Here is a 57671-nt window from a genome sequence, read left to right on the forward strand (position 1 = left end):
TTGTGGTGCAAAACAAAGTTTAAAGTCTGCCCTTCAACATCAAAAGAGCGTTTACTAAAATTGCTAATCTCTGTTGGGCTATCCATAAAATATTGCAGATTTTCAGCATAGTAAGTATTTCCTTTAATAGGTTTTAACTGTGTGGCAACTTTCCAATTTAAATCGTTACGTACATTAAACGTTACTTCAATAGCATCATTTTCTAAACTTGGTGCATAAATAAATGTAGCTGGAATATTAAGATGCGCATGCGTCTCATCAATTTGCGCATAAGTTCCTCCGCCTCTATTTGCAAATAAAATATAACTGACTTTTATAGTACCATCATGCCCTTTTATTTTCCAAGAATAAGGATCTGGTCTAGAAGCATCCAACACATTCCCTTCGCCATCTGTAACTTTAACATCATAAATATTTTTCATAAATTCATGTAAAGCATAACGCCCTGGCGATGTTCTACTCATTCTAAACTCAATATCATCTGTTTTTAAATTTGAAAAAGTAGCTTCTACAAAAGCTTCATGGTGTACGGCGTTTTCAAAAGAAATAGTGTATTTTGAAGAAACTTGAGCAAAAATTATGGAATTACTAGCTAAAAAAAGGAAGCCAAAAAGAAATCTTTTCATGAGTTAAATTTTAAACAACTAAGATAGTATTTTTGTAACATGAATGATTTACCAAAGAAGTTAAAATCTAAACTTGATGAGCGCCAACAAGCAAATGCTTTAAGGTTTCTTGGTAAACAAAACAATCTGATAGATTTTTCTTCTAATGATTATTTAGGGTTTTCAAAATCTGAAACCATTTTTAATGAAGCCCACAAGTTTTTAATTGGACATAACATAAAACAAAATGGCGCAACAGGTTCAAGATTATTGTCTGGTAATCATCACTTGTTCTCAGTTGTTGAAAACATGCTATTTAACTTTCATAACAGCAACTCTGCTTTAATATTCAATTCTGGTTACGACGCCAATATTGGTTTTTTCTCAAGTATTCCACAACGAGGCGATGTTATTTTATACGATGAATTTATACATGCTTCAATTCGCGATGGTATTTCTATGAGTAATGCCAAAGCCTATAAGTTTAAGCATAATGATTTAGAAGCATTAGAAATATTAATGCTTCGTCATTCTGAATTTCTTTCAGAATCTCATCAAAACATTTATATTGTCACAGAATCTGTTTTCTCAATGGATGGTGACACTCCAGATTTAATTAATCTTTCAGCATTATGCAAAAAAAATAATGCCTACTTAGTAATTGACGAAGCGCATGCTATTGGTGTTTTTGGCGACAGTGGCGCAGGACTTATTCAAGATTTAAATTTAGAAAGCACAATTTTTGCACGTATTATAACTTTTGGCAAAGCTATGGGCTGCCATGGTGCTGCAATTCTTGGAAGTGAAACCTTAAAACAATATTTAATAAATTTTTCACGAAGCTTTATATATACAACGGCGCTACCACCTCATAGTTTAGCTACCATTCATTCGGCATATCACGAATTGGTAGAAAGTAAAAATATAGGTAACCTGCATCAAAATATTCGCTTTTTTAAAGCTGAAATTATTAAATACAAACTAGAACATCTTTTTATTGAAAGCAATTCTGCTATACATTGCTGTGTAATTTCCGGTAATGAAAAAATAAAATTTATTGCTGAAAAATTACAAGAAAAAGGATTTGATGTAAAACCCATTTTATCACCAACCGTTCCCAAAGATCAAGAGCGTTTGCGTTTTTGCTTACACAGTTACAATTCTAGTGAAGAAATATCAGAAGTATTAAAAGCACTTAGTAATTTAATATTATTATGAACAACTACACTCAACTTATAAAACATAAAATGAGCGACACCTTTAAAACCATAGCCAGATTTCAATATTCAACCGAAGCGCAAATTATAAAAGGACGCTTAGAGGCAGAAGGTATTCAGGTCTTTCTATCAGATAATTTAACTATAGATACCGACCCATTAGTAAGCAACGCTATTGGCGGTATAAAACTAAAAGTACTTTCTCGTCAAGCTTTAGAAGCGCAACATATTTTAGAATCTATCAATAAATATTCTATTGATGATGAAGGCAATACTATTAATTGCCCAACGTGTGGCAGTGAAAAAATAGAACTCTTTTCAACAATAAAAGATGCTAAATCATTATTCTGGTTTATTTTTGGGTTTTTATTTTCAGCACTTCCATTTTATACAAGACATAAATATAAGTGTGAAGAATGTAAAACAGAATTCGATTTAAAATGAACACATATTTCATTACAGGCATTTCAACCGAAGTAGGTAAAACAGTCACTTCAGCAATTGTAACTGAAGCTCTAGAAGCCGATTATTGGAAACCCATACAAGCAGGAGAATTAGATAATGGAGACACCCAAAAAGTACAAAAATTAGTATCTAACTCTAAATCTAAATTTCATCCAAACAGTTATGCCCTACAAACACCTATGAGTCCGCATGCTGCTGCCGAAATTGATGGTATAACAATTGATTTAAAAAAGGTCAAAGCACCAAAAACCACTAACAACTTAGTTATTGAAGGTGCTGGCGGATTATTAGTGCCTCTAAATGATACCCAAACCGTTTTCTATTTAATAAAACCCAATTACAAAGTTATTGTGGTGTCTAGGCACTATTTAGGAAGCATAAATCATACACTTTTAACTGTTAATGCCTTAAAAGCAAAAGGGTTTGAGGTTTCAATTATATTTAGCGGAAATGAGCATAAAACAACAGAAGATATCATCAAAAAAATGACACAGGTTCCTATTATAGGTAGAATTGATGAAGAGCCTTATTTTGATAAAAATGTGGTAAAAGAATATGCTGAATTGTTTAGAGACAAATTATAACATTCGTCACATAGAACTCATTTCAGTGTCACATAATCAAATATGAAATTTAGTTACGTTTATATATTAACCAATAAATATAGAACTACATTTTATATAGGTGTTACAGCAAATTTACCAAAACGATTAGAAGAACATTATCATGAAATTACTTCAAAATTCACAAAAAAGTATAACACAAAAGATTTAATCTATTTTGAAACTTTTTCAAATATTGAACAAGCAATCGCAAAAGAAAAACAACTAAAAAATTGGCATAAAGAATGGAAATTGAATTTAATTAACACAATAAACCCAACTTTAAAAACCTTAGATTATTAATAATTTTGTCACCCTGAACTCGTTTCGGGTCACATCAAAAAATAATGAGATGCTGAAAAAAGTTCAGCATGACGCATATGAGCTTACAAGAAAGAGATAAAAAACACCTTTGGCACCCATTAACGCAACACAAATTGCATCCAGAAACCATTGCCATAACCAAAGCAAAAGGATGTGTGCTAACCGATGAAAACGGAAACAATTATATTGATGCTATTGCCTCTTGGTACACCTGCATGTACGGACATTGTAACGACTATATAACCAGTCGTGTTTCTACGCAAATGCAGCAACTCGACCAAGTTGTTTTTAGCGGATTTACACACGAACCTGCCATAAAATTATCGGAAGCACTTATTAAAATACTTCCCAACAATCAAAACAAAATATTCTTTAGCGATAATGGATCAACAAGTGTAGATGTTGGTATTAAAATGGCATTACAATATCATTTTAATAATGGTGAAAAACACAATACTTTAATCGCTTTTGAAGATGGTTTTCATGGTGACACCTTTGGCGCCATGAGTGTTTCAGGGTTATCGGTTTATAATGGCCCGTTTGAAGATTATTTTTTAGATGTAAAACGTATTCCAACTCCAAACGGAGAAAACCACGAAGCTATTTTAAAAGCATTACAAGACATAATTGCTAATAATAAAGTAGCGGGTTTTGTTTACGAACCTTTAGTGCAAGGTGCATCGGCTATGAAAATGCATGATGCAAGTGGTTTAAATAGTATTTTACAATTCTGTAAAGAAAATAATGTTATCACAGTTGCCGATGAGGTGATGACAGGTTTTGGAAAAACAGGAAAACACTTTGCTTCATTTTATATGGAAACCAAACCAGATATTATGTGCTTAAGTAAAGCCTTAACAGGTGGTTTATTACCTATGGCGCTTACAACATGTTCTCAAGATATTTATGATGTTTTTTATAGTGATGATATTAGTAAAGGCTTATTTCATGGTCATACCTATTCTGCAAATCCATTAGCTTGTACTGCCGCTTTAGCAAGTATAGAATTATTACGATCGGAAGATATTCAAAATAATATTAACGCTATTACAGCGTCTCATCAGGTTTTTGGCAATCATATTAAAAATCACCCTAAGGTGAAATCTATTAGGCAAATGGGTATTATTTTTGCTCTCGATTTAAATGTAGAAATGCAACGCTATGGAAATTTACGCGATAAACTTTTTAAATTTTTTATGGAAAATGGTGTGTTTTTGCGCCCATTAGGAAATACTATTTACATACAAGCACCTTACGTAATAACCAAAGAACAGTTACAAAAAGTGTATCAAGTTATTGAAGATGCATTAGAAATACTATAACTTTGCAACCAAAATAAATCTTTTGCAAAAACCAATCTCCATAACTGCTATCGCATCTATTTCTCCATTAGGAAAATCATTAGATGAAGCATGGGAAAACTACCAAAATGACACGCATTGTATTACTGAAAAATCATTTCAAAATGGTACCGCTTTAGCTGCCGAAATCACAAATGAAGCAAAGCAAGAGATTGAAAATTTAAGAACTTCAGACCATAAATATAAATCGTTAGACGATACTGTTCTATACGCTATTTATGCTTCAAGACAAGCCGTAAAACAAGCAAAATGGAACGGTTCTGATAATTTCGGAATTAACATTGGCTCTTCCCGTGGTGCAACGCAACTTTTTGAAACCTATCATGAAGATTTTTTAAAAAGCAACAAAGCAAAAACCTTAAGTTCGCCAACAACAACTTTAGGTAATATCTCATCTTGGGTTGCGCACGATTTACAAACCGAAGGTCCCGAAATAAGTCATTCTATAACATGCTCTACAGCTTTACATGCTATGCTAAATGGTGTCGCTTGGATAAACTCAGGCATGTGTAATAAATTTTTAGTTGGTGGCAGCGAAGCCCCATTAACGCCATTTACCATTGCACAAATGAAGGCCTTAAAAATTTATGCAGATAACAGCCAAAACTATCCTTGTCGCGCATTAGACCTCAACAAAAAGCATAACAGCATGGTTTTAGGTGAAGGTGCGTCTATGATTTGTTTAGAAGGTGGTAAAAAAGAAAACGCATTAGCCATTGTTAAAGGCATCGGTTACGCCACAGAGATTTTAGAGCACAATATTTCTATTTCTAGTGATGCTAAATGTTTTCAAAAATCTATGAAAATGGCATTAGGTGACATAAACCCTGATGATATTGATGTTGTAATAATGCATGCACCAGGCACAATTAAAGGCGATATTTCTGAATACAAAGCCATAGAAAAAATATTTTGTAACAAAATACCTTCACTTACTACTAACAAGTGGAAGATAGGTCACACCTTTGGAGCTTCGGGAGCTCTAAATATCGAATTTGCTTTATTAATGTTAAAGCATCAAAAATTTATTGGTGTCCCTTATTTGGAATCGCAAAATTCTCCAAAAAAAATAAAAAATATTTTAGTAAACGCTGTTGGATTTGGCGGAAATGCAGTGTCAATTTTTCTTTCAAAATAAAGTTGCAAAACTTTATAAAGATTGTATATTTATTAACTCATATTTATCCTAAAAATGTCTGATTGGTTTTCGAATTTAGATTTGCTTTCAAAAATTTACTGGTTAATAGCTATTATTGGGTCACTCATTTTTACTTTGGTCTTTATATTAGCATTTGTAGGTGGAGATGCGGATGAATTTGACAGTGTTGATTCTGAAATTGATGGTGATGCTGGTATCGGTTTTCAATTTATTACATTTAAAAACCTAGTTGGATTCTTTACTATTTTTGGATGGAGTGGTATTGCCTGTATTGAAGCTGGACTTTCCAAACCAATAACTTTTATTATTTCTACATTTTGCGGTTTAGTTATGATGGCTATAATGGCTAGCATGTTCTACTTAATGCGAAAATTGAGCGATAGCGGTACTCTAAATTATAAAAATGCCATTGGTGCCATTGGCGAAGTATATCTTACTATTGCTGCAAATCGAGCTAAAATGGGAAAGGTTACCGTAACAATTCAAGGTGCTTCAAGAGAATTAGAAGCCCTTACAGATTCTCTTATGGAATTAAAATCTGGTACCATTATAAAAGTACTTGATGTTACCAATAACGGCATATTAATAGTAGACCAAACAAGAAAACCAATTGAACCCATAAAACAACACACTTATGAAATTACTGATAATTCAGGAAAACTTTAACTTAGGACTTCCAATGGCTCTTATTTTTGGAGTATTATTTATATTCCTTTTTTTAATTGTTTTAATAAGACGCTATAAACGTTGTCCATCAGATAGAATTTTAGTTGTTTATGGTAAAGTTGGCGGTGGGCAATCAGCAAAATGTATTCATGGTGGAGCCGCTTTTATTATTCCAGTATTTCAAGACTATGAGTTTCTGGACTTAACACCTATGTCTATTGAAGTAAATTTAATAAACGCCTTATCAAAACAAAACATTCGTGTTAATGTTCCATCTAGATTTACCATTGGTGTTTCTACAGAACCAGGCGTTATGCAAAATGCTGCAGAACGATTATTAGGTTTAGGGTTACCAGATATTCAAGAACTCGCTAAAGAAATTATTTTTGGCCAATTACGTTTAGTTGTTGCATCAATGGATATTGAAGAAATTAATTCTGATAGAGATAAGTTTTTAACTAACATTTCTCAAAGTGTTGAATCTGAACTTAAAAAAGTAGGTTTAAAACTTATAAATGTAAATATTACAGATATTGTTGATGAATCTGGTTATATAGAAGCATTAGGAAAAGAAGCTGCTGCACACGCCATTAACGCAGCAAGAAAATCTGTAGCAGAAAAAAATAGAGATGGTTCTATTGGAGAAGCCAATGCTGTTCAAGACCAAAGAACGCAGGTTGCAGCTGCAAATGCACAAGCTGTTGAAGGTGAAAATAAAGCAAAAATAGCGGTTGCAAATTCAGATTCATTACGTCGTCAACGTGAAGCAGAAGCAGAACGTGTGGCTAACGCATCAGAAAAAGTACAAAGTGCAAAAGCATTAGAAGAATCTTATGCTGCTGAAAAAGAAGCTGAAACTGCAAGAGCAGAAAGAGAGCGTTCTTCTCAAATGGCAGATGTTATTGTACCTGCTGAAATTGATAAAAGAAAAGTGGAAATTGATGCTGAAGCTGAAGCAGAAAGAATAAGAAGACGTGCAAAAGGTGAAGCCGATGCCATTTTATTTAAAGCTCAAGCAGAAGCTCAAGGTCTTTACGAAGTATTAACAAAACAGGCTGCTGGTTTAGAACAAATTGTAAAAGCTGCTGGTAATAATTCTAAAGATGCAGTATTATTATTAATTGCCGATAAATTACCTGAATTGGTTAAAACTCAAGCCGAAGCTATTAAAAATATCAAAATTGATAAAATAACAGTTTGGGAAAATGGAGGAAATGGTGAAGATGGAAAATCATCTACAGCAAATTTTCTTTCCGGAATGTATAAATCGGTGCCGCCTTTACAAGATATGTTTAACATGGCTGGTATGGAACTTCCTGAATATTTAAAAGGGAAGGATGTAACAACTGAGAAAAAAGATACAGATACTTCTAAAAATAAAGAATGATATTAAAATTCCGCTTTTAAAGTTGAATTTTCTACCTTTACACCCTTATTTGAGACTATGAGCGAGACAAAACACAACTGGACTAAAGAAGAAATTCTAAATATATACAACAAACCATTAATGGAGTTGCTTTACGAAGCAGCAACTGTACACCGTTTACATCACGACCCAAACACGGTGCAAGTAAGTACATTGTTATCTATTAAAACTGGTGGTTGTCCTGAAGATTGTGGCTATTGCCCACAAGCAGCACGTTATCATACCAACGTTGAAGGAAACGATTTAATGAGTGTGCAACAAGTAAAAGCACAAGCGTTACGTGCAAAATCTAGCGGAAGTTCTCGTGTTTGTATGGGTGCAGCTTGGAGAAATGTAAAAGATGGTGAGGAGTTTGACCAAGTTCTAGAAATGGTGAGAACCATTAATAAATTGGATATGGAAGTATGTTGTACTTTAGGTATGATTACCGAAAACCAAGCACAACGTTTAGCAGAAGCTGGTTTGTATGCTTACAATCATAATTTAGATTCATCTGAAGAATATTATAAAGAAGTTATTTCTACACGTGGTTTTGAAGACCGTTTAGAAACTATTGATAACGTTAGAAAAACCAACGTAACGGTTTGTAGTGGTGGTATTATTGGTATGGGCGAAAAGGTAGAAGACAGAGCAGGTATGCTTGTGGCGCTTTCTACATTAAATCCGCAACCAGAATCGGTGCCAATTAACGCTTTAGTTGCGGTTGAAGGTACTCCTTTAGAAGATCAAGAACCTATTTCTATTTGGGACATGATTAGAATGGTCGCTACAACACGTATTATAATGCCAGAAACTCAAGTGCGTTTAAGTGCTGGAAGAACAGAAATGACTCGCGAAGGACAGGCGATGTGCTTTTTTGCTGGTGCCAACTCTATTTTTGCTGGCGATAAATTACTAACTACACCAAACCCAGATGTAAACGAAGACATGAAAATGTTTGAGTTATTAGGGTTAAATGCACAAAAGCCTTTTATTAAAAAGATGCAACCAGAAACGGTTGAAGCTACAGACTCTAAATACCAAGCTTTAGGTGAAAAACCAAAATGGACAAGACCAGAGCATACTATAGAGCGTAACGAAGTCGCTAAGCAAAAAGCTAAGGTTGTAAAATAATATTAGTAAGCATTTTTTGTTATTTCGACATTGGGAGAAATCGCATAATTTGTGATATTATATTTTAGCTCAACACCACATTTTTTAAAAAATTAATATTTAAATTAACGTACGTTATTTTTGAATAACGCATCTATTTGCGTTAGGGATAGTAATGAAAAGCCCACAGCGAGGTACGAGCGCGGACTTGCAATGTATAGCCCGACCCTTGTGGTAACGCCCAAAAATACTATTTTGAATTTCGTAACGTTTTCTTAACTTTAGCCACTAAAAGATTTTAGCCTTGTCACTAAACTTACAAGACATTCCTAGAGTAAAAACAATTACTAAAGAGGATTTTTTAAAACACTATTTTAAACCACAAAAACCTGTGGTTATTGAACGTTTTATAGACGATTGGCCTGCGTATACTAAATGGAATTTAGACTATATGAAAACCATTGGTGGCGATATTACCATACCGCTTTACGATGATAGACCTGTTAATTTTAAAGATGGTTTTAACGAGCCACATGCAAAAATGAAATTAGGTGATTATGTAGATTTGTTAAGGCGCGAACCTACCAAATACCGCATTTTTTTATGGAATGCATTAAAGGAAATACCCGCTTTACAAAAAGATTTTACGTTTCCAGATTTTGGTTTAAGCCTTATGAAAGGGATTCCTATGCTGTTTTTTGGCGGTCGTAATTCGCACACGTTTATGCATTATGATATAGATTTGGCTAATATTTTTCATTTTCATTTTGAAGGTGAAAAACAAATTATTTTGTTCGACCAAAAACAAAACGACTTTCTATATAAAATTCCGCATTCTCTAATTACTAGAGAAGATATAGATTTTAATAAACCCGATTTTAAAAAATGGCCCATGCTTAAAAAAGCTAAAGGTTATAAAACAATGCTAAATCATGGTGAGGTTTTATATATGCCCGAAGGCTATTGGCATTACATGCGTTATATTACACCTGGCTTTTCTATGAGTTTACGTGCTATTGCTAGAAACCCTAAAAATTTAACTAAAGCTATTTACAACATATTAATAATGCGAAATTATGATGGCATGATGCGCCGTTTAAAGGGGCAAAAGTGGATAGATTGGAAGAATGAGCAAGCTGTTATTAGAACACATAAAGACCTTTAAATAAAACTTTTTTATTTACTAACTTATAATACCTTTGCGCACTAAAAATTTTAAACTAAATCATGAAAAAAGTAATTTTATTAGTAGTACTATTAAGTGTTTCGTTTGTTAATTCACAGGCCTTTATAGGAAGCGGTGATAACAAATTTCAAGTAGGTGCGAATTTTCAAGATAATGGTAGCGGACTTAACCTTAGTTACGATTTTGGTATTGGCCAGAATATTTCTGTTGGTTTCTCCTCAACTTATCTTTTAGGTGTAGATGATGCCTTAAAAAATAACGCAAATGATGACTTAAATGCAGGTTTTGACAATCGGTTTGATATTAGAGCTCGTTTTAATGCTAACTTAGGTAACGTGGTTAATATTGATGAAAACTTTGATATTTATCCAGGTTTAAGCCTAGGGCTTAAAAACTTAGGTGGACATTTAGGGATGCGTTATTTTTTTACTGAAGGTTTTGGTATTTATACCGAATTAAACACTCCTTTTGCAAAATATAAAACAGAAAAATTAACGCCTGCTGAAAAATTGCATAACCAATTTACGGTTAATGTGGGTGCTAGTTTTAATTTGTAAAAAAAATTAAAATAGTTTACTAAAAAAGCGGTGAAAATTTAAATTTTCACCGCTTTTTTATAATTACTTTATCAATTCTGTTGCTTTTTCGTATACTAAATATGATTCCCATCCTCTATATAGCAGATAATCAATTAATTTCTTCCTTTTCTTAAACTTGTCCTTTTCTTTTATAGAATGCAGTCTTTTTTCGGCTAAATCATTAAAAACCTCGATGTACTCCTCTTCCTGTATGGTTGCAAGTGCTTGATTTATATTAACTTTGCTTACGTCTTTTTTCTTAAGTTCATAAGATAATCGACTGCGCCCCCATTTCTTGATTTTAAACTTACCGCTTACAAATGTTTTGGCAAAACGTTCTTCATTAAGAAAGTTATGTTCCAACAGATGAACTATGATTACATCGATAGCCTCGGGTATCATGTACATGGTTTCAAGCTTTTGCCTTACTTCTTGATGACACCGTTCTTGATACGCACAATAATGCTCCATTTTTTTGGTAGCTTCTTGTAGCGTATATGTTTTTTTTGTTTGCATTGGCTTTCAAAAATAACAATTGATAAACTAACAATAAGAATAAAAAAATATAAAAACCAAATCTACTATACTAAGCATTGCCTAAGTATAGATTTTTTAAACTTAACCGTCATGAAAAAAACTACCCTTATAAAATTCCTTACTTTATTTATAGTACTTTTTTCTACTATAAATTTTGGTTATGGCCAAATTTTTTATGACAATTTAGATTATCTAAATCCATATAAAGACCCTAATATAACGGCATCTGGCATAGACCCAGGCCCACAAATTACTGGGAATGATTACACTGATACCTATAGCCTTACCGCTTGGGATGGTGCAAGTTTAAATCCAGATCAGTATATTGAATTTACCATGACTCCAAACGCTGGTTTTTCTCTTAACTTTTCAAGCTTTGTTTACAATTCTGTTTATTATAATACTGGTCCTTTTTTACAATTGAGTTCTAGTTTAGATGGTTTTGCAACAACTGATGTTGCAAATATTGGAACACCTAATAATAGCGGAACAACAACTATAGATTTAAATACTAATGAATTTCAAAACATTACAAGTTCAATAACATTTAGACTATATATATGGGGAGCAATGACCCAGTATGAAGCTTTTGTTATACAGGACTTTGCTTTTAATGGAACAGTAAGTCCAATAGCATCATGTTTAACAAACTTAACATGGGATGGTTCTACGTGGTTTCCTCTTGCTTCTTTACCAACATTATCAAGTTCTGTTACTATTAATGGTGATTATAATACGTTTACTGATGGTAGTTTTAGTGCTTGCAGTTTAACAGTTACTAATGGAGCAACTCTAGATATTTCTGACAATGAATATATTGAAGTAGAAAACGACTTAACTGTAGATGCTGGTGGCTCTATTATTTTACAACCTTATGGCTCGTTTGTTCAAAATAACGATTCAGGAACTGTAACAAATGATGGCTTAATATCTGTAGTAAAAGAAACAGCTCGAATGAATGCTTGGTATGAGTATACCTATTGGAGTTCCCCTGTTTTAAATGCAACAATTGGTGGCTCTTTAACAGAATCTGAGCCAAGTAGACGTTTTCGTTATAATGGTCAAAACTTTTTAGATGCCTCTTATGAAATTGGAAATGATAATACTGCTTTTTTTGGGCAAGATGATATTGATGATAATGGTGATGACTGGGGGCGCGTTAATGGCTCAACAGTTATGCTACCTGGAGTAGGTTATGCAACTACTCTTACCGAATTTGCATATAGTGTTGCACCAGGAACTTCAAATAAAAAATTCAGACAAACATTTATTGGTGATTTTAACAAAGGGGTTGTAAATGTTCCTATTTACAGAAATGATTTTGAACTTAATGATAATAACTGGAATTTAATAGGAAACCCTTATCCTTCGGCTATTAGTGCTGATGCATTTTTAGCTGCAAATAGCAATGTGGACGCTAGCGCAAGAACAGATTACACAACTGACGGCGCAATATTCTTATGGTCTCAAAATACTGCGCCATCTGGTTCAGCCAATGGAAATGAACAATTAAATTTTTCAGATGCAGATTATGCTATTATTAATGGAATAGGAGAAATTGCTGGTGGCGATGGATTAAAACCAAACAGATTTATTCCTTCGGGTCAAGCCTTTTTTGTGTCTATGTCTAACGCAGCAACCGCCACTCTTGTTTCTGGAGATGTATATACAGCAGATGTTATTTTTAACAATAGTATGCGTGTTTTTGGTTCTGCAGATAATAGCCAATTCTTTAAAAGCTCAAATTCAAAAAAGAGCGCTACTTCATCAGCCAATAAATTATGGATAAATTTAACATCAGATAATGGTGTGTTTAATCAAATACTTGTTGGTTACATTAATGGCGCAACTAATAACGATGATGGTGCTTATTTTGATGCTCGAAAAATTGTAGCACCAACAGCTTATGCCGCTTTATATTCAACTATTGAAAATTCTGATAAAAAATTCGTGATTCAAGGTAAAGGAATTAATAGCTTAAATGCAGATGAAGTTATTAATCTTGGGTTTTCAACCAATATTGATGTTGCAACATTGTACACCATATCTATTCCTCAATTTGAAGGTGATTTTTTAAACAACAATCCTGTTTTCTTAAAAGACAATTTGCTTAATACTGTGCACGAATTATCGGCTTCAGATTACACATTTACTTCAAGTACTGGTGTATTTAACGAGCGTTTTGAAGTTGTATTTAGTGCAGCTTCATTATCTACAGATGATGTTTCTTTAAATTCAAAATCATTAAAAATTATTGAATTGGAAAATGATAATGTGCAGTTTACAACATCAGATAACTTAAATATTAAAACCGTAAATATATTTGATCTCTTAGGTAGAAACTTATATAATTTTAAAGGAAGCACAACTTCTGAAACATATAACCTTTCTAATTTGAGCAGTTCGGTTTTTATTGCTAAAGTTGAATTGTCTAATGGCGCAGTAATTACTAAAAAAGCGGTTAAGAAATAGTTGTTTTTGCAAACACAGATGAAGCCGTCTGTTTAAGTTATCCGGTTTCTTTTAGTAAGATTGCCACGTATTTCGTCCTTACAATGACATTACAAACTATACTTTAAAGCCAAAATAAAGTTTCTTCCAGCAGCAGCTATTCCAGATGAATAGGTTTTATAACGCTGGTCTGTAATATTCTCTAAACTTGCAGTTAAAGTTATAGAATTGGTTAGTTGATATTGTGTGCGTAAATTAAGTGTATACCAAGATGGACTGTATGGATTGCCTTTTGCATCTAAAGCATAGATATAATCCTTTTCTGTTTCAGATGGCGCTAATTGATAAAAGGATAATTCGCCATTGTAATTAGCAAACGCATCAAACTTTAAAATTCCAGAATCCCAAACTAAATGTGTGTTTCCAAAACTTGGCGCTGCATGCCTTACGGGTACTTCTATATTGCCTTCTACCTCGGTTCCACCAATAATATTGTATTGCGTTGTCAATTTAAGTTGATTTGTAAAGTTGATTTTTGCACCAACCTCAAAACCATAAATCCACGCTTTTGAGGCGTTTTGTATGGCTTGCACATTGCTTAATTCGCCATCATAAACAATTTCGTTTTCGCCATTTAAGGTGTAATTTCTTCGCACTAAGGCGTTATCTAAATACGTATAATAGGTATTCATATCTAAAATAACCTTATCGCCAAAATTCAATTTTAAACCTAATTCTCCACCGTAAGCGTACTCTGGTCGTAAATTCTCGTTGGGCACCACCACAGAGCCAGGCTCAGAATCAAAAACTTTACCAACATCGTCAATATTTGGTGCTCTAAATGCCGAAGATGCGTTTAATTTCCACTGTAATGTATTATTAGGCGACCAACTAATGCCAGCGGTTCCTGTAAGTGCGCCTGCTTCATTTTTTGATGTGCTAAAAGGTAAATTTAAGTAGGTGTTATTCTCTGTGAAATCTGCTTTAGAAATAACATGATTAAAACGCAAACCCGATTGAAATACAAATCTCGTGTTTGGTTTGTATTTAAAACTTGTATACACTGCTGCCGATTGCCAACTTGCACCATTAGGATATCGCGAAACTGTTGGCGTTACTATATTTGTTGAAACATCTTCTTCATCACCGCTAGATTTAACCTTGTTATAAATGTATTCCAAACCGTAGAAAAGCTCTGTTTTAGTGCTTAGTTGCTTTTCAAAATCTAAGTTAAATGAATAAGCATCGACCGCTTCTTCTCTTAAGTTTCTTATATTAGATTGAAAATCTCTATCCATTCTACTTTCTTGAAAATTTTGATAGGCTACTGTAGCTTTAATTTTATCATAAATTATAGAATTGCTACTTAACTTCGTGATTTGCAAATTAGACATAAACCATTTTTGTGGGCCGTAATTCCATTCTGCTGAACGTAATGTGCCTCCACGATAGCGTATTAAACGGTCGTACCTTGAATAGTCTGATGTTGCTGTATAAAACAAGCCTAAATCGAAGCTTAAATTTGCATCAGGTTTATAAAGTGCTTTTTGCATCAGGTTTATTTGATTATAACCTGTTACCTTTTGCGCCAAAGGATTGTTATTTTGAATAATAACATCGCCATTATTTGTTGCTAAAACGAATTCTGGTCTTAAATACTCATCAGGACCTTGGCTTCCCATACGCAAATCTCCAAAATCTGTATAACTCGCATTGGTAACAAATGCCCACTTTTTATAGCCTAAATTAAAATCGAAATGTTCTGTTTTTTCATCGCTGGCAGTAGCGTATCTTAATATCATATTAGCATCAAACAACAACGAATCTGTGTATGATAATTGTGGTTTTTGCGTATAAAAACTCATCACACCACCAATAGCATCGCTTCCATAAATTACGGATCCTGAGCCTAATGTAACCTCTGTGTTTTGTATTGAAAAAGGATCGATGGAAATAACGTTTTGCAAATTTCCGCCTCTAAAAATAGCGTTATTCATGCGTACACCATCAACAGTAATTAATAACCTATTAGTTGAAAAACCTCTTATCATTGGGCTTCCGCCTCCTAATTGGCTTTTTTGAATATAAACTTGCCCTGTATTTTCCAGTAAATCTGCACCAGTTTGTGGATTTGTAAATTGAATACTTTCTTTATTTGTACTTACTATTTTTTGTGGAATGTCTTTTTTACTTTGCTCAAACTTTGATGCAGAAATAACAATCTCATCCAAACCTTGCGTATTAGAAACCAAATACACCTTATTTGATTGCCCAAGCTTACGTTTTGTTATCTTTTTTAAAATGTGTGATAAATGCTTGAAATATATGATTTCAGTTTCCAAAAACACATTTAAATCAGCCTCTCCTCTAAAATTAGTAACCACACTTTTAGACTTATCTACATTATAAATTGCTACTCCAAAAACAGGCTCTTTCGTTAATGAATTTAAAACCTTTATGTTTTGAGCCTGTGATAGTGTAGATCCAATTAATAAAAAGAAAACAATGTAAAAAAACTTCATGTTTTAACTAAAAACTTGATTAAATATCTGTAGTGATTTAGGGGTTTTAAAATTACCTAAATGTAATTCAAAATAAAGCAAAATCATACTTAAAAAAGCCTGTCTTTGCTTTGCATTAATTCTCACATTAGGTAAGGCATCAAATGTTGTGCCTAATAAGGTTTTTAGTAATGTTAAATTTTCTCCAGAAACACTATATCTATCACTAGGTTTTAATTCGAACTTACCTTCATTTAAATTAAAAAACGGGAATTCCATTTGGGTTGTATCTGGATAAAACCCTAAATATTTAGTTAGCTTTAAAAGGAATAATAAATGAAAGTTGGAATACTCTTGTTGAGAATCTAGCCATAATAAAGTGTTTTCTAAATAGCTATAAAGAGCATCATTTTGTTCTTCCTCTTTTAACGTATTTGATAAAACTTCGGACAAAAACATAACAATAGAGCTTTTTAAAACATTTGAATGTAAGCTCGCATAAATATTATTCAACTTAGTTTCTTTAATAGCTTGTAAAGACCTATTCTCCTTATAAACAAGCATTATTTGCAATTGAGATAATAATTGAAAATATGCTACTTTTGTGGCGCCTTTTCTATTCTTTAAAACACCTCGTAACAAAAAGCTTAAAACACCTAATTGCTCTGTATAACACTTAACTATAAGATCGTTGTCTTTATATTTTAATTTAGATAGAACAATAGCGTTTGTAGTGATTAGCATTATCTAACGACCATTAATTTTAAAACTTTAGTTTCATAAGTATCTAAATCTGAAAGCATAATTAAATAAACCCCAGAAGCGACTACATTATTAGCAAAATTTTTACCATTCCAATAGGCTGTCCCTCCATCTATTTCAAGGTTATAGCCATTGTATCTTTGGTTTGTTCTAGATTGAGCTTCGGCAACTAAATTGCCTTCTATATCTGTGATTTTGATATTTACATTTTCTGAAATATCCTTAATTTTTACCTTTTCATCAACGATGTTAAAATTAGGTCTTACAGGATTTGGGTAAGCGTAAGCGCTTTCTAAGTCTTCAAAAGAACTCGATCCACCAGATTGAAAAGACACTAACCCTTTACTTGTTGCAATGTAAACTGTCCCGTTTGTATTATCCAAGGATACATCATTTATACTATTTGATGGTAACGGTGAATTATCTTTAGTAAAATGAAAAATGGTTTTTTGTCCATCTGATGAAAAATAAAATAATCCCGAATCTGAAGTTCCTATCCATTTATTATTAGAACCATCTACTTCAATATCTGTAATATTTTGCTGAAATAATAATTCTTTAGCGATACCATCTTCTTCAATAATAATTTCTTCTGCTCTTACATTATCATCAGTAAAAAAGTTAGAGATGTTATACAGAACACGCAACCCTCTAAAAGTTCCAATCCACAGTTGATTTCTTTGGTCTAATGCTAATGCAGTGGCTATTGTAGTAGGCATGTTTTCATCTTCTTTATATAAACTTCTAATAAGTTGATTACCCCCATTTTCATTATACCCAATTAGTCCAAATTGAAAACTTGTCACCCATTTTGTACCATCTCCTCCAATAACAAGATTTGAAAACCCTTGGTTTCCGGAAAACCCATTAGAAATTAGATCAGTAAAACTATAAGACATCCATTTATTAGTACTAGGATTATATGATTTTAAAGGTCTATCTATTAAACTTGTAATAGTCCATAACAATCCATTTTTGTCAAATTCTGATGCCCCTACTCTTAAATCAATATAGTTTGCATTGCCTGGCAAAACTAAAGACTCTAACCCACTATTTGTTTCATTATATAAAATAGTAGGCACATCTTCATTAACCTCCAATAAACCATTGAAAAATGAGCTTATGAATACTTGATTATTGTTAAAAGGATTAACGGCTATTTCGTTTAAACATTTTGCTGTTAAAACCTCACTATAAGGATTATTAATCCATTCATCTTCTTTTAAATGACTAAAACCACGACTATTTAATGGATATGGATTATAATATAAATCGTATTCTCCAAAAGTTACCCACAAACCATTGGGCTCTACTTCAATAGAAAATGGAATATTTAATAAAGGACCATCTGGATGAATTTCCTCAAAAACTACTGGGCTTAAAAGTGGGGTTTTTAAAATTCCAAAATCTTTCGTTCCTATGTAAATATTGTCTAAATCCGCAGTAGCTGCTGTATACAGGCTACTAAATGAGGAATCAATATCTACTTGAGAAACTAGGTTGAAATTTGCATCATATAAAAAAACATTATTTTGCGTTGTAACAATTAAATTGTCTCTAACAAATCTTAAATCTAAAGGAGCATTGGTGTACAAAAACACCTCACTAATAACATCATTTATAATTTGATAAATTCTTCTATTTGTATTTATGGCATATAATTTATCTTCCTGAGTTTCTATAGCTGTCCAATTTCCTGAGTTAACTAATTGCCAATTCTGAAAATCTATTAAATTAGGGTTTGATATTTCTGCTTTTCTAATACCATTACCCCCTAAGCATGCCGCATATATATTATTGTTAAAAATAGTGGTTTCACTTACCTGAATTTGAGCACCACCATTTCCAATAAAATAAGTGTCTCCAAATTCTAGTTTATCTAAGTCGAAAACTGAAATCCCATAGTTTGTAGAGATGTATATAAAATTTTGATAGGCATTAAAATGATTAATTCTTTTATCTGTAGGTGGTATTGTAGGCTTATCAACAATATCAACTACTGTTAATATGTTATCATCATTATCAAAAGCTATTTCGATTAATCCATTCTCATAACCTATAACCAATAATTCATATACTTCACTATAATAAATGGTTGAAATTGCATCACCTGAAAGGCCATTAACGGTAGTTATTTCTTCAATTTCATTTGTTTGTGTGTCTAAACTGAAAATAGCGTTATTTGAAGCCGCATAAATTTTACTATTGCCACCTTCAGTAATATCTTTTATTTCATTGTATGAAAAATGCCCTTTCCAAAGTGTAGAAAAATCTTGAGAAAAATTAAGTATTGGAAATACACAAATTAAAAAAACAACTAGTTTCTTATACATACATGTTTTTTTGAGTTTTCAAATATATTTATATCTAACGAGTTTTGCTTTAAAATAATATATTTTAAACAAAAAAGCTTCCTGTAAAACAAGAAGCCTTTAATTGATTTAATATAATAATACAATTCTACACAACACCTTGAGCCAACATAGCATCTGCTACTTTAACAAACCCAGCGATATTTGCGCCCTTAACATAATCTACATACCCATCATCATCTTTACCATATTCTAAACACGATTTATGTATATCTGCCATAATATCTTTAAGCTTATTATCAACTTCTTCTCTTGACCATTTATATCTTAGAGAGTTTTGAGTCATTTCTAAACCAGAAGTCGCAACACCTCCTGCGTTTGATGCTTTACCTGGCGCGAATAATATTTTTGCTTTATGAAATGCTGTAATAGCCTCTTTTGTTGAAGGCATATTTGCGCCTTCACTAACACAAATACAACCATTCTTTAAAAGCATATTGGCGTCTTCTTCATTTAGTTCATTTTGTGTAGCACATGGTAAAGCAATATCACATTTAACTTCCCAAGGTGTTTTTCCTTTTACAAATTTTGCGTTAGGATAAGACTCTAAATACTCGCTAATTCTACCTCTTTTTACATTCTTTAACTCCATCACAAAAGCTAATTTTTCAGCATCAATTCCATCAGCATCGTAAATATATCCTGAAGAATCTGAAAGTGTTAAAACCTTTCCTCCTATTTGCAATACTTTTTCAGCTGCATATTGAGCCACATTACCAGAACCTGATATAACGACATCTTTTCCTTTAAAACTGTTATTTTTTGTTTCTAGCATTTTCTCAGCAAAGTAAACATTACCATAACCAGTAGCTTCTGGTCTAATTAACGATCCTCCCCAAGACATTCCTTTGCCTGTTAAAACACCTGTAAATTCGTTTCTTAATTTTTTATACATTCCAAACAGAAATCCTATTTCTCTAGCACCAACGCCTATATCTCCTGCAGGAATATCTGTATTTGGACCAATATGTCTAAATAATTCACTCATAAAAGCATGACAGAACCTCATTATTTCATTGTCACTTTTCCCTTTAGGATCAAAATCACTACCTCCTTTTCCACCACCCATCGGTAAAGTGGTTAAAGAGTTTTTAAATACTTGTTCAAAAGCTAAGAACTTTAAAATACTCATATTAACAGTAGGATGAAAACGCAACCCACCTTTATAAGGTCCAATTGCAGAATTCATTTGAATTCTATACCCTCTATTTACTTGAATTTCTCCAGCATCATCAACCCAGCACACTCTGAATGATATTACACGTTCTGGCTCAACCATTCTAAGCAGAATGTTTTTACCATAATATATATCATGTTCAACAATATAAGGAATTACAGTTTCTGCAACTTCCTCTACAGCTTGTAAAAACTCCGGTTCATGACCATTTCTTTCTTTTACAAGGTCTAAAAATGCTTCAATATTACTTTTCATATGCACTTATATTACACTATAATTTATTAAATACGTAATTTATCGGCGCAAAGATACGTTATCTTTAAAAATAATGCCTTTGTTTTTAAAATTTCGCAATAGATATTTTTAATATATTTAAGTAAATTTATTAACATTTGTTTCTTAAATGAGTTTTTATATATTTGTTATTAATAATGCCTCAAGAAAACGAACCTTATTATGCTTAACTTGAAACAGTTAGTTTCTTATTTTTGTTTGTTTGTTATATTTCAAACTGCTAATGCTCAATTAGGCTTCTCTCATGAAATAGGGGTTATAGCTGGTCCTGTACAATTTAGGTCAGATTATGGCAGTCGTAATGAAGGGGAAACCAATTTTGGTAATTCTGGCATTGGAATAGGTATTGTTCATTTCTTTAATTTTTCTTACCGAAAAAATTATCATTATAGTTTTAGAGAAACATATTTTATTGAGCATTTTAAAATCCGCAATGAAATATCCTGGAATAGAACTAAATTAGAACATTTTGGAAAATGGGTTGATCCTAGCAAAACATCTGAGGATGCCAAAAGATTACGAGGACATACAGGTGTATCCAAAAATATTGATTTGGGTACTCAATTAGAGTTTTTTCCATTAAATATTCACGCATTTGAATCATTTACTCCCAAAGTAGCTCCATTTATTAGTTTAGGTATACATTATACTTTATTCAATGCTGAAGTAAACACAACTTATGCCAATCCAAATCCCCTAGCTATTGGCGATTTAACAGACCCAAGCAATTTTTATTCTCTTTGGAATCCAGGATCTGTTGATGCCTCTAGTGGAAGTACTTGGTCTGTGGTTAGTAGCGTTGGTGTAAGATATAAATTATCTAAACTAGCAGACCTAATGCTAGATGTTAGAGGGCAATATTATTTTAGCGATTGGGTTGATGGTCTAAACCATCAATTAGAATATAATAAAAATAATGATTGGTTAGTATGGGTAAATATTGGCTATATATATTATTTAGATTAACCCAAAGCTTGCTTTAAATCGACAATTAAATCTTCAATATCTTCAATACCTACACTAAGTCTAATTAAAGAATCTACAACACCTGTTTTTTCACGTTCCTCTTTTGGTATGCTTGCATGCGTCATACTTGCTGGATGACCACATAATGACTCAACACCACCTAAAGACTCTGCTAAAGTAAATACTTTTAAATTTTCGATAGTTTTTATAGCTTCTTCGTAATTATTTCCCTTTGTAGTAAATGATATCATACCTCCAAAATCTTTCATTTGGCTTTTTGCAATCTCATGATTTGGATGATTTACAAAACCAGGCCAATAAACGTTTTCAATTTTAGGATGCTTAACTAAAAACTCTGCAATAGCTTTTCCATTTTCACAGTGGCGTTGCATTCTAACATGTAACGTTTTTATGCCTCTTAACACTAAAAAACTATCTTGAGGACCACAAATAGCGCCACTAGCATTTTGAATGAAATATAATCTATTTGCTAAATCTTTATCTTTTACTATTAAAGCGCCCATAACTGCATCACTATGTCCGCCAAGGTATTTTGTAGCAGAATGCATCACAATATCCGCGCCTAAATCCAATGGTTTTTGTAGGTATGGCGTTGCAAAAGTATTATCGACAGCTAACAATATATTATTAGCTTTTGCAATTTTTGAAGCTGCTTTAATATCAATAATATTCATCATAGGGTTTGTTGGTGTTTCAACCCAAATAAGCTTAGTATTCTTATTTACAAAAGTCTCAATATTTGATGCTTCTTGCATGCCAATAAAGTGAAACTTAATTCCGAAATCTTGAAATATCTTAGTAAACAATCTAAAAGAACCTCCGTATAAATCGTTAGTAGAAATAACCTCATCACCAGGTTTTAAGAGCTTTATTATAGCATCAATTGCCGCAAGTCCTGAACCAAATGCGAGTCCATAATTACCGTTTTCAATGCTTGCAAAAGCATTTTCTAAAGCATTTCTAGTTGGGTTATGCGTTCTTGAATACTCGTACCCTTTATGTCCACCAGGTGTGGTTTGTGCATAAGTAGATGTTTGATATATTGGCGGCATTACTGCTCCATAAGCCTTATCATGTTCTTGTCCGCCGTGAATTACTTTAGTGTTAAATTTCATTTTTAAATTGAATTTATACAAATGTAAGTTATAATTCGGTGTATTCAAATGCAATAATTACCTTTAATGTTGGTTAATAAATTTACTTATGCTACACAAAAAACACCTTATAATTATTTGCTCATTTTTCTTTTTTATAGCCTGTAAAGAGGAGTTAAAAACATCTTTTACAGAAATTGATATTTCTACTGAAGACAACGAGATAGTTGAAATAAATATCCCAAAAGCTATTGGAAACAAAGCTATAGCTGATAAAATAAATTCAGAAATTCAAAAATCAATAATAGCCGCATTACATATTGGAGATCCAGACAAAATCACTTCAAAATCTATTGAAGAAAGTATTATTTCCTTTAACAAAGAATTCATCACTTTTAAAACTGATTTCCCAGAAACAGTTCCAGAATGGGAAGCACAAATTGATGGTGAAGTTATGTTTCAATCATCAGAAATTACAAGTATAGCTATTACTTCTTATACTAATACTGGTGGCGCTCATGGTGCTTTGCATATTTCTTTTTTGAATTTTGAAACCGAAACCGGTGAACTAATTAATAATAGTAAACTAATTAATAATATTGAAGCCTTTAAAGATTTTGCAAAACCTTATTTTGATGAAGCTTTAAAAGAAAATGACTTAGTTTTTGATACTGAAACCTTTGAGCTACCAACAAATATGGCGTACAGCGAAGAAGGCATTGTTTTGCTTTATAATACCTATGAAATTGCACCTTACTCTGTAGGTGTTATTGAGTTTGCAATCCCTTTTAATGAAGCTGAACCCTACTTAGTTTTTAATAGCCTTTAAAAGCGCCAAAACATAGCCATAATGAATCCCTTCATGTATTGTTACAAACTGTAATGCTTCATTAATATTTGTTAAGGTATTTCCTGTTGTAGAAACAGTGTATTCATTATAGGTTTTAAAAACACCTTTGCTATAATCTTCCTTTGTTTTTTTTAAAGTAGAAAACAATAACTCTTGTATGTCGTTAACCTCATCTTGCGAAATATCTCCTTCTGGTTTTGTATCCTTTCTATATTTATTAATCATTTCATCAGAAAGTGTAGATTCTAAACCCGACAACCTATAAGCTAGTAATTGTTGAGAAACCACAATATGAGCAATGTTCCAAATGATATTATTATTGAATCCCTTCGGTATTTTATTTAAATCTTCTAGAGAATTATTATTAATTATTTTACTAAAAATACCTCTTGTATTATTTAAAACCTGAAATGTAAAATCCATATTGCTTAATTTTTTGATAAATATAGTTTTAATTTGTTTTTTAGAAACCATATCATAGAATGAAAAAAGTATATTATTTAAAAACGTGTAGTACCTGTTTAAGAATTTTAAAGGAGTTAAACTTATCTTCTGAATTTGTTTTACAAGACATTAAAACTGAAGAAATAACTGTAAAGCAATTAGAGGAGATGAAAGAACTTGCAGGAAGCTACGAAGCTCTTTTTAGCAAACGCTCTAAACTTTACAAGGAAATGGATTTGAAAAACCAAACTTTAAGTGAGCGAGATTACAAACAATATATTTTAGAACATTACACTTTTTTAAGCAGACCTGTTATTCTTATTGATAATGAGATTTTTATAGGAAATTCTAAAAAAACAGTCGAGGCAGCTAAAAATCATATTGGGATTAGTTAAATCTCTGTTAATAAAGGTAAATCAGTTAATATTCACATGAATTGAGATAACTATTATTACCAACTCAACGTATATTTAATAAAACAAAATTAAGTTTAATTAAAAACAAAAAATATTATGAGTAATAACGGAAATACAGTTTTAGGCATATTAGCAGGAACCGCAATTGGGGCAGCATTAGGAATTCTTTTTGCTCCAGATAAAGGAAGCAGCACAAGACAAAAACTTAGTGATGAAGCACTATTAGCTAAACAAAAAATAGCCGAAACCGCTATAGACTTAAAAGACAGAGTCGTTTCTACTGCATCAACTCAAAAGCAAACTTTAGATGAACAAGTAGAATCTATAGTATCCAATGCGAGTTATAAAGCAGACGACATTATTACGTCTCTTGAGAATAAGTTGAAAGACTTAAAAATGAAAAACAAACAATTACAAAAAGATAAAATAGCTTAAATGAGATTAGTTGATTCTATAAATGACACGAACTCAAAAGCAAAAGAAGTAGGAGAAAAATATTTAAAAACTTCCTACGAATATTATAAGCTTAAAATCTTCCAACAGTTAACAATATCTGTTAGTTTGGTTTTTAAAGCCTTTGCGATTGGTGCTTTACTTTTATTAGGTATCGTTTTTTTAGCAATAGCTTTAGCTATTTTAATTGGTGAAAGTTTAGATAATTACGCACTAGGCTTTTTATGGGTTGGATTCATATTTTTAATTTTATCACTAATTGTTTTTCTTTTTAGAAAGCATTTAAACAATCTTATAATTAAAAAATTATCAAAAACCTTTTTTAACTAATTATGAAAACTTACAATAATTCAGAAACTATAGAACGTGAATTAAAAATTCTCGATTTAGAACGTCAAATTGCTTTGGAAGAATTTAAAGTGGTTAAAGAGGCTTATAAAGAAGATTTAAAACCACTTAACTGGATTCAATCTGGTTTTAAAATGGCTAGCAAGTTTGGGGTTATGCTACTGGCAAAGAAAATACTTAAATAGCTTATTTTATTTATTAAAAACAAAAAAGTCTAACATTTCTGTTAGACTTTTTTTGCTCCTTCTCTTGGGCTCGAACCAAGGACCCTCTGATTAACAGTCAGATGCTCTAACCAACTGAGCTAAGAAGGAATGTGTTTTTCGCCTTAGCGAGCGCAAATATATATATATTTTTATTTACTGCAAACTTAATTTTAAAAAAATTTATCCAAAAATAGCTTTATAAATATCATTACCGTTTGCAAACAAAACTAAAGCTATTAAAATAAAGAATCCAACCATTTGTGCATACTCCATAAATTTATCTCCTGGTTTTCTTCCAGAAATCATTTCATATAATAAAAACATCACATGACCACCATCTAATGCTGGTATAGGTAATAAGTTTACAACCCCTAACATAATAGATAAAAATGCGGTAATATTCCAAAAGTACTGCCAATTCCAAACGCTTGGAAAAATATCATAAATGGCTTTAAAGCCACCAACACCTTTATAGGCGCCTGTACTTGGTGTGAAAATGGCTCCTAATTGATCCCAGTAAGAAACTATTCTATCTTTTGCCTTTTTTAAACCAACTGGAAAAGATTCAAAAAAACCATACTTTTTTGATTCAAATTTATAATATCCTAAAGCTTCTAAAGTTTCCGGTGTAGAATTAGAGGCATAAACCAAACCTAACTTACCTTCATTGCTAATTTTTAAAGGAACATTTATTTCAGCTTTATCTCTTAAAACTTTAGCAGCGACCTCTTGTCCTTTAAATTTTTCTAATCCTAACTTAACCTCATCTGCATATTTAGTTTCAAAATCATTTAAACCAAAAATAATATCGCCTTTTTTAAGACCACTATTTTTATTAAATGAAGTATCTGGAACTTGTACAACTATAAAAGGCTCTCTTAATTCAATAAAATCCTTTTCTTTTGAATCTATTAATTGTGCGAGAAAATCTTCTGGAAATGTAATGTTCGACTGTTCTCCATTTCTTTCAATGGTAATTTGTTTTCCAAACAATACTTTTTCAGGAAGTGCAGAAAAATTTTCAACTTTTTCTCCATCAACAGCAATAATTTTATCGCCTGTTAACAATCCTGCTTTGTTAGCCACAGTGTTTTCAATTAAAAAACCATCTGTAATATTTTCAACTGGTAAAAATTTATCTCCATAAAAATAGCTCATCCCTATATAAATAAGAATTGCTAATAAGAAATTAACCGTAACACCACCTAACATAATAATTAAACGTTGCCACGCTGGTTTTGAACGAAACTCCCAAGGTTGAGGCTCTTGTGCCATTTGCTCGGTATCCATGCTTTCATCAATCATACCCGATATTTTCACATAACCTCCTAATGGTAACCAACCTATGCCGTAAACGGTTTCGCCTATTTTCTTTTTAAATAATGAAAACTTAACATCAAAAAACAAGTAAAATTTCTCAACTCGCGTTTTAAAAGCTTTTGCAGGAATAAAATGCCCTAACTCGTGCAAAATAATTAGTAAAGAAAGACTCAGTAAAAACTGAGATATTTTTATAACAAACTCCATAGTATCTTCAATCAATTTTTTATAATCGCACAAAAGTAAGCTTTTAAACCAACTTTAAAAAAGACAATCAAATATTGCCAATGGATTTAACAATAATTTATGTGCCGTTTAAATTCTGCATAATTAAATTTCATTGTATTTTTGTTCATATTCAAAATTATACAGTTTTTTAATGCTATCATTTTTTAAGGATTACAAAAAGTTTGCCATTGTTTTTGCAGTAATATCTATCATAATTATTGTATTAATTTACAATACTCTTAATGTTTACAAGCCTCTTAATATTTACCAGCCTGCTATGGTAAGTACAGAACTTGTTGATAGTACTATTCAATATCAAAAGAAATATCATAAAATAGCCGATTTTAGTCTTATTAATCAAAACGGAAAAACCATTACCCAAGAAGATTATAAGAACAAGATTTATGTTGCCGATTTCTTTTTTACAACCTGCCAAACTATTTGTCCGATTATGACAGGTCACATGGCTGAAATTCAAGAAAAGATAATAAATGATGACGAAGTGATGCTACTTTCTCATTCTGTAACTCCAAAAATTGATAGTGTCGCTCAATTAAAACGCTATGCAAAATTAAAAGGGGTTAATGACAGTAAATGGAATTTGGTAACTGGTGATAAAAAACAAATATATGATCTTGCCCGAAAAAGTTACCTTGCTGTTAAGGATAATGAATATGGAGGTGAGTTTGATATGATACATACCGAAAATTTTATGCTAATTGATAAAAAACGACAAATACGTGGGTTTTATGATGGCACCAATGCAGAAGATATAGATAGACTTCTAGAAGACATTAAAATCCTTAAAAAAGAAGACTCCAAATAGTTTTTTAGCAACAATTTTTTTAGGCTGAATATTTACATTACTTTTGCTTCTTTAAAATCAATCTAAATAAGCTTGCAAGACACTTTAGCAAATTTAAAACGAGGCGAACACGCTATAATTAAAGATGTTTCATCTATTCATATTCCATTAAAATTACTAGAAATGGGATGTTTACCTGGCAATTCTGTAGAGCTTGTTCAATTAGCTCCTTTTCAAGATCCTATGTATTTAAATATAAATGGATCTCATTTAGCTATTAGAAAAGAAACGGCCTCTCATATTTTAATTGAAAAAATAGTATGAGTAAACAGATAAATGTTGCCTTAATAGGTAATCCAAATACCGGAAAAACTTCCGTTTTTAATGCTTTAACAGGGTTAAACCAAAAAGTTGGTAATTATCCTGGTATTACTGTAGAAAAAAAAGAAGGTATTTGCAAATTACCTCGAGGTGTTAAAGCACATATTATTGATTTACCGGGGACTTATAGTTTGAACGCATCATCACTTGATGAAAACGTTGTTATAGAGCTTCTCCTTAATAAAAATGATAAAGATTTTCCAGATATTGCTGTTGTTGTAAGTGATGTTGAAAACCTTAAACGAAACCTTTTACTTTTTACACAAATTAAAGATTTAGAAATCCCTACGCTCTTGGTTATTAACATGTCAGATCGTATGAATTATAAGGGTATTTCTTTAGATATTGACTATTTAGAAGAGCATCTCAAAACTAAAATAGCCTTAATAAGTACGCGTAAAAATTTAGGAATTGATAATTTAAAAACCTTAATTGCTAATTATAAAGATATTTCCATTGAGCCTTGTTTAAATGCTTCAGAAATTGATAAAGAATACTTTGACAATTTAAGAAAAGCGTTCCCTAATCAATTATTATATAAACTTTGGTTAGTTATAACACAAGATGTAAACTTTGGAAAAACTGATAGAAAGGAAATTGATGCTGTCGCTAACTTCAAAACTAAAAGTAAAAGCGACCTAAAACGCTTACAGCAAAAGGAAACGATAAAACGTTATCAGTTTATAAATAATGTTCTTAAAGTTGGACAAACCATTGATGCTTCTCAAGCTAAAGATTTACGTAGTAAATTAGATCGCGTTTTAACCCATAAAGTTTGGGGTTATGTTATTTTCTTTTTCATTTTACTTACTATTTTTCAAGCTATTTACGATTGGTCCAGTATTCCAATGGACTTTATTGATAGCTCTTTTGCATCATTAAGCGAATGGACAAAAAATCAATTACCTAAAGGCGCTTTTACTAGTCTATTAGCAGAAGGTATTATACCAGGATTAGGTGGAATTGTGATTTTTATTCCGCAAATAGCCTTTTTATTTTTATTTATAGCCGTGCTTGAGGAAAGTGGATATATGAGTCGTGTTGTGTTTTTAATGGACAGAATTATGCGTCGTTTTGGATTAAGCGGAAAAAGTGTTGTGCCGCTTATATCTGGTACAGCTTGTGCTATTCCAGCTATTATGGCAACCCGAAATATTGAAAGTTGGAAAGAGCGTTTAATAACTATTTTAGTAACACCGTTTACAACTTGTTCTGCAAGACTTCCTGTGTATTTAATAATTATCGCTTTAGTAATTCCAGATGGCCGTTTTTTTGGTTTAGGTTATCAAGCTTTAACCTTAATGCTTTTATATCTTTTAGGGTTTGGCACAGCAATTATATCAGCATATATTCTCAATAAAGTATTAAAAATAAAAAGCAAAACATTTTTTGTTGTTGAAATGCCGAACTATAAACTACCTCTTTTTAAAAATGTAGCTTTAACAGTGGTTGAAAAAACAAAATCATTTGTTTTTGGTGCAGGAAAAATCATTTTAGCAATATCCATTATTCTATGGTTTTTAGCATCGTATGGTCCTGGCGAAGATTTTAATAATGCAGAAAATATTATTAAAACTGAATATGCTTCACAACAGTTATCAAATGATGAATTGCAACAACATATTGCGTCATATAAATTAGAGCATTCCTTTATAGGAATAACTGGTCGTGCCATTGAACCAGCAATAAGACCTTTAGGTTACGATTGGAAAATTGGCATTGCTATTGTAAGCTCGTTTGCAGCACGTGAGGTTTTTGTTGGTACACTAGCCACTATTTATAGTGTTGGTAGCGACGAGGAAGAAACCATAAAAAACAGAATGGCTGGAGAAGTAAACCCTATTTTGGGAGGTCCCCTATTTACGTTTGCTTCAGGAGTTTCTTTATTGTTATTTTATGCCTTCGCTATGCAATGTATGAGTACGCTTGCTGTAGTAAAACGTGAAACAAATACTTGGAAATGGCCTATTTTACAATTAGTCATTATGAGTGGTTTTGCGTATATTGTAGCTTTAATTGCTTTTCAATTTTTGAAATGAAAATGAATTAAATTCGACTAAATAATTATGAACACACTTATTCAAAACATATTGGTTTTTACATCTATGGCATTTGCTCTTACCTTTTTGGTAAAAAAATACTTTTGGAAAAAAACGGCTTCAAAAAAGGCTTGTGGTGGTGGTGATGCCTGTGGTTGCCATTAATTATTATTTGCTTTTGCAATATTAATACTGCAACCTATAGAAAGGTAATTCATAGTATGATTAATGCCAGTACCAAAAGAGAAATCTAACTGGCAATTATCTTGAATTAAGTAAGTAATTCCAGCATCAAAATTAGATTCATAATTATTAAAATCTAACAAAGCTCCATAAGGTTCTATATAAAAGCTAAATATTTCTGTTATCGAAATTCCTAACGCAACAGAATATGTTAAATCGCCGTTGCCTTTACCAAAATAATCGTAACCAACATTGTAACCTAAACCCATTGTATTATTCAATTCATGAGAGATAGATAGTTTATTTATTGTTCCGAAAGCATCATTTGTTAAAGATTTTGAACCCGTTGGCAGAATAACATGAGAAAGAAAAGCAATTTCGGTGTTTACATTTTCCTTTTTAAATAACTGAATTTTAGTTCCAATTTCTAAATCGCTAATACCATTAATTTTTTGAGACGTATTTTGATCTTTCAAACTTTCGAATTGACTAAGAACTCTAATTTCTAAAACTTTTGAAATTCCATATCTAAATAATGTTGTAGGAGCTAATATTTGTCTTTCTGAAATTAAATCATCTTCATTAAAAGCTAATAAAATTCCCGATTCTATTTGTAAACTTCCTTTGTTAACAGTTGATGAACTTTCAGTTTGGTCTGGTCTATCTGTAATGATTGTTTGTGTATTCCCTGAAAAGTAAGTCACTAAAAAAAATAGTATTGCTATAATAAATCTTGACTTCAAAATATTATTCCTATTTAAAAGGTTTAAATAAAAAGCCTCCAAAATTGAGCGACTAAAAACGTTACAACAAACCCTAAAATAACTGGCATAATTGATGCAAAAATGGTCCATTTTGCGCTTTTCGTTTCTTTGTATATGGTATAAATAGTTGTACTACATGGATTATGCAATAAACTAAACAGCATGAGGTTAATTGCTGTAAGCAAGGTCCATCCTCCAGCTCTTAAAACATCTCCAGTAGCATTCATTGAATCTAATTCAAACATTACACCTGCGCCTTCACCTCCAGATATTCCTGTAACCATAACTGTAAGCATTAAAATAGTAGGAATAACAATTTCATTTGCAGGAATTGCTACAATGTAAGCCAATAAAATAACACCATTTAACCCTAAGAGAAATCCAAATCCATCCATTGAGCTTATAGCCCAAGATGCTATGCTTTCATTACCAATATAAATATTAGAAATTAACCAGATAACAGCTCCAGCAGGTGCTGCGAATACTATAGCTCGCCATAATACAATTAAAGTTCTATCAATTAAAGAAGTGTAAATAGTTTTCCAAAAGCGAGGTGGTCTATAAGGCGGTAGTTCTAAATTAAAGGTAGAAACCTCTCCTTTTAAAACGGTTTTAGATAACGCCCATGATACGGTAAACATAAAAGCCATTCCTAAAACAGCAATACCAATTACCGCTAACAAGGACACAAAACTAGAAATAGAACTTGGTACAACTGCTCCAATAAAAATGGTAGCTATTAATATTTGTGTTGGCCAACGCCCGTTACACAACGAGAAATTATTAGTTATAATAGCAATTAAACGTTCTCTAGGGCTATCTATAATTCTGGTAGCAACAACACCAGCAGCATTACATCCAAACCCCATACTCATGGTTAAAGCTTGTTTCCCGTGTGCTCCAGATTTTTTGAATAAAGAATCTAAATTGAAGGCAACTCGGGGCAAATAACCAAAATCTTCAAGAAGCGTAAACATAGGAAAAAATATAGCCATAGGTGGCAACATAACAGCTATAACCCAAGCGACTGCCAAATACACACCATCAATTAAAAATCCATCTAACCACCACGGCATACCAATACTCGCTGCTCCAGATTTTAAAAGAGGATGAATGTTATCTAATAACAAGTTTGCTAATAACGATGATGGATAGTTTGCCCCAACTATGGTTAACCACAATACTGTTCCTAAAATTAAAAACATAATGGGAAAACCAAAGGTTTTACTGGTAACTATTTTATCAATTTTTGAATCTAAACGAAACCGCTTTTTAGAATGATCTACCTGAACCGTATCCTTTACAATATCCGCAGCATCAGCATAAATACCTTCTGTTAGATTATCATGAAAATCATCACCAATTTGCCAACGCAATTCATTAGATAACTCAATAATATTATCAATATTTTTTTGATTCATTTATGCAATTTTAAACTAATTCACCTGCTTTTAAAGCATTAATTATTTGTGTATCACCTTCTAATAACCTAAAAGCAATCCATCTACTATTAGGAATGTTAGGGAACTCTTTTTCAATTTCAGCAGCTAATGTTTTAACTGCCTTTTCTATATTATCTGGTACATTTTTTATTCTATGTGGTTTGCAAATGATAGTACCATTAGCAATTTCGCTAATGGTTTGAATCAATTCTGGAATACCTTGATTAAATCTTGCACTTGTAGGCACTACTGGTATGCCTAAATCGCGTGCTAATGTTCGCTCATCAATAGAAATATTATTGCGTTTCGCTTCATCCATTAAATTTAAACACAAAACCGCTTTATCTGTAATTTCTAATATTTGAAGTACTAAATTTAAGTTTCGTTCTAAACGATTCGCATCGACAACAATAACAGTAACATTAGGTTTTCCAAAAAGAATAAAATCTCTTGCAGCTTCCTCATCTTCAGATGTTGAAAGCAATGAATAAGTTCCTGGTAAGTCAACCAATTTGAATTTTTGAGTATTGTACTCAAATCCACCTTCTGCTCTGGTTACTGTTTTACCAGGCCAATTTCCAGTATGTTGACGTAAACCTGTTAAGGCATTAAAAACAGTACTTTTTCCGGTATTAGGATTTCCTGCTAATGCTACTACAAAATCAAAATTATCAGTATGGATTCCTAGTTTTTTAAGTCCGTCTGCATTAAAATGAGCACAGGTATCGCAAGCACTTTTCACTTTCGTTTCCATAATCTTAATCTTTTTTAATAAGAATTTTTGCCGCTTGATCTTTTCGTAAAGCAATTGAGGTTCCTTTAATTAAGTAGGCATGTGGCTCTCCTAAAGGATTCATTAAGTCTATACTAATTTTAGCACCTTTTACAAATCCTAAATCCAGTAATCTTCTTCTACTTTCGCCTCTACTTTCTTTTGATATTCCAATAATTTTTGCCGTTTCTTCTTCATCTAAACTTGATAATCTGGCAATATTATCTTCTATGACAACTTCCTTTTCAATAGGTGATACCGTTAAATTAGCAGCTACAATAGGTGCTAGTTTAAATTCCTCTCCTTCAGATTGAAAAGTAATGCGTGTGTTATTATTTTCAATAACTCTAATAAGCGAACCAATGTGAATATTTTCGGCTAAAATCTGCTTATAAATCACTTCAGGCTCATCTTCAATATGCGTAATTCTTCCAATAGTATTTACTTGTAAAAGTGGTAATTCAACACCATTAACCTGAGCTACTTTTCCTGTTTTTGTTGGGATTGGATCACCATGTGGATCAAACTTTGGGTTTCCCAAATGTGCTGCGAGTGTATTAGTTTCATCATGATTAAGCTTATGCTCCATCATTTCTGCTCTATCATGCCATTCTGTTTTATGAAAACCTGTTTTGTCGGCTAAATAGCGTTCCCATAATCTATGAACTCGAACTATACGCAAAGCGTATTCTCTTCCTGTTTCTGATAATTTTAAAATATCTGATTCAAAATAAATTAAATCATTAATGGTCATTTTATTTATTGCCTCAACAATTCTAGTGTTCTTATAATCCAATACTTGAACTAAGGTTTTCATATCTACTTTATTACCAGAATTTTCAAAATGATATAATTGCTTTAAAATATCTTCAATAATAGTTTTTTCATTGTTTTTAAAATTCTTTCTAAGAATCCAAAACCATCCTTTTATTGGGCGAAAAAACACAAATAACAAGGCCACAATAACAAAAAATATAATGAGTGCCGATATTGGATTGTAGTTATTCATATTACAGACTTAAATATAAATTTTGAGCCACTTCTTTGGAAATGATCATCTTTCTTGTTTTAGTTTCTATCGTTAAAGAGTTATCAAAAGGCTCATAATCTAAAACCTTAATAGTGTCTCCTAGAGCTAATTTATTTTTATTTAAATACTTTAAAAAAGTATCTGTTGAGTCTTTTACAAAAGACAAAACACCTTCTTTGCCTTTGTCAACATCAAATATATTGACACTTTTTATAGGTGAATAATTCCCGTCTTTATCTGGAATAGGATCACCATGTGGATCGTGAGTTGGATATTCTAAAAATGCATCTAACTCATTTACTAGTTTTAATGACTTAACATGCTCAAGTTGTTCTGCCACTTCATGAACCTCATCCCAAGAAAAATTAAGCTTATTTACTAAAAACACTTCCCAAAGCCTGTGTTTTCTAATAACTAATGTTGCGGCTAAGCGACCTTTATTTGTTAAGCTTACGCCTTGATATTTAACATAATTTGCCAAGTTTTTATCGGCTAATTTTTTAACCATATCTGTTACCGAAGAGGCTTTAGATTCAACCTTTTCTGCAATGGCATTTGTGCTTACAGGAGTAGCTCCTTGTTTACCTAAATGATAAATTGCTTTTAAATAGTTTTCCTCAGATAGTGTTGTCATGATTTATAAATATAACACAAAGATACTTAAATTTACTCATGTATAAAAATATTTTTAGTCTTATCTAAAAATATTTTTACTGTTAAAGCTTATGAAGCAAGTAACAAAAATATTTATAACTTAGCTTAATGGCACAACACAACGAATTAGGTAAAAAAGGAGAGCAGCTAGCTGTTGATTTTTTATTGAAAAACAACTACGATATTATTGAACGTAATTACCGGTTTGATAAAGCCGAAGTTGATATTATTGCCCAAATAAATGACACACTTGCGATTATTGAAGTTAAAACCCGTTCGAGTACAGATTTTGGAAACCCACAAGATTTTGTAAAACCTAAACAAATTCAACGATTAGTTAAAGCTGTTGATGAATATGTTACTGTAAATAATTTAGATGTAGAAGTCCGTTTTGATATTATTGCTATTATAAAAGACGGCCAAAATTTTAATATTGAGCATTTAGAAAATGCTTTTTATCATTTTTAAGAATATATTAAATAAGTTAAAAAACTAGCGAGATGCTGAAACGAGTTCAGCATGACGTATGTAGCTTAATTAAGCTCATCATCAAAAAACGTTTTTAAAACCTCTAAACCTTCAGGTTTAGCAATAAATTTTTTGTCCTTATCTAAAATAAAATATGTTGGTGTTGCCGTTACGCCATAAGCATCACCAATTTCGTTGTCCCATTTACCTTTACCGTAAACATGTATAAATTCAGGATAATTTTTAATTAGGTTTTGCCAGTTTTTTGGTTCATCTTCTAAACCAACAGCAACAACTTTAATCGAACTTGTTTTTTTTGATTTTAGGTAAGCTTGTAACTTTGGAACTTCATCTAAGCAATGTGAGCAGCCACTACTCCAAAACAAAATAATATAAGTTTCGGCAATATTAAGTTCGCTTAATTTCTTGGTTACTAGTTTAGTATTTCCCTTTATTTCTATATCAAAATCTGGGGCATTATTACCAATAGATGTGTCTTTATATAAAATTAAGGAATGTAAAAGTTCTTGATCATTCAATGCCACAGCAATATCCATTAAATAGGTTTCTGCAATGTAATTAGCGACAGGTTCTAAATTTAAATCTACCATTTGTTGCCATAAATCTACTAACAAAATACGTTTCACTTTTTGAGGCGCATCTTTCATTTTACTACCAACTACTTCAATATTTTTCTTATAGTTTGTAATATCATCTTCAGAATCTGATGACATTCCAAAAACATAATTCAGCATTTTTTCTTCCAAAAAATTAGAGCTTTGAAGCGTGCTATTTTTAAAATCCACAAAATCAAAATAATGCTTTTTTAAATTATTTGAATATGTTTTTACATCTTCAACTTTTAAAGGGATGTAAGGTTTATTTGCTTTAATAAATTGAAGAGCCATGGTTTCTTTAGCTGCTTTTTCAAAACTTATCTGGGTTTCTTTTTGAGTTTTAAAAATGGCTTTTAGCGCTGTAGTGTCTTTACTTTGTTGGCTAAAATAATTCCCAATACTTTGTGTAACTAGAGACATACTATTAGTGTAAGAAGCTAGTAACTTGTTTTCAGTAGATTTTTTGAATTTTACGCCTGTTTCAGAATTAAAGGTTAACTCAATATCTTCTTTTCCATTATAAATGATATCAAAATTATAATCTTCTTGAGGAACGGCATAAACCAATCTATAAATACCTTTTTTTACTAAAGAATCTAACTTAATCTCAAAACTACCATCTTTTTTCACTTCTGCATTTGAAATATACTTAGATATTGTAGGTGAAACTTTATACAATAATGCCACATTATAATCTTTGGCTGGAGAAAACACGCCTTTAATTGTATGTTGAGCAAGAAGAATACTAGGTAAAAAAAGCGAGAGAAAAAGTAAGCGTTTCATCTTTAATGGTGTTGTTATTATTTTAAAACAATAATTAAGCCACAATAGGTTGTAAGGCGTTTAATGCTTGTTTTACAGTTTTTATATTGTTGAAAGTTAACATTAATCGTAAACCATTTCGAGTTTGCTTTTCTTTCATTTTACAATCACTTGAATGTGTTTGAACAAATTGCAACACTTTTGTGAAGTTTGCACTTTGATAAAAATTACTTTGTTGGTCGTTAATAAAATAACCGATTAGTTTACCTTGTTTCATAATGATTTTCTCGAAACCAATTTTGGTTGCTAACCACTTTATTTGAACACTATTTAATAAATCGGTCACTTGTTTTGGCAACTCTCCAAAACGGTCTATCAAATCTTTCTCAAAAGTATGTAATTCTGCTTCCGTTTTTAAATTATTTAGCTGCGTGTATAAATTTAATCGTTCAGCAATGTTATTTACGTAGTCATCAGGGAAAAGTAATTCAAAATCGGTGTCAATAGTAACATCTTTCACATAAACCTTATCAGCTTCATCTTCATTGTATAAATCTTTAAATTCATTGTCTTTGAGTTCTTCAATAGCTTCATTTAAAATTTTCTGATAGGTATCAAAACCAATTTCATTTATAAAACCGCTTTGTTCGCCACCAAGTAAATCTCCAGCTCCACGGATTTCTAAATCTTTCATGGCGATGTTAAAACCGCTACCTAAATCTGTAAATTGTTCTAAAGCCGTGATACGTTTTCTGGCATCATCGGTCATTGCAGAATATTCTGGAGTAATAAAATAACAAAATGCCTTTTTATTGCTACGACCTACACGACCGCGCATTTGATGCAAATCGCTTAATCCAAAATTATTGGCATTATTAATAAAAATGGTATTTGCGTTTGGAACATCCAACCCACTTTCTACAATTGTTGTACTTACCAGAACATCAAAAGCACCATCCATAAAAGACAACATGAGTTGCTCAAGTTTTTTGCCTTCCATTTGCCCATGACCAACACCAATCTTGGCATCGGGCACTAAACGCTGAATCAAACCTGCAACTTCTTTAATATTTTCAATACGGTTATGTATGAAGAAAATTTGTCCGCCACGTTCAATTTCATAACTCACAGCATCGCGAATGCTTTCTTCATTAAAGCGGATAACATGGCTTTCAATAGGATATCTATTTGGTGGTGGTGTAGTTATAACCGATAAATCTCGAGCAGCCATTAAACTAAACTGAAGCGTACGCGGTATTGGTGTTGCTGTTAATGTAAGTACATCAACATTGTCTTTTAAAGTTTTTAATTTTTCTTTTACAGCGACTCCAAATTTTTGTTCTTCATCAACAATTAAAAGTCCTAAATCTTTAAACTTCACATTTTTACTTACAAGCTGATGAGTACCTATAAGAATATCAACTTTTCCTTGTTCTAAAGCTTCAAGTGTTTCACGTTTTTCTTTGGCTGTTCTAAATCTATTTACATAATCGACCGTTACTGGAAACTCTTTTAAACGCTCTTTAAATGTTCTAGAATGTTGATATGCTAAAATAGTTGTTGGCACTAAAACGGCCACTTGTTTCCCGTTATCAACAGCTTTAAATGCTGCGCGAATAGCAACTTCGGTTTTACCAAAACCAACATCACCACAAACCAATCTATCCATTGGGCGTTCGCTTTCCATATCTGCCTTAATATCTGCCGTTGCTGTGCTTTGGTCTGGTGTATCTTCGTAAATAAAAGAAGCTTCCAACTCGTGTTGCATATAACTATCTGGGTTGTATTGATAGCCTTTTTCTGTTTTACGTTTTGCGTAAAGTTTAATTAAGTTGAATGCGACGTGTTTTACACGTGCTTTTGTTTTTTGCTTTAAAGTTTTCCAAGCATTACTACCAAGTTTATAAATTTTTGGTGGTTTGCCATCTTTCCCATTAAACTTAGTGATTTTATGAAGCGAATGAATGCTTAAATACAATACATCGCGTTCTCCATAAACCAGCTTTATGGCCTCTTGCTTTTTACCTTCAACATCAATTTTTTGAAGCCCTCCAAAACGTCCAATACCATGATCGATATGGGTTACATAATCGCCAATGTCTAAATTAGTCAATTCCTTTAAAGTAATGGCTTGCTTTTTGGCATAGCCATTCTTAACATGAAATTTATGATAACGCTCAAATATTTGATGATCTGTATAGCAAACTATTTTACTGTCATGGTCTATAAAACCTTGGTGTAATGATAATATAACCGTGTTATAAGGTTTTACTTCTAAATGCGAATCATCAAAAATATCGTGAAAACGTTTTGCTTGTTGTTCACTTACACAGGCAATGTAATTTGTATAACCTTTATAGTGATTAGTATTTAAATCTTCAATTAGTAGATTAAATTGCTTGTTAAATGATGGTTGTGGTGTGGTGTTGAATTCAATATGATGAGCTGTCTCGACTCCACTAGACATAAGAGCAACACTTCCAAACTCAATAATTGAAAAATCAAGTAATTGCTTTTTTAGTAATCTAGAATCACAAAATAACTCGTTAGGTTCGGCATGTTTAATTTCTGAAGAAAGGGTTTTAAAAGCGTCCTCTGCTTTACTATAAAAATCGTCTATTCTAGAAAAGAATAAATCGGCATTTTTAAAACAAACTACTGTTTTTTGAGCGATATATTTTAAAAAACTCTGCCTACTTTCCTGCAATAATTTATTAGCAACATTTGGGATAATATTGATTTTTTTAATTTGCTCGATAGATAACTGTGTTTCTACATCAAAAGTTCTTATACTATCAACCTCATCACCAAAAAACTCAATTCTATAAGGTTGATCATGCGAAAATGAAAACACATCTACAATACCACCACGTACTGAAAACTCTCCAGGTTCTGTAACAAAATCCACACGTTTAAATTGATATTCAAACAAAACTTCGTTTACAAAATCTATAGACAAATTATCGTTAACCGAAACCTTTAAAGTATTACGTTCTAGCTCTTTTCTGGTAACAACTTGTTCAAAAAGTGCATCTGGATATGTAACAATTATCGCTGGTTTTTTTTGCGAATTTATACGGTTTAAAACCTCAGCTCGTAATAATACATTCGCATTATCGGTTTCTTCAATTTGGTATGGCCTGCGGTAACTGCCTGGATAAAATAACACATCTTTATCACCACATAATTGTTCTAAATCGTTTAAATAAAAAGCAGCTTCTTCTTTATCATTAAAAATGATTAAAAATGGTTTTTCTGCTTGTTTAAAAACACTTGAAATAACAAATGAAAACGAAGAACCTATAAGTCCTTTTAAATGCGTTTTACTTTGAGTTTGAGCAATAGTAGTTTGCAGATTTTGCGTTTGCAAAGTCTGTGCGTAGGTTTGCGAGAGGGTAGTTTTACTCACCTAATTTTTTAGTTTTACGAGTGCAAAGATACGGTTTAGAATGTTTTTTTTAATGTTTCAGCTTAAATTCATGATATTTTTGAAAAATCTTATTTTGACTTTGCTCTTTATCGGCTTTATTGATTAAAGTGCGACGTCATTAATCAAATTAAAATTCATGGTTTTTTAAAATAAATTAACCTTAAATTTTGATTGAAGAAACCAATTTAAAGATAACCATCTCCTTTGTCCACACTATTGTGTTTTAAAAAGATATAGCTTTGAAATTAGCTCAAGATAAATTACAAGCTCAACCCTTTTAACATCACCCAAAAAAGTCCTTTTTCGGTTTAATTTATTAAAAAAAATATGTACGTTTGCACCACTAAATTAATATAATATATATGTCGTTTTCAGATTTATTTGATAGTGGATTTAAAAAGCGTAACGAAGATCATTTTGCATCTATAGTTCGAATTGCTATGGATGATGGAATTATCTCAGAAGAAGAAAAAGCCTTTTTAGATAGATTAGCTCGCAATTTAGATATAAGCGAAGGTGATTATAAAATTATTTTAAATGATTATAAATCACACCCTATAAATCCGCCTCTTTCTTATGACCAACGTTTAGAGCGTTTGTATGATTTATCACGCATGGTTTATGTAGATCACATTAAAGGTGACCATGAAGAGCTTTTACTTAATAAAATTTCGGTAGGTTTAGGTTTTCATCCTGAAAATGTAAAATACATTGTTGATAAGGCTTTAACCTTAGTAAGCAATGGTGTGGATTTAGATACTTTTACTGATGAAATAAAACATATGAATAGATAATTACTTTCTATTTTAGATTATAAAAAATGCGAACTCTTCAGTTCGCATTTTTTTGCTAACTACTGAAATATTATAATAAAATTAACAAACTTTATTATACATTTACACTTTATAATTTAGTGCTAAATGCAAAAAATTAATTTTTTATTTTTAACGGTTTCATTAAGTTTCTTCTCTTTATTTCTATTTAAGACGGAAAGCAACTTATCTGTTAAATCTGTTAATCACTCACATGATATTAAAATTGATCAATCATACAATTCGTGTGCTATATCGATTGATAATTCTTTTGATGAAATATTAAGTTTTGATGAGCAAAAAAATCAAAACCAGATAAACTATTTAGAATCGTTTAAATCGTTAAATCGTGTTCTTGTTGAGAATAATTCTCATTATTTAAGAATCTGCCAGCTCTTCAATTTAAATTTAACTATTAAAAAAATAGTCTACCCTTTTCACTCCTTCTTGTAGCTTATTAATTTTTAACGTATTTACTATAAAACTCTTTCATTTTAAATGATTATTAGAGGGTTTTAAAAATTCAATAAAATTAATTTTAAAAAAATATACAAGATGAAAAATTCAGTAATAATAATTTCTATCTTATTAACTTTAAGCGTGTTCATTCCTTTTTTGTTATTTATATATAGTGGAACAAAAAACACATCAAACACAAAAAAACATGTAAATTCTTTAATAAAAGGCAATGGCATTGTTTATAGCCTAAAAGAAATATGGCGTAAAAACTTTATAGGTATAAGTAACGAAAACAATGTATTAACTTATATAAATTCTAACGCAGAGAAATCTACTATTAATAATATTAATATACACGATTTAAAACAGTGCAATGTTATAAAGAATTATACCAAAGAAAAAGACAAGGTTATAAGATTACAAAGCTTAGAATTAGAACTTATTTATAAATCTTCTGGTAATAAAAACTTAAGGATTCCTTTTTTTAATATTGATGAAGACTTAAGTGAAGATTATGAAATACAACGCATTGAAAAATGGCATAAATTAATTTTAAATGCCATTCATGTAGAGTCTTTAGAAAAAATAGCTTCATAAATATTGCTTTTAAATAAAAAAATGCGAACTCTAGAGTTCGCATTTTTTTATTTATATAATTTAAGCTGAATACGCTTTCGCGGAATATCTACCTCTAAAACCTTAACAATAATTTGTTGATGCAAACTAACATGTGCATTTACATCACTAACAAAACTATCGGATAAATTTGAAACATGAATTAACCCGCTTTCCTTAATTCCAACATCTACAAAACAACCAAAATTGGTAATATTGTTTACAATTCCAGGAAGTAATTGCCCTTCTTTTAAATCGTTAATAGTTTTTATGTTTTGATTAAAAGTAAATACTTTGGCTTGTTCACGAATATCTAAACCTGGTTTTTCCAATTCTTTAATAATATCTTGAAGGGTTGGTAACCCAACCGAATCTGAACAGTATTTTTTTAAATCTATCTTCTTAAGCAGGTCCGAATTCCCTATTAAATCTAAAACATTCTTACCTAAGTCTTTCGCCATTGTCTCAACAGTTTTATAACTCTCAGGATGAACTGCAGAATCATCTAACGGATTTTTAGCTTCTTTAATTCGTAAAAAGGCCGCACCCTGTTCAAAGGCTTTACCTCCTAGCCTTGGAACTTTTTTAATATCACTTCTTGAAGTAAAAACTCCATATTCATTTCTATATTCAAATATGTTTTCGGCAAGTTTTGGTCCAATTCCAGACACATAACTTAACAAACTTTTACTAGCCGTATTAATATTTACACCAACAGCATTCACACAATTTTCAACCACGCCACCTAATGCTTTTTGAAGATTTGTTTGATCTACATCATGTTGGTATTGCCCAACTCCAATAGACTTTGCATCTATTTTTACGAGTTCGGCTAAAGGATCTTGTAACCGTCTTCCAATAGAAATCGAGCCTCTTACTGTAACATCATAATCTGGAAATTCTTCTCGTGCTATTTTTGATGCTGAATATATACTAGCTCCAGCCTCACTTACGACAAAAACCTGAATATCATTTTTAAAATGAATTTTTCTAATAATAGCTTCCGTTTCGCGTGATGCTGTTCCGTTTCCAATAGCAATGGCTTCAATTTTATAAGCATCGGCCAATGAGCTTATTTTTTTCATAGCACCAGCAGCATCGCTTTTTGGTGGATGCGGATAAATAGTTTCGTTATATTTTAATTGCCCTTGTGCGTCTAAACAAACGACTTTACAACCGGTTCTAAATCCTGGATCTATGGCTAAAACACGTTTTTCACCTAAAGGCGAACCTAATAAGAGTTGCTTTAGGTTTTTTGCAAATACAGAAATAGCAGATTCATCGGCTCTATTTTTAGCAATTTGTAATGCCTCGTTACTTAATGATGGTAGCAGTAAACGTTTGTAAGCATCGGCAATAGCGAGCACTATTTGTTCTGCACACGCGTTGTTGGAACGTATAATCCGACTTTCAATTTTATCTAAAGCACGCTCATTATCAATCTCTATTTTAACTCGAATATAACCTTCACTCTCTGCTCTTAAAATGGCTAATAAACGGTGAGACGGAATTCGGGTTAGCGATTCTTCCCAATCAAAATAATCTCTAAATTTTTGTGCTTTTTCATCATCTGCTTTCGTTTTTACCACTTTCGTAGAAATCATTGCAAAACGTTCTAGCTGTTGGCGAATATTGTTTCTAACATCGCTACGTTCATTTATCCATTCTGCAATAATGTGTCGAGCACCTTCTAAAGCATCATCTACAGAAATAACATCACCTTTAACATAGTTATGAGCTATAGACTCTATATCATTAGCATTCTGGCTCATTATAATCTTAGCGAGTGGCTCTAATCCTTTTTTACGAGCAGTTTCTGCTTTGGTTTTACGGCTTTTTTTGTATGGTAGATATAAATCTTCAAGTGTTGTTAAATCTTGTGTAGCTTCTATTTTTTGTTTTAATTCTGAAGTTAAAACATTTTGCTCTTCCAATGCTTTTAGAATAGCTATTTTACGTTTTTCTAAAGCCTCAAATAGTTCTTTATATTTTACAATTTCTCCAATTTGTACCTCATCTAAATTTCCTGTACGTTCTTTTCTATAACGAGATATAAAAGGAATTGTACAATCTTCATTTAAAAGCTGAATTGTGTTTTTAACTCCAGATTCTGGTAACTGAGTTTGTTTAGTAATATATTTTACAATCATAAAAAAATGCCTTATAAATATAATTTTATAAGGCATCTAATATATTTAACTCGAATTGAATTCTCGAATTTTTAAGCTAATTTTTTAGTTTTGTCCAACTTCCATTTTAGCTTCTTTAATCATTTTATCATTAGGAACAATAGCCACATTAACTCTACGGTTTTTTGCTCTTCCTTCTGCTGTACTATTATCGTTCATAGGCTGTGCTTCACCAAACCAATTTGTAGTGAACCTACTATTACTTAAACCCATACCTGTAAGATAATTAGTAACTGCATAAGCTCTGTTTTTTGATAATGTCATATTACTTTCTTCAGAACCAACACTATCAGTATGTCCAACAACTAAAATATTTGTGTCTGGGTATTCTTTAAATACACCTGCTAGTTTATTTAGTGTTTCTTGAGAAGCATTATTAACATTATACTTTGCAGTGTCAAAATATACACCACTATTTTCATCAAAGGTTACAACAATACCATCATCAACACGTTCAACTTGTGCTCCTGGTATTTCTTCTTCAATTTTTTGAGCTTGTTTATCCATTTTATTACCAATTAGCACACCTGCTCCACCGCCAATAACACCGCCAATAACAGCTCCTAATTCTCCATTACCACCTTTACCTACATTATTACCAATAATGGCTCCTAATATAGCACCTCCAGTAGCGCCAATAACCGCTCCTTTTTGTTTATTGTTTGCATTTTGTACAGATTTGCATTTTGTAAAACTCATTACAGTTACAAATGCTAATAATAAAATTCCTGTTTTTTTTATAATTGATTTCATAGTCTATATTTATTTTTTAATAAAATTCATACTCATAGTAAACGAACTACCTGCTACACTTACTGCTTGTTGCCATTGCATTGACGTTTCTGATAATGCTGTTAAACTTAATCTGAAACCTTGATTTGTTTCAGAATTATATTTTTCATCTGTTGGCTTTAATAAAAAATCATAAAGTCCTGTTGTTGCATCAATTTCTTGAATAGTGAATATAAAATGTCTTTGATCTAATGAACAATCCATACCATTAAGCGTATAAATACCCGTGTTATTATTTGGTATAAATTTCCATGTACTACCTTCAAAACAATCGCTTGAGGCATCATTAAATAAGATTGAATTATAGCTTCCGCCTTGATTGTATTCTATTGAGGTTAATGTCCAATCACCTTTAATAACTTTTTTGGAATCTCTAACTGTTTTTGATGCTCCGCAAGACATTATAGTAATAGTAAGAAGTAATAAGAGTATTCGTTTCATAAGTTTATTTTTTAATGTTAGTCAAATTTACCACAAGTATGTGGACAAGCTTAGTGTTATTGATTAAAAAACTAATCCATTTACTAGATTAGATACTTTATATTTACGAGAAATGTTTAGCTTTTGGACTTATAAGTATGCCTAAATAAAAGTTATTTTTAGATTATGTAGCTTTTGAAGAAATTATGCTACTTTTTTAATCAAATCAAAACAAGGGCATTTTTTACACCGTTTGTTTTCGCCTTTTTTAAATTTTTTGCAACAACTAGTTTTTACTTTTTCGGGAAAATCAATTCCTAATTTTCGTAATTTTTTTATTGCCTTTTTTTGTTTCTTTTTTCCCAAGAGAAATTGCTTATAAGAATATAAGTGACAAAAATACTTATTTTTATTAAATCTAAATAAGATTAAATGTTAAAGTTATTCAGCTCTACCCATTGAAGCTGAGCTAACTGTTAAGTTTACTATATCTCTATCAAATAAATACAACCCTCCTTTATCATTACCAATAAGGTTAATTTTATCTAGTATAGTTCTAGCTACAGCTTCTTCTTCTATTTGCTCTGAAACGTACCATTGCAAGAAATTATGAGTTGCATAATCTCTTTCTTCTAGAGAAATATGAACAAGTTTATTAATGCTCTCTGAAACAAAAACTTCATGATCAAAAAGTTTTTCAAACATTTCTTTAAAGGAATTAAAAGTAACATTAGGCGCTTTTAATTGCGAAATCTGTGCATGTCCGCCACGTTCGTTAACAAACTTAACCAGTTTAAGCATATGGTCGCGTTCTTCATCTGATTGTTGATACATAAATCCAGCAACACCTTCTAGACCTTTAACCTCTGCCCAACATGCCATTGCTAAATATATTTGAGACGACTCTGCTTCTATTCTAATTTGATCGTTTAATGCTTTTTCTATAGATTTTGATAACATATCTTTAGGTTTTAAGGTAAAGTTACAGATTTTTTATGTGTTTTTAAACACTAAAAAATATTCCTTTTAACTTTTTAAAGTATTGCTAATCTTTAAACTTTTTTAAGATGTAAGTTTTAGTTTTTGGAATATAATTACCTAGAATAAAATAATCTTTATACTTAAAAATAGTTTTTGCTTCATTTAGATTATCTGGTTCCTCATGATTCTTTATTTTATCGAAAATATTATCCTCTATTTCGCCTTTTATATGTTGATATCTTGAGTCTAACAAAGACTTAAATTGTACAGATTTTGTATTAGAATATGAGTTATAAGCAAAAAAAGTTGGATTAAAAAAAACATTAGCAGAACCTATAGTCGCTAAAGGAAAACCTCCAAAACCTCCCATTGGCATCATCATACCTCCTCCTTTTATTTCTTTTTTACTTCCTAAAGTAACAACATGATTATCATTATGGCTATATGCAGAAACTCCAATATCTGCTGAGTTTACTTTTCTTAAAAACTTTTGAGAACCTTCTAATTCTCTATAATTGTCATAAAATCCACCTTCCTGAATAATAGGTGTGTTTTTAAAAGTTATCGAATCTTTGTCATTAATTGTAAATCTTTTTAATAGTTTTCCTGAATTATAATTTTCTATATTTAGAACTAAAACACTTTTGGTTGCTGTTGTAGTAAATAAAATAGAATCATTTATAAAAGAATTACTTTGCTTTTCTGAATGCTTAAGGTTTTCAAGTGGTTTTTTAAATAACTTTACATTGTAGCTGTAATTATTAATAGGGTCTATGGTTAGAATTTGAGTTATATCCCTGTTATTATCAAAAGTGAATACAAGTTTGTCATTTCTAGTATAAAGCTTAGTTTCTTCAGACGTTATTTCAATCGAACTAGGAGAATCACCATCAATTTTTTGCACATCACTACTTTTTATTCCTCCATTACTTTTAACAGTAAATAGATTATATAACGATACCTTTTTGTTTTTTCTGTTTAAAAAGCTTTCAGATGTTAAATTTAATTTAAACGGCTCATTAAATTTAATCCCATCAGAAGTGTAAAAATTCAATGTAGACGTCTCTTTAATAATTGTTATTAAATAAAATATATTATTAATAGTTACCGTTTGTACAAATCTTTCATATAACCCTTTAGGTTCAAATTCATTTATACTAGAACTTTTATCATCGAAAGAAAAACTTATTGCAGCATATTTATTGTTATTCTTATTAGTTAAATATAAATTATAATTTGTACTATCTTTAATGCTGTACCCTATAAGTTTACTATATTTTCTTCTTTTATCTTCTGAAGTTAGTTTATTAACTACTTCTAATCTATTATTAAGTAAATAACCATAAACCTCTTTTGGAGTCATAAAAAACAAAGCTAAATCATCTGTGGTTTCATTTACTACAGGAATAACTTCTTTTGTTAAGAATTTAGGGTCACTAATATCATTTTTAAATTCTGATATTTTTTCTTGAGAAAATATATTTGTGAAAGAGCAAATTAGGATAAGAATACTGAATCTTATTTTCATTAAAGTTTAGTTTTTGATAAATATAAGATTCTTTTTCTTAACTTACATGTAAACCATTTGCTACATTAGAATCATCCGGATTTACAAATACTAATTTTCCTTCTGCTGTTTCTGTCATTAAAATCATACCTTCACTATCAACACCTCGCAACGCTCTTGGTGCTAAATTTACTAACACGGTTACTTTTTTACCAACAACTTCTTCTGGTGTAAAACTTTCAGCTATGCCAGAAACTATTGTACGCACATCAATACCTGTATCTACTTTCAAAACCAATAATTTTTTTGCTTTTGGCATTTTTTCAGCTTCTAAAATGGTTCCTACGCGAATATCTAGTTTTATAAAATCATCAAAAGTAATGGTGTCTTTTTGTGGTTCAATTTTTTTATTAGCAGCTTCATTAGCTTTTTTACTTGCTTCTAATTTATCGAGCTGTTTTTGAATAGCTTCATCCTCAATTTTAGAAAACAATAGTTCTGCTTTTCCTATTTGGTGATTAGCAGGAATTAAAATATCTTTTGTTGATATATCATTCCATGAATTTTCTGTGTAAAGAAGAATACCTTTTAGTTTTTTAGAAGTAAATGGCAAAAACGGCTCACTTAAAGTGGCTAAAGCACTTGCTATTTGAAGTGCAACAAACATGATGGTTTTTGTACGTTCTTCATCTACTTTAATTTCCTTCCAAGGCTCTGCATCAGCTAAATATTTGTTTCCTAATCTAGCCAAATTCATTAATTCTTGTCCCGCCTCTCTAAATCGATAACGTTCTATAGAACTTGCTATAACATCTGGGTAAGCTTTTACAGTCGCTAAAGTCTCATCATCTACTTCTGAAAACTCAGCAGGTTGTGGAACAACACCTTCATAATACTTGTTGGTTAAAACCACTACGCGGTTTATAAAATTACCAAAAATAGCGACTAATTCATTGTTATTTCTTGCTTGAAAATCTTTCCAAGTAAAATCGTTATCCTTTGTTTCTGGTGCACTCGCATTTAAAACATAACGCAAAACATCTTGCTGACCTGGAAACTCTTCTAAATATTCATGCAACCAAACCGCCCAGTTTTTAGAGGTTGATAATTTATTGCCTTCTAAATTTAAAAACTCGTTTGCAGGCACATTATCTGGTAAAATATAACTGCCTTCTGCTTTTAACATGGCTGGAAAAATAATACAGTGAAATACAATATTATCTTTACCTATAAAATGCACTAATTTAGTGTCTTTATCTTTCCAATAAGGTTCCCAATCTTTCCCTTCGCGTTGTGCCCATTCTTTAGTTGATGAAATATAGCCAATAGGCGCATCAAACCAAACGTAAAGCACTTTGCCTTCGCCACCTTCCACTGGTACAGGAATTCCCCAATCTAAATCTCGGGTTACTGCACGTGGCCGTAAACCATCATCAATCCAAGATTTTACTTGTCCGTAAACATTAGGTTTCCAATCTTTTTTATGTCCTTTTAAAATCCATTCTTTTAAAAATGCTTCGTGCTTATCTAAAGGTAAAAACCAGTGTTTTGTTTCTTTTAAAGTCGGCGTATTTCCTGTTAAAGCAGATTTTGGATTTATTAAATCTGTTGCGTTATGACTTGTTCCACAGTTTTCACATTGATCGCCATAACTTTCTTCATTACCACATTTAGGACAAGTTCCAATAACAAAACGATCTGCTAAAAATTGATTTGCCTCTTCGTCGTATAATTGCTCGGTGACTTCTTCAATAAATTCTCCTTTATCATATAAGGTCTTAAAAAACTCTGAAGCTGTTTCATGATGAATATTAGCGGTTGTACGCGAATAATTATCATAAGAAATTCCGAAATCCTCAAACGATTTTTTAATTATAGCATGATATTTATCTACAATATCTTGTGGTGTAACACCTTCTTTTTTTGCTTTTATTGTAATTGGCACACCGTGCTCATCACTACCACCAATAAGTGCTACATCGTTTCCTGTTAATCGCAAATAGCGCGCATAAATATCGGCAGGCACATAAACACCAGCTAAATGACCAATATGAATAGGCCCGTTAGTGTAAGGAAGTGCAGTAGTAATAGTATATCTTTTTGGTGTGTTCATTGTAATTCTCTAATTGGGTTGTCATTGCGGAAATTTTGATAAAAATTGTAACAATCTGTTAAATTTTAAAAGATTACTACGTTGCTGAGTTCCTCGTAATGACGTTACGTTTTATAAAGCCGTAAAAGTACACATTTTGGCTACGATTTAGAAAAAAAATGTACATTTACATTATGTCAAGAACCCTAATAACATTAAGCTTATGTTGTGTTGTTTTCATCTTTGGAAGAAACACAGTTTGTGCGCAAAATTTAAGCTTACAAAAACAAGAAATAGTTTTGATACAACCACCATACTTAAAAGCAGGCGATACTGTTGCTATTGTAGCACCATCAGGTGTTTTAAAAAATAGAACTACAGAAGTTGAACAAGCTAAAGATTTACTTAAAAGTTGGGGGCTTCATGCTGTTGTTGGAAAACATGTTTTTAGTCAGGCAAACCATTTTGCAGGAACTGATGACGAACGCTGTGAAGATTTTCAAAACGCCTTAGATGACCCTAAAATTAGTGCCATTTGGTGTGCTCGTGGTGGTTATGGAACAGTTCGAATTTTAGATAAATTAAATTATACTAAATTTAAACAAAACCCGAAATGGCTTATTGGGTATTCTGATATTACTGCGCTTCACAATCAAATACATAACAATGGAGTTGAAAGTATTCATGCCATGATGTGCACCAGTTTACAAGACGATATGAGTACCATTGAAGAAACTGTTTCAACATTTAAAGATGCCATATTTGGTAAATCTTTAAGCTATACCTTAGAAGGTTCTGATTACAACAAAATTGGAACAGCTTCCGGGCAACTTGTAGGTGGCAATTTAACCATGCTACATACTATGTTGGGTTCAAAAACGAGTATAAACACTTCTGGTAAAATTTTATTTATAGAAGAAATTGGCGAATACAAATACCACATAGATCGCATGCTTCAAAGCTTAAAACGTGCTGGATATTTTGATAATTGTAAAGGCGTTATTATAGGTGATATGAGTAAAATGAGAACAAACACAACCCTTTGGGGAACATCTATTGAGCAACTTGTTTTAGATGCTTTAGCTGATTATAATTTTCCAATTGCTTTTAATATGCATGCAGGCCACGAAAAAGATAATCGTGCTATGATGTTGGGTCGAACTATTGATTTAACTGTTGCTAAAGATAAATCTACAATTGTTTTTGATAAATAAAACGACTAAAATCTTCGCTCCTTTTGCAACTGCTCATAAGCCGCTTGCACTTGTCTAAACTTTTCTTCAGCCCCTTTTTGGTGTTCTTTCCCTAAGTGAATTACTTTATCTGGATGGTATTTTTTAGCCATAGTTCTGTACGCTTTTTTAACTTCATCATCCGTAGCATTTTTATCAATTTCTAAAACTTTATAAGCATTATCGCTACTGTTATAAAACATGGCTTTAATACTTTCATAATCACGAGAACTTATTCCTAAATAACCAGCAATAGTATAAATTTGACGTTCTTCATCTTCGGTTACAGTACCATCAGCTTTGGCAATGCCAAATAGAAAATGCATTAATTGTAAACGTGATGGATGATCCATCATTTGTCTAATTTGTAAACAAACTTGTCTGGTAGAAATATTATCTTGGTTGTTTATCCCTTTAAATAATTTAAATGCATGGTTTGCACGTTCTTTGCCATACATATTTACAAATTGTTGTCGCACAAAATCCAATTCTCGCTGATCTTGAATACCATCCGCTTTTATAACTATAGATGCTAAAACAAGAAGGCTCACTTCAAAATCGCCAGATTGAGTTTGTGGGCGCTGTTCTGGTCTTGTTCTATAAGTTGTTCGGCCACCTTGTTGTGGCTGTCCTTGTCCTAAAAACGGGCTATTATTTCCGTTTGTCATTGCATCAACCATGCTACCTAATGCCAACCCAATTATCGCTCCTATTGGGCCACCAAACGACCACCCTAAAGCACCACCTATCCATTTTGAAAAACTCATGTAAGTATAAATTTTGTTTATCGTCAAATATAATATTTGTTAGTTGATTGCATCGTCTTTTTGTTACACAATTGGTATCTTTGCAGTCTAAAATGTTAATTATTAAAATTTAAAAATATGTATCCAGCAGAATTAGTAAAACCAATGCGTGAAGATTTAACGAAAGTTGGTTTTGAAGAATTACATACAGCCGAAGCGGTTGATGCTGCTTTAGCAAAAGAAGGAACTACATTAGTAGTGGTAAATTCAGTTTGTGGTTGTGCTGCAGCTAATGCGCGCCCAGGGGCTAGAATGAGTTTACAAAACGCTAAAAGACCAGATAACATCGTTACTGTTTTTGCAGGTGTGGATAAAGAAGCTGTTGACGCAGCTCGTGGTCACATGGTGCCATTTCCTCCAAGTTCTCCAAGTATGGCATTATTTAAAAATGGTGAATTGGTACACATGCTAGAGCGCCATCATATTGAAGGTCGTCCTGCAGAATTAATAGCAGAAAATTTAGTTGATGCTTTTAATGAGCATTGTTAAGATTAATTTCTTAAAATAAACAGAAAAAAACCACGACTAAAATCGTGGTTTTTTTTTTATTTTTGAAGCATGCAAAAAATACTAGCTTATCCTTTAACTATAATTTATTTCCTGTGTTTTTTTTTAACACTGATTATATTTCATGCAATCCAATGGTTTTGTTTTAATGTTTTAGGCTATCAAGCTCATAAAAAAAGTGTTGATTGGTTGCAGTTTTTTATAATGAGATGTTTAAATATTTTAGGCACACGTTTTACCTTTAACAATCCACATCAAATAGATACAAATCAGCCACTTATTATTGTTGCTAACCATCAAAGTATGTACGACATATCTCCTATTATGTGGTATATGCGCAAACACCATCCTAAATTTATAAGTAAAATAGAATTAGGCAAAGGCATTCCTAGTGTATCATACAATTTACGTCATGGAGGCTCCGTTTTAATTGATAGAAAAAATCCAAGACAAGCCTTACCTGCAATTATGAAGTTTGGTGAATATATTGAAGCAAATAAACGTGCCGCTGTTATTTTTCCAGAAGGCACACGAAGTAAAAACGGTGAACCCAAACCATTTCAAACAAAAGGGTTAGAAGTTTTATTTAAAAAAATACCATCTGCTTTAGTCGTTCCTATTTCCATAAACAATTCATGGAAAACACTAAAATACGGTAAATTTCCAATGGGCATCGGTAGTCATATTACTTTTACCGTACATAAGCCTTTAAAATTAGCTACCTTTGCAAATAAGCAAGAGCTTATAAATAGTATTGAAACCACTATAAAGGAACATATACACCCGTAAAACCTATTTATGTCGTTAAAGAATGTACGATTAGAAGTGATGCAGTTTTTGGAAAAAGACGTAGAATCTCTTATAGAAAAATACCTTATCCCAATAGAAAAAATATGGCAACCAACAGATTTTTTGCCTAATTCTGAAAGTGACTCTTTTTTTGAAGAAGTGCGCGAAATACGTGAACTTTCAAAAGAATTACCTTATGATTTCTGGGTGGTTTTAGTAGGCGATATGATTACTGAAGAAGCATTACCAACTTACGAGTCATGGCTTATGGATGTTGAAGGTGTAGATCAAGTTGACAAACAAAATAGCTGGGGAAAATGGGTTCGCCATTGGACAGGTGAAGAAAACAGACATGGTGATGTGCTTAATAAATACCTTTATCTTTCTGGACGTGTAAACATGCGTGAAATTGAAAAAACAACCCAGTACTTAATTGCTGATGGTTTTGATATTGGCACAGATAGAGATCCATATAAAAACTTTGTTTATACCAGTTTTCAAGAGTTAGCAACCTATATTTCTCATAACAGAGTTGCTAAAATGGCTAAGAAAAAAGGCAATAAACAACTAGCTAAAATGTGCCAGATTATTTCTGGTGACGAAATGCGTCATCACCATGCTTATTCTGAGTTTGTAGAGCGTATTTTTAAAGTAGATCCTAGTCAAATGATGATGGCTTTTTATGATATGATGAAACTTAAAATTGCAATGCCTGCACATTTTTTAAGAGAATCTGGAGATAAAATTGGTAGTGCTTTTGAAGAATTTTCAAATACCGCACAACGTATTGGAGTTTATACCTCTAATGATTATGTAGATATTTTAGATAAACTTATAAAGCGTTGGGAAATTGATAAAATAACCAACCTTACAGACGAAGCCGAAAAAGCAAGAGATTATTTAATGAAACTTCCAACAAGAATGTATCGTTTGTCGGAACGCATTAAAATACCAGAAAATTCGTTTCAGTTTAAATGGGTAGAACCTGCTATTATAAAATAAATTAACAATATTATATCTTTATAAATTCCTTTCAAACCGAAAGGAATTTATATTTTTATACTCTTATGTCTTCAGAAAAAATAATAAATAAAACTATTGTATTTGTAAAAGAAACCCTTGCCAATGCAGAAGGTGGACACGATTGGTTTCATATTCAAAGAGTTTATAATAACGCTTTACTCATCTCTAAAAATGAGAACGTAAATCTATTTGTTGTTTCGCTTGGTGCTTTACTTCATGATATTGCCGATAGCAAATTTCATGATGGAGACGAAACTGTTGGGCCTAAAACAGCTCGCGAGTTTTTATTTAAGTTAAATGTAGATTCATCAACAATAGAACACGTTGTGAGTATTATTGAAAACATTTCTTTTAAAGGTGGAAATGAGAATCAAAAATTTAAATCTCCCGAATTAGATGTTGTACAAGATGCAGACCGTTTAGATGCCATCGGCGCTATTGGTATTGCACGATGCTTTAATTATGGTGGTTTTAAAAACAGACAACTTTACAATCCTGATATTAAACCTAATCTTAATATGAGTAAAGCTGAATACAAAAATTCAAATGCACCAACTATCAATCATTTTTACGAAAAATTATTGCTTTTAAAAGATAGAATGAATACTAAAACAGGCACAAAAATAGCGAACGAACGCCATAACTTTATGCTACAGTTTTTAGATGAGTTTTATAAAGAGTGGAATGGTAAAAACTAAATTACTGAATAATAAGCTTTATTTCCTTTCTATAATTTGAAGCGCTTTTACCTGTTACTTCATTAAACTGCTTGTTGAAATGCGAGAAATTGTTAAATCCGCATTCAAAACAAATATCGGCAATACTCATTTGGCTTTCATTCAAAAGTTTTGTAGCATGCACCACCCTGTATTCGTTTACTAATTGCGTAAACGTTTTTCCTGTAGTTTTCTTGAAATATCGGCAAAATGCAGGCACAGTCATACTTACTTTATCTGAAATCTCATCTAAAGTAATATGTTCCTGAAAATTAGCATTGACATACTTATATATAATATTGATTTTATCGCTGTCTTGCGGATTCGTTTCTAACGCAATTCCGTCTGCATTTAATATAGTATAATCGCTTGTTGTGGCTAAATAATCTAATATTTCTAGAAACTTTAAAACACGTTTTAATCCGTCTCGCTCTAAAAGTTTTTCAATTTTAGGACCAATTTTTTGCTTTGTTTCAATACCGAATTTAATTCCTTTTTTTGCTCTATCAAATAATGATGAAACATTTACCATTTCTGGAACCCCAATAAACTCAGTTCCTAAAAAATCAGACTTAAATTGTACTATGGTTTCTGTTCCAATAGCTGTTAGTCTATCTGTAAATCCATTGTGCGGCAAATTGGCACCAATTAGTATAAGTTGGCTATTATTAAAATAAGACAAGTGATTACCAATATGTGTTTTTCCTTGTCCTTTATTTACGTAAACTAATTCTATCTCTGGGTGAAAATGCCAAAAGGCATTGTTCTTATCTACCTTTTCTACGTGCTGTCTTACTAGGATTGAACTACCAAAACTTGGACTTAGTTTCTCTAATGTAGGTTTTTTTATAATCATCTCTGGGCATATAATGCAAAGTTACTACATATTGTTATGACAATATGTATTTTTTTGCCACAATTATGTGTTATTTTGTCTTAACAAGAAGTTAACATTTATTTAACGGTTAATTTAGCATATAAATAAGTCAAAATTGATGTTTTCCAAACCCTCTTTCTAATATATATTTGTAGTGTTAAACATTATTAAATCTAGATCATGTATAATCTAAATAAAAATAATCAAAAACACAATTGTGGTAGTCGTGTTTTAGGTTTTTAGATTAAGTGATTAAAATATACTCTCAAGAGTGACAATATTCATTAATAATTAGTTTAATGTCTTATTTAGTTTAGTTGGTAAAAGTGAGCTGTGGTGGCTCACTTTTTTTTGTGCCATATTTTTAACTATAAACCTTTATTATTAAAAATTATACTCAATTAACATGCAAATGCTCTATATTAATTTAATACTAATTTGATGTAATAATAACAGATAAAATAGCACATAAATTAATCAATATCAATGTTTTACAAACTAAAATACCAACATATATTTGTAGTGTTGAACGTTAAAAAAAACCAAATCATGAAAAATTTAATTAAACACACAAAAAAAGGATTCTTAATGGTAACTATGTTTGCTACCTTATTAAGTTTCGCAAATGAAAATTCATTTTTTACAATAAAAAATGACGCTAAAAAAACAGTACTCATATTAAAAAATGTGAAAGAAGGTAACCTATTATCTATTATAGATAATAATGGTATAATTTTATATAAAGAACTTATTGAACAAAATGGTGTATATTCTAAAGGATTTGATTTAACATCGCTTCCTGATGGTAAATACATTTTTGAATTAGATAAGGATATACAAATTGACACTATTCCTTTTACTGTAACATCTAACAATGTTGTTTTTAGTAAAGCAGAAGAAAAAACAATTTTTAAACCTTACACTAGAGTTAAAGGAAACATGCTTTATATTACAAAACTAGCATTAAATGAAGAGCCTTTAAAAATTGATATTTATTTTTCAAACGCTATTGATTCTAAACTTATGTATTCAGAAAAAATAGAAGGAACAAAAAACATTCAAAAAGTTTACAGATTATCTGGTTTAGAACAAGGTAACTACAAAGTAGTTATGAAAACTGAAGGAAAAACATTTACAAAAAATATTTAATTCCCAATATTTAAATTTAATTTTTGCTAGAAAAAGTGGGTTATTTTAAACCCACTTTTTTATTTTAAAAAAGTTTTAACTGCCCATCTTTGAATTGCTCATGTAATTCTGTGTTTAATTTTGGCTTTCTTTTGTCCTTAAAATATTTTAATCTTCCTAATTTAACAAGATTATTAATCTGTTCTGCAATCTTACCTTCTCCATTCATTCTTGTTTTATAGCGTGAATCATTTAAAG

57 protein-coding genes and 1 tRNA gene (2 of these 58 only partly in view) are annotated in these 57671 nt (G+C 31.5%); 31 read left to right on the top strand and 27 right to left on the bottom strand.

Annotation, left to right across the window (positions count from 1 at the left end; all coding sequences use genetic code 11):
- Positions 1–626 carry the start of a M61 family metallopeptidase gene (locus tag BT151_RS02890; protein ID WP_072400250.1) on the bottom strand. Its footprint begins 1159 nt before the window's first position, so only the first 626 of its 1785 coding nucleotides appear in the window; it begins with the start codon at positions 624–626; its stop codon lies beyond the left edge, outside the window.
- A gap of 39 nt (positions 627–665) precedes the next feature.
- On the opposite strand from BT151_RS02890, the gene BT151_RS02895 reads away from it, so the two are divergent.
- The 11 genes from BT151_RS02895 to BT151_RS02945 all read left to right on the top strand — a co-directional run bounded on the left by BT151_RS02895 (position 666) and on the right by BT151_RS02945 (position 10660).
- Positions 666–1823 carry an aminotransferase class I/II-fold pyridoxal phosphate-dependent enzyme gene (locus BT151_RS02895; protein ID WP_072400251.1) on the top strand — a complete coding sequence of 386 codons (1158 nt, stop codon included), beginning with the start codon at positions 666–668 and terminating at the stop codon, positions 1821–1823.
- 29 nt (positions 1824–1852) lie between these two features.
- Positions 1853–2266 (top strand): putative signal transducing protein, encoded by a 414-nt coding sequence (locus BT151_RS02900; RefSeq protein ID WP_072400981.1) that lies wholly within the window; start codon positions 1853–1855, stop codon positions 2264–2266.
- Positions 2263–2871 (top strand): dethiobiotin synthase, encoded by a 609-nt coding sequence (bioD, locus tag BT151_RS02905; RefSeq protein ID WP_072400252.1) that lies wholly within the window; start codon positions 2263–2265, stop codon positions 2869–2871. The genes BT151_RS02900 and bioD overlap by 4 nt, the downstream gene beginning before the upstream one ends.
- A gap of 42 nt (positions 2872–2913) precedes the next feature.
- On the top strand, positions 2914–3192 hold the full coding sequence (locus BT151_RS02910; protein ID WP_072400253.1) for a GIY-YIG nuclease family protein: 279 nt from the start codon (positions 2914–2916) through the stop codon (positions 3190–3192).
- A 77-nt stretch (positions 3193–3269) separates the two neighbouring features.
- Positions 3270–4535, top strand: a complete 1266-nt coding sequence (gene bioA, locus BT151_RS02915) for an adenosylmethionine--8-amino-7-oxononanoate transaminase (protein ID WP_072400982.1) — start codon at positions 3270–3272, stop codon at positions 4533–4535.
- Positions 4536–4557: 22 nt separating this feature from the next.
- On the top strand, positions 4558–5712 hold the full coding sequence (locus tag BT151_RS02920; RefSeq protein ID WP_072400254.1) for a beta-ketoacyl synthase N-terminal-like domain-containing protein: 1155 nt from the start codon (positions 4558–4560) through the stop codon (positions 5710–5712).
- Positions 5713–5766: 54 nt separating this feature from the next.
- Positions 5767–6399 (top strand): hypothetical protein, encoded by a 633-nt coding sequence (locus tag BT151_RS02925; RefSeq protein WP_072400255.1) that lies wholly within the window; start codon positions 5767–5769, stop codon positions 6397–6399.
- Positions 6368–7786 carry a flotillin family protein gene (locus tag BT151_RS02930; protein ID WP_072400256.1) on the top strand — a complete coding sequence of 473 codons (1419 nt, stop codon included), beginning with the start codon at positions 6368–6370 and terminating at the stop codon, positions 7784–7786. The genes BT151_RS02925 and BT151_RS02930 overlap by 32 nt, the downstream gene beginning before the upstream one ends.
- Before the next feature lie 57 nt (positions 7787–7843).
- Entirely contained in the window at positions 7844–8938 is a 1095-nt protein-coding gene (gene bioB / locus BT151_RS02935; RefSeq protein WP_072400257.1) for a biotin synthase BioB, read from the top strand.
- Positions 8939–9221: 283 nt separating this feature from the next.
- Entirely contained in the window at positions 9222–10082 is an 861-nt protein-coding gene (locus tag BT151_RS02940) for a cupin-like domain-containing protein (RefSeq protein ID WP_072400258.1), read from the top strand.
- Between the two features lie 62 nt (positions 10083–10144).
- Positions 10145–10660 carry a DUF6646 family protein gene (locus tag BT151_RS02945; RefSeq protein ID WP_072400259.1) on the top strand — a complete coding sequence of 172 codons (516 nt, stop codon included), beginning with the start codon at positions 10145–10147 and terminating at the stop codon, positions 10658–10660.
- Positions 10661–10723: 63 nt separating this feature from the next.
- Here BT151_RS02945 and BT151_RS02950 read toward each other — a convergent pair whose 3' ends face one another.
- Complete coding sequence (locus BT151_RS02950) at positions 10724–11197, bottom strand: regulatory protein RecX (protein ID WP_072400260.1); 474 nt, start codon at positions 11195–11197, stop codon at positions 10724–10726.
- Between the two features lie 111 nt (positions 11198–11308).
- Between BT151_RS02950 and BT151_RS02955 the strand changes: the two genes are divergently transcribed.
- Positions 11309–13690, top strand: coding sequence for a T9SS type A sorting domain-containing protein (locus BT151_RS02955; RefSeq protein WP_143144242.1), 2382 nt, complete (start codon positions 11309–11311; stop codon positions 13688–13690).
- Between the two features lie 89 nt (positions 13691–13779).
- Here BT151_RS02955 and BT151_RS02960 read toward each other — a convergent pair whose 3' ends face one another.
- The 4 genes from BT151_RS02960 to gdhA form a co-directional block, all read right to left on the bottom strand.
- Positions 13780–16191, bottom strand: a complete 2412-nt coding sequence (locus tag BT151_RS02960) for a TonB-dependent receptor plug domain-containing protein (RefSeq protein WP_072400262.1) — start codon at positions 16189–16191, stop codon at positions 13780–13782.
- 3 nt (positions 16192–16194) lie between these two features.
- Positions 16195–16914, bottom strand: a complete 720-nt coding sequence (gene recO / locus BT151_RS02965; protein ID WP_072400263.1) for a DNA repair protein RecO — start codon at positions 16912–16914, stop codon at positions 16195–16197.
- Positions 16914–19265 (bottom strand): type IX secretion system anionic LPS delivery protein PorZ, encoded by a 2352-nt coding sequence (porZ, locus tag BT151_RS02970; RefSeq protein WP_072400264.1) that lies wholly within the window; start codon positions 19263–19265, stop codon positions 16914–16916. Before porZ ends, recO begins: the two co-directional genes overlap by 1 nt.
- Positions 19266–19392: 127 nt before the next feature.
- Entirely contained in the window at positions 19393–20736 is a 1344-nt protein-coding gene (gene gdhA / locus BT151_RS02975; RefSeq protein ID WP_072400265.1) for an NADP-specific glutamate dehydrogenase, read from the bottom strand.
- A 201-nt stretch (positions 20737–20937) separates the two neighbouring features.
- On the opposite strand from gdhA, the gene BT151_RS02980 reads away from it, so the two are divergent.
- Complete coding sequence (locus BT151_RS02980) at positions 20938–21741, top strand: THC0290_0291 family protein (protein ID WP_072400266.1); 804 nt, start codon at positions 20938–20940, stop codon at positions 21739–21741.
- Here BT151_RS02980 and BT151_RS02985 read toward each other — a convergent pair.
- On the bottom strand, positions 21738–22877 hold the full coding sequence (locus BT151_RS02985) for a cystathionine gamma-synthase (protein ID WP_072400267.1): 1140 nt from the start codon (positions 22875–22877) through the stop codon (positions 21738–21740). The two genes, BT151_RS02980 and BT151_RS02985, sit on opposite strands and share 4 nt — an antisense overlap.
- A gap of 88 nt (positions 22878–22965) precedes the next feature.
- On the opposite strand from BT151_RS02985, the gene BT151_RS02990 reads away from it, so the two are divergent.
- Positions 22966–23685, top strand: a complete 720-nt coding sequence (locus BT151_RS02990) for a DUF3298 and DUF4163 domain-containing protein (protein WP_072400268.1) — start codon at positions 22966–22968, stop codon at positions 23683–23685.
- Here the strand turns inward: BT151_RS02990 and BT151_RS02995 are convergent.
- Complete coding sequence (locus BT151_RS02995; RefSeq protein ID WP_072400983.1) at positions 23665–24129, bottom strand: DinB family protein; 465 nt, start codon at positions 24127–24129, stop codon at positions 23665–23667. The genes BT151_RS02990 and BT151_RS02995 overlap by 21 nt on opposite strands.
- Positions 24130–24188: 59 nt before the next feature.
- Here BT151_RS02995 and BT151_RS03000 point away from each other — a divergent pair, with 59 nt between their 5' ends.
- From BT151_RS03000 to BT151_RS03015, 4 genes are all read left to right on the top strand, one after another.
- Positions 24189–24545 carry an arsenate reductase family protein gene (locus BT151_RS03000; RefSeq protein WP_072400269.1) on the top strand — a complete coding sequence of 119 codons (357 nt, stop codon included), beginning with the start codon at positions 24189–24191 and terminating at the stop codon, positions 24543–24545.
- 117 nt (positions 24546–24662) lie between these two features.
- Positions 24663–25001, top strand: a complete 339-nt coding sequence (locus tag BT151_RS03005) for a YtxH domain-containing protein (protein WP_072400270.1) — start codon at positions 24663–24665, stop codon at positions 24999–25001.
- Complete coding sequence (locus BT151_RS03010) at positions 25002–25349, top strand: hypothetical protein (RefSeq protein WP_072400271.1); 348 nt, start codon at positions 25002–25004, stop codon at positions 25347–25349.
- A 2-nt stretch (positions 25350–25351) separates the two neighbouring features.
- Complete coding sequence (locus BT151_RS03015) at positions 25352–25552, top strand: hypothetical protein (protein WP_072400272.1); 201 nt, start codon at positions 25352–25354, stop codon at positions 25550–25552.
- A 55-nt stretch (positions 25553–25607) separates the two neighbouring features.
- Here the strand turns inward: BT151_RS03015 and BT151_RS03020 are convergent.
- A tRNA-Asn gene (locus tag BT151_RS03020) sits at positions 25608–25681 on the bottom strand.
- A 72-nt stretch (positions 25682–25753) separates the two neighbouring features.
- Positions 25754–27100, bottom strand: coding sequence for an RIP metalloprotease RseP (rseP, locus tag BT151_RS03025; protein WP_072400273.1), 1347 nt, complete (start codon positions 27098–27100; stop codon positions 25754–25756).
- Positions 27101–27272: 172 nt separating this feature from the next.
- Between rseP and BT151_RS03030 the strand changes: the two genes are divergently transcribed.
- The 4 genes from BT151_RS03030 to BT151_RS18455 all read left to right on the top strand — a co-directional run bounded on the left by BT151_RS03030 (position 27273) and on the right by BT151_RS18455 (position 30511).
- Positions 27273–27947 (top strand): SCO family protein, encoded by a 675-nt coding sequence (locus BT151_RS03030; protein ID WP_072400274.1) that lies wholly within the window; start codon positions 27273–27275, stop codon positions 27945–27947.
- Between the two features lie 72 nt (positions 27948–28019).
- Entirely contained in the window at positions 28020–28250 is a 231-nt protein-coding gene (locus BT151_RS03035) for a FeoA family protein (protein WP_072400275.1), read from the top strand.
- Positions 28247–30346 carry a ferrous iron transport protein B gene (feoB, locus tag BT151_RS03040; RefSeq protein WP_072400276.1) on the top strand — a complete coding sequence of 700 codons (2100 nt, stop codon included), beginning with the start codon at positions 28247–28249 and terminating at the stop codon, positions 30344–30346. Before BT151_RS03035 ends, feoB begins: the two co-directional genes overlap by 4 nt.
- 27 nt (positions 30347–30373) lie before the next feature.
- A complete protein-coding gene (locus BT151_RS18455) occupies positions 30374–30511 on the top strand; it encodes a FeoB-associated Cys-rich membrane protein (RefSeq protein ID WP_143144243.1) in 138 nt (45 codons plus the stop codon).
- Here BT151_RS18455 and BT151_RS03045 read toward each other — a convergent pair.
- The 5 genes from BT151_RS03045 to BT151_RS03065 are packed head-to-tail and all read right to left on the bottom strand — an operon-like array spanning position 30508 to position 35171.
- Positions 30508–31272, bottom strand: a complete 765-nt coding sequence (locus BT151_RS03045; protein ID WP_216231067.1) for a transporter — start codon at positions 31270–31272, stop codon at positions 30508–30510. The two genes, BT151_RS18455 and BT151_RS03045, sit on opposite strands and share 4 nt — an antisense overlap.
- Before the next feature lie 23 nt (positions 31273–31295).
- On the bottom strand, positions 31296–32714 hold the full coding sequence (locus BT151_RS18970; protein WP_072400278.1) for a nucleoside recognition domain-containing protein: 1419 nt from the start codon (positions 32712–32714) through the stop codon (positions 31296–31298).
- 10 nt (positions 32715–32724) lie between these two features.
- A complete protein-coding gene (locus tag BT151_RS18975) occupies positions 32725–33489 on the bottom strand; it encodes a FeoB small GTPase domain-containing protein (protein WP_072400279.1) in 765 nt (254 codons plus the stop codon).
- Positions 33490–33493: 4 nt separating this feature from the next.
- Positions 33494–34516 (bottom strand): metal-dependent transcriptional regulator, encoded by a 1023-nt coding sequence (locus tag BT151_RS03060; protein ID WP_084647846.1) that lies wholly within the window; start codon positions 34514–34516, stop codon positions 33494–33496.
- A 1-nt stretch (position 34517) separates the two neighbouring features.
- Positions 34518–35171 carry a metal-dependent transcriptional regulator gene (locus BT151_RS03065; protein WP_072400280.1) on the bottom strand — a complete coding sequence of 218 codons (654 nt, stop codon included), beginning with the start codon at positions 35169–35171 and terminating at the stop codon, positions 34518–34520.
- Positions 35172–35299: 128 nt separating this feature from the next.
- On the opposite strand from BT151_RS03065, the gene BT151_RS03070 reads away from it, so the two are divergent.
- A complete protein-coding gene (locus BT151_RS03070; RefSeq protein ID WP_072400281.1) occupies positions 35300–35659 on the top strand; it encodes a YraN family protein in 360 nt (119 codons plus the stop codon).
- Between the two features lie 65 nt (positions 35660–35724).
- On the opposite strand, the gene BT151_RS03075 is transcribed toward BT151_RS03070, so the two are convergent.
- Positions 35725–37059: a TlpA family protein disulfide reductase gene (locus BT151_RS03075; protein WP_072400282.1), complete on the bottom strand. Its 1335-nt coding sequence runs from the start codon at positions 37057–37059 to the stop codon at positions 35725–35727.
- A gap of 34 nt (positions 37060–37093) precedes the next feature.
- Positions 37094–40447 (bottom strand): transcription-repair coupling factor, encoded by a 3354-nt coding sequence (gene mfd, locus BT151_RS03080; RefSeq protein ID WP_072400283.1) that lies wholly within the window; start codon positions 40445–40447, stop codon positions 37094–37096.
- A gap of 383 nt (positions 40448–40830) precedes the next feature.
- On the opposite strand from mfd, the gene BT151_RS03085 reads away from it, so the two are divergent.
- On the top strand, positions 40831–41262 hold the full coding sequence (locus tag BT151_RS03085; RefSeq protein ID WP_072400284.1) for a tellurite resistance TerB family protein: 432 nt from the start codon (positions 40831–40833) through the stop codon (positions 41260–41262).
- Between the two features lie 573 nt (positions 41263–41835).
- Positions 41836–42336, top strand: a complete 501-nt coding sequence (locus BT151_RS03090) for a hypothetical protein (protein WP_072400285.1) — start codon at positions 41836–41838, stop codon at positions 42334–42336.
- Positions 42337–42383: 47 nt separating this feature from the next.
- Here the strand turns inward: BT151_RS03090 and BT151_RS03095 are convergent, their stop codons facing one another.
- The 7 genes from BT151_RS03095 to metG form a co-directional block, all read right to left on the bottom strand.
- The gene (locus BT151_RS03095; protein ID WP_072400286.1) at positions 42384–44504 is read right to left on the bottom strand and encodes a Tex family protein; all 2121 of its coding nucleotides are present in this window, start codon (positions 44502–44504) and stop codon (positions 42384–42386) included.
- Between the two features lie 84 nt (positions 44505–44588).
- Positions 44589–45296 carry a YiaD family glycine zipper/OmpA-like lipoprotein gene (locus BT151_RS03100; RefSeq protein WP_072400287.1) on the bottom strand — a complete coding sequence of 236 codons (708 nt, stop codon included), beginning with the start codon at positions 45294–45296 and terminating at the stop codon, positions 44589–44591.
- Between the two features lie 9 nt (positions 45297–45305).
- Positions 45306–45776 carry a lipocalin family protein gene (locus tag BT151_RS03105; RefSeq protein ID WP_072400288.1) on the bottom strand — a complete coding sequence of 157 codons (471 nt, stop codon included), beginning with the start codon at positions 45774–45776 and terminating at the stop codon, positions 45306–45308.
- A 183-nt stretch (positions 45777–45959) separates the two neighbouring features.
- Positions 45960–46121 carry a hypothetical protein gene (locus tag BT151_RS18555; RefSeq protein WP_171946601.1) on the bottom strand — a complete coding sequence of 54 codons (162 nt, stop codon included), beginning with the start codon at positions 46119–46121 and terminating at the stop codon, positions 45960–45962.
- 75 nt (positions 46122–46196) lie between these two features.
- Positions 46197–46715, bottom strand: coding sequence for a ferritin (locus BT151_RS03110; RefSeq protein WP_072400289.1), 519 nt, complete (start codon positions 46713–46715; stop codon positions 46197–46199).
- Positions 46716–46800: 85 nt separating this feature from the next.
- Positions 46801–48264: a hypothetical protein gene (locus BT151_RS03115; protein ID WP_072400290.1), complete on the bottom strand. Its 1464-nt coding sequence runs from the start codon at positions 48262–48264 to the stop codon at positions 46801–46803.
- Positions 48265–48301: 37 nt separating this feature from the next.
- Positions 48302–50356: a methionine--tRNA ligase gene (gene metG, locus BT151_RS03120; protein WP_072400291.1), complete on the bottom strand. Its 2055-nt coding sequence runs from the start codon at positions 50354–50356 to the stop codon at positions 48302–48304.
- Positions 50357–50529: 173 nt separating this feature from the next.
- On the opposite strand from metG, the gene BT151_RS03125 reads away from it, so the two are divergent.
- Positions 50530–51549, top strand: coding sequence for a S66 peptidase family protein (locus BT151_RS03125; protein WP_084647847.1), 1020 nt, complete (start codon positions 50530–50532; stop codon positions 51547–51549).
- Positions 51550–51554: 5 nt separating this feature from the next.
- On the opposite strand, the gene BT151_RS03130 is transcribed toward BT151_RS03125, so the two are convergent.
- Positions 51555–52334, bottom strand: a complete 780-nt coding sequence (locus BT151_RS03130) for a TerB family tellurite resistance protein (RefSeq protein ID WP_072400292.1) — start codon at positions 52332–52334, stop codon at positions 51555–51557.
- A gap of 117 nt (positions 52335–52451) precedes the next feature.
- Between BT151_RS03130 and BT151_RS03135 the strand changes: the two genes are divergently transcribed.
- From BT151_RS03135 to BT151_RS03150, 4 genes are all read left to right on the top strand, one after another.
- Positions 52452–52862, top strand: a complete 411-nt coding sequence (locus BT151_RS03135; protein ID WP_072400293.1) for a BrxA/BrxB family bacilliredoxin — start codon at positions 52452–52454, stop codon at positions 52860–52862.
- A 69-nt stretch (positions 52863–52931) separates the two neighbouring features.
- Positions 52932–53669, top strand: coding sequence for a lysophospholipid acyltransferase family protein (locus tag BT151_RS03140; protein ID WP_072400294.1), 738 nt, complete (start codon positions 52932–52934; stop codon positions 53667–53669).
- A gap of 9 nt (positions 53670–53678) precedes the next feature.
- Positions 53679–54671, top strand: a complete 993-nt coding sequence (locus BT151_RS03145) for an acyl-ACP desaturase (protein ID WP_072400295.1) — start codon at positions 53679–53681, stop codon at positions 54669–54671.
- A gap of 65 nt (positions 54672–54736) precedes the next feature.
- Positions 54737–55390 carry an HD domain-containing protein gene (locus tag BT151_RS03150; protein WP_072400296.1) on the top strand — a complete coding sequence of 218 codons (654 nt, stop codon included), beginning with the start codon at positions 54737–54739 and terminating at the stop codon, positions 55388–55390.
- A 1-nt stretch (position 55391) separates the two neighbouring features.
- On the opposite strand, the gene BT151_RS03155 is transcribed toward BT151_RS03150, so the two are convergent.
- On the bottom strand, positions 55392–56264 hold the full coding sequence (locus tag BT151_RS03155) for an AraC family transcriptional regulator (RefSeq protein WP_072400297.1): 873 nt from the start codon (positions 56262–56264) through the stop codon (positions 55392–55394).
- 570 nt (positions 56265–56834) lie between these two features.
- Between BT151_RS03155 and BT151_RS03160 the strand changes: the two genes are divergently transcribed.
- Positions 56835–57434: a hypothetical protein gene (locus BT151_RS03160; protein ID WP_072400298.1), complete on the top strand. Its 600-nt coding sequence runs from the start codon at positions 56835–56837 to the stop codon at positions 57432–57434.
- Positions 57435–57498: 64 nt separating this feature from the next.
- Here BT151_RS03160 and BT151_RS03165 read toward each other — a convergent pair whose 3' ends face one another.
- Positions 57499–57671, bottom strand: partial view of a PA0069 family radical SAM protein gene (locus tag BT151_RS03165; protein WP_072400299.1) — the end only. 901 nt of this gene lie beyond the right edge of the window; 173 of the gene's 1074 nt are visible here — the last part of the coding sequence; its start codon lies beyond the right edge, outside the window; it ends in the stop codon at positions 57499–57501.

The sequence above is a fragment of the Flaviramulus basaltis genome (assembly GCF_900114265.1).
Classification (GTDB): domain Bacteria; phylum Bacteroidota; class Bacteroidia; order Flavobacteriales; family Flavobacteriaceae; genus Flaviramulus; species Flaviramulus basaltis.

Excerpts from the sequence above, each read along its gene's own strand:
- BT151_RS03125 (WP_084647847.1), top strand. The coding sequence starts at position 50,530 with ATGTCAAGAACCCTAATAACATTAAGCTTATGTTGTGTTGTTTTCATC.
- BT151_RS02985 (WP_072400267.1), bottom strand. The coding sequence starts at position 22,877 with ATGAAATTTAACACTAAAGTAATTCACGGCGGACAAGAACATGATAAG.
- BT151_RS02980 (WP_072400266.1), top strand. The coding sequence starts at position 20,938 with ATGCTTAACTTGAAACAGTTAGTTTCTTATTTTTGTTTGTTTGTTATA.
- BT151_RS02925 (WP_072400255.1), top strand. The coding sequence starts at position 5,767 with ATGTCTGATTGGTTTTCGAATTTAGATTTGCTTTCAAAAATTTACTGG.
- metG (WP_072400291.1), bottom strand. The coding sequence starts at position 50,356 with ATGAACACACCAAAAAGATATACTATTACTACTGCACTTCCTTACACT.
- BT151_RS03030 (WP_072400274.1), top strand. The coding sequence starts at position 27,273 with ATGCTATCATTTTTTAAGGATTACAAAAAGTTTGCCATTGTTTTTGCA.
- recO (WP_072400263.1), bottom strand. The coding sequence starts at position 16,914 with ATGCTAATCACTACAAACGCTATTGTTCTATCTAAATTAAAATATAAA.
- BT151_RS02900 (WP_072400981.1), top strand. The coding sequence starts at position 1,853 with ATGAGCGACACCTTTAAAACCATAGCCAGATTTCAATATTCAACCGAA.
- BT151_RS02895 (WP_072400251.1), top strand. The coding sequence starts at position 666 with ATGAATGATTTACCAAAGAAGTTAAAATCTAAACTTGATGAGCGCCAA.
- BT151_RS18975 (WP_072400279.1), bottom strand. The coding sequence starts at position 33,489 with ATGGAAACGAAAGTGAAAAGTGCTTGCGATACCTGTGCTCATTTTAAT.
- BT151_RS02960 (WP_072400262.1), bottom strand. The coding sequence starts at position 16,191 with ATGAAGTTTTTTTACATTGTTTTCTTTTTATTAATTGGATCTACACTA.
- BT151_RS03010 (WP_072400271.1), top strand. The coding sequence starts at position 25,002 with ATGAGATTAGTTGATTCTATAAATGACACGAACTCAAAAGCAAAAGAA.
- BT151_RS03070 (WP_072400281.1), top strand. The coding sequence starts at position 35,300 with ATGGCACAACACAACGAATTAGGTAAAAAAGGAGAGCAGCTAGCTGTT.
- gdhA (WP_072400265.1), bottom strand. The coding sequence starts at position 20,736 with ATGAAAAGTAATATTGAAGCATTTTTAGACCTTGTAAAAGAAAGAAAT.
- BT151_RS02910 (WP_072400253.1), top strand. The coding sequence starts at position 2,914 with ATGAAATTTAGTTACGTTTATATATTAACCAATAAATATAGAACTACA.
- BT151_RS02955 (WP_143144242.1), top strand. The coding sequence starts at position 11,309 with ATGAAAAAAACTACCCTTATAAAATTCCTTACTTTATTTATAGTACTT.
- porZ (WP_072400264.1), bottom strand. The coding sequence starts at position 19,265 with ATGTATAAGAAACTAGTTGTTTTTTTAATTTGTGTATTTCCAATACTT.
- BT151_RS03150 (WP_072400296.1), top strand. The coding sequence starts at position 54,737 with ATGTCTTCAGAAAAAATAATAAATAAAACTATTGTATTTGTAAAAGAA.
- BT151_RS03095 (WP_072400286.1), bottom strand. The coding sequence starts at position 44,504 with ATGATTGTAAAATATATTACTAAACAAACTCAGTTACCAGAATCTGGA.
- BT151_RS03140 (WP_072400294.1), top strand. The coding sequence starts at position 52,932 with ATGCAAAAAATACTAGCTTATCCTTTAACTATAATTTATTTCCTGTGT.
- BT151_RS03155 (WP_072400297.1), bottom strand. The coding sequence starts at position 56,264 with ATGATTATAAAAAAACCTACATTAGAGAAACTAAGTCCAAGTTTTGGT.
- BT151_RS03090 (WP_072400285.1), top strand. The coding sequence starts at position 41,836 with ATGAAAAATTCAGTAATAATAATTTCTATCTTATTAACTTTAAGCGTG.
- BT151_RS02950 (WP_072400260.1), bottom strand. The coding sequence starts at position 11,197 with ATGCAAACAAAAAAAACATATACGCTACAAGAAGCTACCAAAAAAATG.
- BT151_RS03145 (WP_072400295.1), top strand. The coding sequence starts at position 53,679 with ATGTCGTTAAAGAATGTACGATTAGAAGTGATGCAGTTTTTGGAAAAA.
- BT151_RS03060 (WP_084647846.1), bottom strand. The coding sequence starts at position 34,516 with ATGAATAACTACAATCCAATATCGGCACTCATTATATTTTTTGTTATT.
- BT151_RS03135 (WP_072400293.1), top strand. The coding sequence starts at position 52,452 with ATGTATCCAGCAGAATTAGTAAAACCAATGCGTGAAGATTTAACGAAA.
- BT151_RS03105 (WP_072400288.1), bottom strand. The coding sequence starts at position 45,776 with ATGAAACGAATACTCTTATTACTTCTTACTATTACTATAATGTCTTGC.
- rseP (WP_072400273.1), bottom strand. The coding sequence starts at position 27,100 with ATGGAGTTTGTTATAAAAATATCTCAGTTTTTACTGAGTCTTTCTTTA.
- feoB (WP_072400276.1), top strand. The coding sequence starts at position 28,247 with ATGAGTAAACAGATAAATGTTGCCTTAATAGGTAATCCAAATACCGGA.
- BT151_RS03005 (WP_072400270.1), top strand. The coding sequence starts at position 24,663 with ATGAGTAATAACGGAAATACAGTTTTAGGCATATTAGCAGGAACCGCA.
- bioD (WP_072400252.1), top strand. The coding sequence starts at position 2,263 with ATGAACACATATTTCATTACAGGCATTTCAACCGAAGTAGGTAAAACA.
- BT151_RS02945 (WP_072400259.1), top strand. The coding sequence starts at position 10,145 with ATGAAAAAAGTAATTTTATTAGTAGTACTATTAAGTGTTTCGTTTGTT.
- bioB (WP_072400257.1), top strand. The coding sequence starts at position 7,844 with ATGAGCGAGACAAAACACAACTGGACTAAAGAAGAAATTCTAAATATA.
- BT151_RS18970 (WP_072400278.1), bottom strand. The coding sequence starts at position 32,714 with ATGAATCAAAAAAATATTGATAATATTATTGAGTTATCTAATGAATTG.
- BT151_RS03065 (WP_072400280.1), bottom strand. The coding sequence starts at position 35,171 with ATGACAACACTATCTGAGGAAAACTATTTAAAAGCAATTTATCATTTA.
- BT151_RS18455 (WP_143144243.1), top strand. The coding sequence starts at position 30,374 with ATGAACACACTTATTCAAAACATATTGGTTTTTACATCTATGGCATTT.
- BT151_RS03085 (WP_072400284.1), top strand. The coding sequence starts at position 40,831 with ATGTCGTTTTCAGATTTATTTGATAGTGGATTTAAAAAGCGTAACGAA.
- BT151_RS02990 (WP_072400268.1), top strand. The coding sequence starts at position 22,966 with ATGCTACACAAAAAACACCTTATAATTATTTGCTCATTTTTCTTTTTT.
- BT151_RS03015 (WP_072400272.1), top strand. The coding sequence starts at position 25,352 with ATGAAAACTTACAATAATTCAGAAACTATAGAACGTGAATTAAAAATT.
- BT151_RS02995 (WP_072400983.1), bottom strand. The coding sequence starts at position 24,129 with ATGGATTTTACATTTCAGGTTTTAAATAATACAAGAGGTATTTTTAGT.
- BT151_RS03100 (WP_072400287.1), bottom strand. The coding sequence starts at position 45,296 with ATGAAATCAATTATAAAAAAAACAGGAATTTTATTATTAGCATTTGTA.
- BT151_RS03075 (WP_072400282.1), bottom strand. The coding sequence starts at position 37,059 with ATGAAACGCTTACTTTTTCTCTCGCTTTTTTTACCTAGTATTCTTCTT.
- BT151_RS03130 (WP_072400292.1), bottom strand. The coding sequence starts at position 52,334 with ATGAGTTTTTCAAAATGGATAGGTGGTGCTTTAGGGTGGTCGTTTGGT.
- BT151_RS03110 (WP_072400289.1), bottom strand. The coding sequence starts at position 46,715 with ATGTTATCAAAATCTATAGAAAAAGCATTAAACGATCAAATTAGAATA.
- BT151_RS02930 (WP_072400256.1), top strand. The coding sequence starts at position 6,368 with ATGAAATTACTGATAATTCAGGAAAACTTTAACTTAGGACTTCCAATG.
- bioA (WP_072400982.1), top strand. The coding sequence starts at position 3,270 with ATGAGCTTACAAGAAAGAGATAAAAAACACCTTTGGCACCCATTAACG.
- BT151_RS03115 (WP_072400290.1), bottom strand. The coding sequence starts at position 48,264 with ATGAAAATAAGATTCAGTATTCTTATCCTAATTTGCTCTTTCACAAAT.
- BT151_RS03000 (WP_072400269.1), top strand. The coding sequence starts at position 24,189 with ATGAAAAAAGTATATTATTTAAAAACGTGTAGTACCTGTTTAAGAATT.
- BT151_RS03160 (WP_072400298.1), top strand. The coding sequence starts at position 56,835 with ATGAAAAATTTAATTAAACACACAAAAAAAGGATTCTTAATGGTAACT.